Consider the following 57,671-nt stretch of genomic DNA (forward strand, 5'->3'; position numbering starts at 1 on the left):
ATGAATATCGTAGAGGAAAAATGGCCTGAAATAATTGAACATCTAAGGGTGGAACATGAACTTTCCAATGTCTCTTTTACAACCTGGATCCAACCTTTGAAAATCTATGACGTCATTGACGATACCGTTTTTATACTGGTAAACATGAATGCCAGTGTAGAATACATAGAAAAAAAGTATCTCCTTCCGCTGAAGGTATGTATCGCGGAAATTACAGGAATTGAATACGAAGTAAGATTTATTTCAGAGGACAGCAGCAAGCTGGCGGAAATCCAGAATATCGCGGCAGAGGCGAACCAGAGAAAACGTACCAAAAGCCTGGCGGAGAAAGCCGGGTTGAATCCTAAATATACGTTCGACACTTTTGTTGTGGGAGGAAATAATAACTTTGCCCATGCGGCTTCCCTTGCGGTAGCAGAGTCGCCGGGAGAAGTATATAACCCTCTTTTTATCTACGGGGGAGTAGGACTTGGAAAGACACATCTTATGCACTCCATCGCTCATTTCATTCTGGAGAAGAACGCAAAGAAAAAAGTGCTTTACGTAACCAGCGAAACCTTTACCAACGAACTGATCGATGCCCTGAAGAATGGAAAAACCTCAGGAAATGAGTCCGCGATGGCTCAGTTCCGTGAAAAATACAGAAATAACGATGTACTTTTGATCGATGATATCCAATTCATCATTGGAAAAGAAAGTACGCAGGAAGAGTTTTTCCATACATTTAACCACTTGCATACTTCAGGAAAGCAGATCATCATCTCCAGTGATAAACCGCCCAAAGATATCGAAACGCTGGAAGCAAGACTCCGGACCCGTTTCGAGTGGGGGTTGATCGCGGATATTTCTGCGCCAAATTATGAGACAAGGATGGCGATCCTGCAGAAAAAAATTGAACTGGATCATCTGGAAAAATACAATATTCCTCATGATGTACTGGACTATATTGCTACAAATATCAAAACAAATATCCGGGAATTGGAAGGTTCCTTAAATAAACTGATCGCTCTTTATAAACTGAACAACTACCAGGATCCTATTGATATCAACCTGGCTACAAAAGCTTTGAAAGATATCATTTCTTCAAAAAATAACCGGGTAGTCACTCCAGATCTGATCCTTGACATTGTAGCGGATCATTTCAATATTTCTGTATCAGACTTAAAGAGCAACAAAAGAAACGCGGAAATTGCCATTCCAAGACAGATTTCCATGTATTTCATCAGAAATATGACGGATACTTCTCTGAAAACCATCGGGGTCATCCTGGGCGGCAAAGACCACTCCACGATTAAGTACGGAGCGGATAAAATCGCTTCTGAAATAAAGGAAGACGAAACTTTGGCCAACACAATCAATATTATAAAGAAGAAAATCAATCCGGCATAATGTGAATAAATATGTGGACATCCTATGGATAACTGAAAAAGAGAAAAAGAAATAAAAAAGTTATCCAGAATACATTCACAGGAACCTAAACACCGTTCCACTTGTTTATAAAATTCAGAATCGCTGGAAAATAAAGGGATAAACCTAGTTTTCCCCGTATTCCACACCCCTAATAAGAAGAATACGGAAATAAATGATATATAATATCTATTCCTACGCGAAAGGAGTTTTACCATGAAGATCATCTGTACAAAATCAAACTTGGCAAAAGGAGTTGGAATCGTAGCGAAAGCTGTACCTTCCAAGACTACTATGCCTATACTAGAATGTATCTTGATCGATGCTACAACAGATATCATCCGACTGACCGCTAATGACATGGAGCTTGGAATCCAGACGGAGATTGAAGGAGAGATTTCTGAAAGAGGAATGATCGCTATAGACGCCAGAATCTTTTCAGAGATCGTCCGCAAGCTTCCAGATAACAATATCGTGATTGAAACAGACGAGAACCTTCAGACAACCATTGTATGTGAAAAAGCCAAATTCGATATTGCCGGAAAACCTGGAGAAGAATTTTCTTATCTTCCGGTAATTGAAAAAGAAGATTCTATCGAAATCTCACAGTTTACATTGAAAGAGATGATCCGTCAGACGATCTTTTCTATTTCTGACAGCGAAAGCAACAAAATGATGACGGGAGAGTTATTTGAGATCAAAGATAATGTCCTGCGCGTTATTTCTTTGGATGGACATAGAATCTCAATCCGTAAGATGGAATTAAAGAATCCCGTCAGTGATAAAAAGCTGATCGTTCCAGGAAAGACTTTGACAGAGATCAGTAAGATTTTGTCCGGGGAAGCAGAAAGCATGGTCAATATCTCATATACAAATAATCATATCGTATTTGAGTTTGATAATACCATCGTTGTATCTCGTCTGATCGAAGGAGAATATTTCAAGATCGACCAAATGCTGTCCAGCGATTATGAGACAAAATTGAAGATCAACAAGAAAGAACTATTGAATTGTATCGACAGAGCTACTCTTCTGATCAAAGAAGGAGATAAAAAACCGATCATCATTAATATTCAGGACGAGGTCATGGAACTTAAGATCAAATCTCAGATTGGTTCCATGAATGAAGAAATTGAGATCGAAAAAGAAGGAAAAGATCTTTTGATCGGATTTAATCCAAAATTCCTGATTGATGCATTAAGGGTCATTGATGATGAAGAAGTAACTTTGTATCTTATGAACGCAAAGGCGCCCTGCTTTATCAGGGATGATGATGAATCTTATATTTATCTGATTCTGCCGGTGAACTTTAACGCGGTATCCTAACTGCGGCGGCAGCATAGGGACGGCATTAAGGAGTTAAAAAATGTATGAAGTTAAATTGAGAGACGAATTTATAAAATTAGGGCAGGCCTTAAAGGCCGCCGGATTGGTAGAGTCTGGAGTAGAGGCGAAAGAAGTTATACAAAGCGGGCTTGTGAAAGTGAACGGAGAAACAGATACCCGCAGGGGAAAGAAATTATACGCGGGTGATATCGTGACTTTTAACGGGGAAGAAATTAAAATTGAAGATTGAGTCTTTAAAATTAAAAAATTTCAGAAATTATGAATTATTAAATCTGAAATTTGATGATGCAGCGAACATTTTTTATGGCGATAATGCTCAGGGAAAAACCAATATCCTGGAAGCGGTCTATCTTTCCGGGACCACAAAATCCCACAGAGGTTCCAAAGACAGGGATATGATCCGGTTTGGGGAAGAGGAATCTCATATTGAGGTTATGGTCAAAAAGAATGAAATGACTTATCAGATTGATCTTCACTTGAAAAAAAACAGCCCAAAAGGAATTGCCATTAATAAAATTCCCATTAGAAAAGCAAGTGAATTGTTTGGAATTGTTAATATTGTATTTTTTTCTCCGGAAGATTTGAATATTATAAAAAATGGTCCTTCTGAGAGAAGAAGATTCATTGATTTGGAGTTATCTCAATTAGATAAAATATACCTGAAAAATTTATCTAATTATAATAGAATCATTAATCAGAGAAATCATCTGCTTAAGGAAATCCAATATCAAAAAGATTTGATACAGACTTTGGAAATCTGGGATATGCAGTTGGTCACTTATGGGAACGCGATCATTGAGAGGAGAAAGATTTTTATTGATGAAATAAATAAAATAGTTTCTTCTATTCATAAAAAATTAACGGGTGAAAGAGAAAATATCCAACTAATCTATGAACCCAGCATCGGAAGTATGTCCTTGGAACAAGCTTTGATGAAAAACAGAGAAAAAGATATGAAAATAAAGAGTACCTCCGTAGGACCTCATAGAGATGATATTTGTTTTAAAAATGGCAGTCTGGATCTTAGGCGTTTTGGATCTCAGGGGCAGCAAAGAACGGCGGCCTTGTCTTTAAAACTCTCAGAGATAGAACTTGTAAAAAAAGTAATCAATGACACTCCTGTGTTATTGTTGGATGATGTATTGTCTGAATTGGATAAACACAGGCAAAACTATTTATTAGACAACATCCATGATATCCAGACATTGATCACCTGTACAGGAGTAGAAGAATTTGTAAATCACCGATTTTCAATCAATAAAGTATTTCATGTTCAGAATGGACAGGTGGCAAAAGAAAATTAGGAGGATCATAAATGAGTACAGAAAAAGTACAGCACGAATATGGAGCAGACGAAATTCAGATATTGGAAGGCCTTGAGGCGGTAAGGAAACGTCCTGGAATGTACATTGGGAGCACTTCTGCGAGAGGACTCCATCATCTTGTTTATGAAATCGTGGATAATTCTGTGGATGAAGCGCTGGCCGGATTCTGCGATACGATCCTTGTTACGATTAATCAGGACAATTCTGTGACAGTTGTAGATAACGGACGGGGAATTCCGGTTGGGATCAATCACAAAGCAGGACTTCCGGCAGTGGAAGTTGTATTTACTGTGCTGCATGCCGGCGGTAAATTTGGAAGCGGCGGTTATAAGGTATCCGGCGGACTTCATGGAGTAGGGGCTTCTGTTGTAAATGCCCTGTCCAATTGGCTGGAAGTAGAGATCTGTCATGAGGGAAAAGTTTATAAGCAGCGTTATGAACGTGGAAAAGTCGTTCAAAAACTGGCTGTGATCGGAGAATGTGATCCAGAAAAGACAGGTACAAAAGTAACGTTCCTTCCGGATGATACAATTTTTGATACAACAGTTTTTGAATATAATGTTTTAAAACAGCGTTTTCGGGAAATGGCTTTCTTAACAAAAGGATTAAAGATTGTGCTCAGAGATGAAAGAGAAGAAGAGCCAGTGGAGAAAACCTTCCATTATGAAGGCGGGATCAAAGAGTTTGTCCAGTACTTAAATCGTAGCACGACTCCTTTATATGAAAGTATTATTTATTGTGAAGGTACGGTAAATAACGTAGCTGTGGAAGTAGCTATGCAGCATAATGATTCTTATAATGAAAATACGTATGGGTTTGTAAACAATATTACCACGCCGGAAGGCGGAACTCATGTGATGGGATTTCGAAACGCGCTGACAAAGACTTTTAATGACTATGCCAGAAAGAATAAGCTTTTAAAGGATAGCGAGCCAAACCTGTCAGGAGAAGATATCCGGGAAGGACTTACGGCTATCATCAGCGTAAAGATCGAGGATCCTCAGTTTGAGGGACAGACCAAGCAAAAACTTGGAAACAGCGAGGCAAGGGGAGCGGTAGACAGCGTGGTGAGCCGACAGCTTGAGATATTCCTGGAACAGAATCCACAGATTGCCAAACAGACAGTGGAAAAATCTGTTCTTGCACAAAGAGCAAGGGAAGCCGCCAGAAAGGCAAGAGATCTGACTCGAAGAAAGTCTGCTTTAGACGGGATGTCTCTTCCTGGAAAATTAGCAGATTGTTCAGATAAAAATCCGGAAAACTGTGAGATTTATATTGTAGAGGGAGATTCTGCGGGAGGGTCTGCCAAAACGGCAAGAGATAGAGCTACACAGGCAATTCTTCCTTTGCGTGGAAAGATTTTGAATGTAGAGAAAGCCCGTCTGGATAAAATCTATGGAAATGCGGAGATCAAAGCTATGATCACCGCGTTTGGAACTGGCATCCATGAGGATTTTGATATTACAAAATTAAGATATCATAAGATCATCATTATGACAGATGCGGACGTAGACGGAGCGCATATCAGTACATTATTATTAACATTTTTATACCGCTTTATGCCTGATCTAATTAAAGAAGGATATGTATATCTGGCTCAGCCGCCTCTCTATAAGCTGGAGAAAAATAAAAAGGTATGGTACGCATACAGCGACGAAGAGTTAGATAATATTTTGACAGAAGTTGGAAGAGATACTAATAACAAAATCCAGCGTTATAAAGGTCTTGGCGAGATGGATGCAGAACAGCTTTGGGATACCACTATGGATCCGGAACACAGGGTCTTGTTGCGGGTAACTATGGATGAAGAGACAACATCAGAACTTGATCTTACCTTTACGACTCTAATGGGAGATAAAGTAGAACCGAGAAGAGAATTTATTGAAGAAAACGCCAAATATGTTAAGAACCTGGATGTGTAGGAGGATAAAAGAAAATGGAAGATAATATTTTTGATAAAGTCCATGAAGTGGACTTAAAGAAGACGATGGAAGACTCCTACATTGATTATGCCATGAGCGTAATCGCTTCCAGAGCGCTTCCGGATGTGCGGGATGGATTAAAGCCGGTTCAGAGAAGAATTCTCTATTCTATGATCGAGCTGAACAATGGACCAGACAAGCCTCATAGAAAATCTGCCCGTATCGTTGGTGATACCATGGGTAAATATCATCCCCATGGAGATAGTTCTATTTATGGGGCTTTGGTAAATATGGCCCAGGAGTGGTCTACCAGATATCCGCTGGTGGATGGCCATGGAAACTTTGGATCTGTAGATGGAGACGGGGCAGCCGCCATGCGGTATACGGAAGCACGTCTAAGTAAGATTTCTATGGAATTGACGGCAGATATCAACAAAGATACGGTTGATTTCATGCCAAACTTTGATGAGACAGAGAAGGAACCAACAGTACTTCCCGCAAGATTTCCAAATCTTTTAGTAAACGGAACGTCGGGAATCGCGGTTGGAATGGCTACCAATATTCCGCCTCACAACCTGAAGGAAATCATCAATGCGGTAGTCAAGATCATCGACGACCAGATCGCGGATAAAGAGGAGACTACCATTGAAGAGATCCTTCAGATCGTAAAGGGGCCTGATTTTCCCACAGGAGGAACTATCCTTGGAACCAGGGGCATCGAGGAAGCTTACCGCACCGGGCGGGGGAAGATTCGCGTCCGGGCAGTGACAGACATTGAGACCATGCCAAATGGTAAGAGCCGGATCATTGTGACAGAACTTCCTTACATGGTGAATAAAGCGCGTCTGATCGAGAAAATCGCTGAAATGGTGAGAGATAAGAAAATCGACGGAATCACAGACTTAAGCGATCAGTCCAGCCGGGAGGGTATGCGGGTAGTCATTGAACTTCGGAAAGACGTTAACGCCAATGTATTATTGAATCAATTATATAAACATACCCAGCTCCAGGATACATTTGGAGTAATCATGCTTGCTCTTGTAGGAAATGTTCCAAAAGTTATGAATCTTCTGGATATGTTAAACCATTATCTGAAGCATCAGGAAGATGTGGTTACCAGAAGAACAAAATATGAGTTAAACAAAGCAGAAGAGCGGGCACATATTTTAGAGGGATTGCTGATCGCCCTGGATCACATTGATGAAGTGATCAGCATTATCCGCGGTTCCCAGACGGTACAGATCGCCAAGACAGAGTTGATGGCGCGCTTTGATCTAAGCGACGCCCAGGCTCAGGCAATTGTGGATATGCGGCTGCGGGCTTTGACCGGTTTGGAACGGGAGAAGCTGGAAGCAGAATATAACGAACTGGTAAAACAGATCGAACATTTGAAAGCCATCCTTGCGGATCGGAAGCTGCTCCTTGGAGTTATAAAGGAAGAAATCCTTGCTATCCGGGATAAATACGGAGACGAAAGAAGAACCTCTATTGGATTTGATGAGTATGACATTTCCATGGAAGATTTGATTCCTAAGGAAGATGTTGTCATTACAATGACGAAATTAGGATATATCAAACGGATGTCAGAAGATACCTTCAAAGCTCAAAACCGGGGAGGCAAAGGCATTAAGGGAATACAGACTCTGGAAGAAGATTATGTAGAAGACCTTCTGATGTGCAATACTCATCATTACATTATGTTCTTTACCAATGCGGGACGGGTCTACCGGCTGAAAGGCTATGAGATTCCGGAGGCCAGCCGGACATCCAGAGGAACAGCGATCATCAACCTTCTGCAGCTGATGCCCGGAGAAAATATCACAGCAGTCATACCTGTAGAGTATTACAGTGAGAAGGCATATCTTGTGATGGCTACCAAGAAAGGTCTGATCAAAAAGACGCCATTGAAAGAATACGCCAATGTAAGAAAAACAGGGCTTGCCGCAATTACATTAAGAGAAGACGATGAATTGATCGAAGTGAAATTCACCAATGGGCGACAGGAGATCATTCTCGCAACCAAGTATGGACAGTGTATCCGATTCCGCGAAAATGATGTTCGCTGTACAGGAAGGACATCCATGGGAGTGCGCGGAATCAATCTGGCCGACAGAGACGAAGTGATCGGTATGCAGCTTGCTTCCCAGGGAACAGATCTTCTCATTGTTTCAGAAAAAGGAATGGGAAAAAGGACCTCCATCGATGAATTTACCGCTCAAAACCGAGGCGGAAAAGGCGTGAAGTGTTATAAGATCACAGAAAAGACAGGAAATGTAGTCGGTATCAAAGGAGTCCATGAAGATGACGAGATCATGATCATCAACACAGAAGGAATCATCATCCGCATGCTGTGCAGCGGAATCTCAGTCCTTGGCCGTGTAACCTCAGGAGTGAAACTGATCAACCTGAAAGAAGGAGATACGGTAGCAAGCATCGCAAAAGTGCGGGATGGAGAAAAAGAAGATTATAAGAAGAAATACTTTCTGGATGAGGAAGAATAATTAAATGGGGCCGGGGGATTTTTAAAAATCCCCCGGCCCAAATTAAAAATGCCCTGTCCCTTTTTGAAAATTAATTCTCGATCAATCCGTCCTTCTCTAATTCTCGCAGAATAATTTCTGCCGTCTTTTTCACTGTTATGGAGACAAATTGTGTACATTGGGCTTTACGTTCAGGAGAATTCTTTTCTTTTCCCCTGGTAAGTACTCGGCAGCATGTGCCTCCGCAGGTTTCTTTGAAAAAGTCATGCATTTCGTTGCATAAAGCAAAGCAGCGGTTGATTTTCGGATCGCCAGGTGTCTTCCTTCCAAAGAAATAACCGATGCACATAGTAGCTCCGGCAAGCGCGCCGCAAATACATCCGCCGCCTCCAAGTCCCCATGGAAATCCGGAACTCATAGCGATCGCATCGTCAGACATGTCCAGTTCAAAATGCTTTTTAATTGCGTAAATAACAGACTCTGAACAGGCAAAACCTTGATTGAAAATTTCAACCGCATCCTTTTGTAATTCTTCCATATTAATGTTTGTATTCATGATAACCTCCTATTGGGGCCGGGGGATTTTTAAAAATCCCCCGGCCCAAATTAAAAATGCCCTGTCCCTATTTTATATCAATTATAACTTTTTTTAAAGAAGTACGGCCTATTTTCATGAAAAAAGGGATAGTGTCAATAGTTTTTCGCAAAATCAAAACCTAGCCGTTTAGCAGCCGGTAGTCAGCCGGCTATGATATCAGACAGCAGATCCTCTTCTGTTTTGAAAAGATGATCCATATTCATATAGCGTCTGGCTCCCCAACTGGTTGCTGCTACGTGACGCAGTCTGGCACATACGAGCATCAAGGCACTCTGCCCGTCAGGAAAAGCACCGATCGCTTTTGTACGCCGTTTAATCTCACGGTTGAGGCGCTCAATAGCGTTATTGGTTCGGATCCGGGTCCAATGCTGCGTAGGAAAATCCATATAGGTCAAGGTTTCTTCAATCCCGTCCTCTACCTTCTTGGCAGCTTTAGCAAGCTTCATGGCACGGAGTTTCTCCGCTACCTGGATTGCTTTTTCACGGGCGGCTTCCTTGCTTTCCTGCGCATGGATCGCCTTGAGCATAAGCGCTACCGTTTTCATCTTGTTACGGGGGGTAACAGAAAATATATTTCTGTAAAAATGAACCGTACAGCGCTGATATCTGGCATCCGGAAAGACTTCCGGAATGGTTTCAAGCATACCGAGATTCTTATCGCCGATGATCAAACGTACACCAGTAAGCCCGCGTTCTTTCAACCATACGAAGAAAGAACGCCAGCTTTCACGATCCTCTTTCATCCCTTCCGCAGCACCAAGGATTTCCCGGCAGCCATCCTGACTGACGCCAATGGCAACGAGAACAGAAACGTTCTGGATCTCGCCGCCCCAGCTACGTTTCAGGTAAACACCATCTACGTAAACATAAGGATAGTTCCCGGAAAGCGGACGGGTACGCCAGGTTTCAATATGCTCATAAGCCTTTTTATTCAGGTTACTGATGGTTCCAGGGGATACTTTCGTTCCCCATAAGGCTTCGGTGATATCTTCCACGCGTCGGACAGAAACACCGGCCAGATACATCTCAATAAGAGCTTCTTCCACGGAAGATTCTCTGCGACGATATCTTTCGATAATGGCTGTCTCGAAAGGAACCCCTTTCAGTTTAGGAACCTTCAGTTCGACTTCCCCTGCGGTAGTGTGGAGATTTCGCTTATAATGGCCGGAACGATATCCCTGGCGGTCAGAGGAGCGCTCATACTTTTCAGCGTTGACTAATTCGTCGGCTTCCTTATCGAGCAGGGCGTTTAATGTTTCTTCGACACTGTTACGGACAAGATCCTTTAAATCATGCTTTATTAAGTCCTCATTTAGCTGTATAATCTTATCAGACATGGTTCTATAGCCTCCTTTGATAGATTTAGTTGTGGTGACTTGATTTTACCAAACGGCTATAGACCATGTCTATTTTTATGAAATTGATTTTGCGAAATTAATTATACGTTATCACCAGAAAGTCTGTCCAGATTTTTGAGCAAAAACTACAGGAGTATCTAAAAGCAAAAAATTGGGGATACGTGGAAAATAAATAAAAATAGTTAATATATTATAGTTAAATAATTTATTTTTTTCACTAATTTTACCATGGTATAATTCAGTCATAAAAGCTTGTAAATATAAAATGGAGGAGGAATTTACTATGAAAATCGTTGTGTTAGACGGCTATACATTAAATCCTGGGGATATTAGCTGGGATGGACTGGAAGCCCTGGGAGAATTGAAGGTTTACAACCGTACAGCTCCAGAGGAAGTGATAGATCGTATAGGTGATGCCCAGATCGTCTATACGAATAAGACGCCTATCACAAAAGAGACGCTGAATGTATGCAGTCAGATCAAATTTATCGGAGTTCTGGCTACAGGATATAATATCGTAGACGTGGCGGCGGCTAAAGAAAAAGGAATTCCTGTAACAAATATCCCTACCTATGGAACGGATGCGGTGGGGCAGTTCGCAATCGCTCTCCTTTTGGAAATCTGCCATCATATCGGATATCATTCTCAGGCAGTACATGAGGGAAAATGGAGCAGCAATCCGGATTGGTGTTTCTGGGATTATCCTCTGATCGAACTGGCAGGTAAGACCATGGGAATCATCGGATTTGGAAGAATCGGGCAGAGTACCGGGAAAATAGCCAAAGCGCTGGGCATGAATGTGATAGCGAATGATGCGTTTGAGAGTGAAACAGGAAAAGAGATCGCTGCATATGTGGATAAAGATACTCTTTTTGCCCAATCAGATGTGATCGCCCTGCATTGTCCGCTGTTTCCAGAAACAGAAGGTATCATCAACCGGGAGAATATTGAAAAGATGAAAGATGGAGTGATCATCTTGAATAATTCCAGAGGACCGTTGATCGTTGAACAGGATCTGGCGGATGCGTTAAATTCAGGCAAAGTCTATGCCGCTGGTCTAGATGTGGTCTCAACGGAACCCATCAAGGAAGATAATGTACTATTGAAGGCGAAGAATTGTTTTATCACACCGCACATCTCCTGGGCACCAAAGGAATCCAGGCAGAGGTTAATGGATATTGCTGTGGACAATTTGAAAGCTTTCACGGAAGGAAATCCAAAGAATGTGGTAAATAAATAAAGATTTTTTATATTATTAAAAAAATTAATCGATTTTTAGAATTTTTATCTTTATGTTATGATATAAAAAAATTGAAAGGTTAATTGAAATCCTTACTGCAACATTGAAGTTGTAACTGCACATTGAAAACTTTATGAAGTTGTAACTGCATAATATCATGAGTAACTGCAACAGTTTTAAGCTGTTTTTCTGGCTTTGGATTGCCTTTTTCCGATTTTCCTTGTAAAATTTCTTAAAGGAAGGCATGACAAAACACAGACTGCATTTTTTACTTTTCGCAGAAGTTGTAAATGCACCCTGTTTGTGTTTCCTTTTTTATCGTGTCCTGTCTTCTCTTAAATTCCGGTTTACTTCTTAAATAAAGCCGGTGTAAGGGTTATGGAATCGGATGGGATCTTTTCAAGGCCCAGGAGGTTCGCAGTCTCCTGGCCGTAGATCTTGATAAAAAGATCTATAGGAGCCTGTCCGTTCCACTTTTTTCGGGGATAGGAATTGATGTGGTTCATCATTTCCCTGATTTCTTCTTCCGTATATTCATCCTTTGCATGATTTTTAGGTATGATATAACGGATCAATTCATGGTTCCGTTCACAGTTGCTCTTCTGATTTGTATTCATCGGGTCACAATAGAATACGCGGCACTGGATCTCTCCGGTCTCCATATCTGCTTCGATTTTTTCGGGATCGCTGAATTCGCTTCCCCGATCGGTAATAATAACCTGAAAAAGCATCCGGAATTTCTCATCTCCAAGTGCTTTCCGCAGCCGGCAGAATATTTCTGTTACTGATCCCGCTGTGTTGCGCTCTCTCAGGAACATGAGCTGTACGTCACAGTTGGTAAACAAGATTGTCAGCAGTGTCTGGCCGCCTTTGTGTATGACCACACTGTCCATCTGGCTGACTATGGCATCTGGATTCTGGCGCATATATTCCTCGTATTCCTCATAACTGCGTCCGATATGGCATTTCCGGTCTACCCGGAGAACCGGACCGCTCTTTTTCCGTTCCGGTCTGCGCAGTTTCCTTCTCAGGTCTATATTTCTGGCATCCAAAAGGCCTGCATCAATATAGGAATAGATCGTCCGTTCCGATACGGGCAGTTCATCTCTGTGACGTTCACAGATAACCGGGAGTGACTGCCCCTTTTTTAACAGCGGTGTGATCGTATCATTGATCCGGTTTAACTCCTGCTCTGTAAGAGAGATTCCTTTACGGGATTCAGAGAGCATCTGTTCATACTGCTGCTGAGCATGCTTGGCGTCATAGAGCATCCTGCGCAGACGGCAGCGAAGCCGGTGGTCACAGGCATTACAGACAAACGGCGACTTTTCGTAATCTGTACAGAACTCTTCCTGATAATCAGGGCATCCTTCCTGACATCGTCCACATGCTGTCTGGCACTGTTTCTTCCCATGAAAGCATCCCTGACGGCAGTTTGGGATTCTGGTACAGGTACAATGGTGGATACAGTTATTGCCCCCTGACGTTTTGACCAGCCTGCGGTGTGCTTTGATCTCTCTGCCGACAGTAGACCGATCCTTTCCAATGTTTTTGGCGATCTGTGCGACCTTCAATCCCTGCTGCAGACCTGACTGGATGGCGAGCCTGTCATCATATGTAAGGTGTTTATTACTCATGGTTACCTCCAATCCGAAGACAGGACAAGGATAGTATACTGGAAAAAAGGCAAAAAGAAACCATGAAGTTACAACTGCAACTCCATGGCCCATATGCCTTGTAATTCTAACCGCAACAACCTATGTTGCAATTAATTTTTCAATTAACCAAAAAAATTGAAAAGGTATAACCGGTATGCCAATAAGTCTAAGAAAGGAGAGCAGGTGCATTTCTATGGCGCCTTTTAGAAAAGTAATAGTAATATCCTGCAAGAGAGAAAAAGAGAATGGGAAAAATTAAAAAAGTGCCTCTTTGGGCACAGATCCTCCTGGGTATTGTAGTCGGAATCCTGATAGGTGTAGTATCCCCGAAGGCGGCAGATGTGATTTCTCCACTTGGAGATATTTTCCTGAACTTATTGAAGATGTTGATCGTTCCACTTGTTTTCTTCAGTATTACCAATGGTATCTGCCAAATGAAGGATGTAAAGCAGCTTAGGAGTGTAGGCGGAAGGATTGTTCTCTACTATACGCTTTCCACAGTGGCAGCCGGTATTTTTGGTGTAATCGGAGGTATGATTACACAACCAGGACGAAATGTAAAGGATTTGGTGCTTTCTTCTGGAGAAGCGGCGGAAGCCTCAGATTTCGATATGGTAGAAAATATCATATCCTGGTTTCCGGATAATATCGTAAACGCTATGGCGGAAGCAAATATGATCCAGATCATAGTATTCTGTCTGTTCCTTGGTGTGGCTTTGCTTTCTCTTGGAGAGAGAGTTCCCCGCTTGCTGTCATTGATCCAGGAAGGAAATGATGTTATGCTGAAGATCACGGAGTATGTGATCAATCTTTCTCCAATCGGTATTATGTCGTTAATGGCATCTATGATTTCTACACTGTCCGGCGCAATGATGAAAGAAGTATTGGTCTTCATCGCCACGATAGACGTTACTATTGTGATATTTATGCTTATCTTCTATCCGGCAGTGCTGAAATTTATTGCAAGAGTCAATGTATTTAAGTTTTTCAAAAAAGCATCCGCATCTATGTTAGTAGCATTTACGACCACATCTTCTGCCGCTACACTTCCTGTATCTATGAAGGTGGCAGATAAAGGTCTTGGCTGCCCAGAAAAGGTTTATGGATTTACTCTTCCGCTTGGAAATACCTGTAACATGGATGGAGCGGCAATTCAATATAGCGTGATCGCAGTCTTTGCCTGCAATTTGTTTGGTCTCGCTCTGACACCGGAGAGAATTTTCCAGTTCATTTTTCTGAGTCTGATATTGTCGATTGGGGCGGCTGGCGTAAAAGGTTCTGGAATCGTTATGTCTACAATTATTGTACAGACTCTGATCGGAGATGCCGGATTAACGCTGATTCCGATTTTGGCGGCTGTATGGCCAACTCTTGATCCATTTGCCACAACGGCAAATAATGTTGGAGACTTAACAGGAACCACCCTTGTTTCCAAGAGTCTGCATGTACTGGATGAAGAAGTATATAACAGCTAAAGACAAGCAATAAGAAAGAAAAATACCTGCCATGAAATCTGATAAAGGTTTCATGGCAGGTATTTTTGTGATATCCGTTTAGGAAATATGTTTCCTAAACGGATATCAGGCGAAAAACCTGTTCTGCAGTCAGTGATAAGTTTTCTCTTGCGTTGGCGGGGTCCATTGCTTCCTCCAAAGTGGTGATTCCCCGGACAATTGGAAAGAAGGCATCGATTCCTGCCTGGTTGCAGGCAGAGGCATCCTTGGTAACACTTCCGGCAAAGGCAACAACGATTGCTCCGTATTTTTTCGCAAGATGGGCAACGCCGATGGGGGCTTTTCCCATTGCAGTCTGATGATCTAACCGTCCTTCCCCTGTAACCACAACATCCGCATCCTGGAGTTCTTTTTCTAGATTAATCGCATCCAGAATGAGATCTATGCCTGGAACAAGAGTTGCTTTAAGATAACTTAAGAAAGCAAATCCTAAGCCGCCCGCAGCTCCGGCACCTGTTGCATCTGCAAATTGAGTCTGAGTAGCATCTGCAGTGACTTTAGTATAATGTTCCATTGCTGTATCCAGAGGCGCTTTCATTTCTTCAGTTACTCCTTTTTGAGGGCCGTAGATATAGGTGGCGCCATTTGGTCCGCAAAGAGGATTAGTAACATCACAGGCAACTTGGAATTCACAGTCTTTAAGCAGAGGATTCATATTTTCTGTAGAAATAGATGCAATTTTAGAGAGAGCCTGAGCGCCTTCTCCAGGGTCATATCCATCTTTGTCAAGAAAACGATATCCTAATGCCTTCAACATGCCAAGACCTCCGTCATTGGTAGCGCTTCCTCCGATTCCGATGATGAACTTTCGGCATCCGCGGCAGACCGCATCCAGGATCATTTCTCCAACACCGTATGTTGTAGCAGTCAAAGGGTCTTTTTGCGCCGCAGGTACCAGCGTAAGTCCGGCAGCACTGGCCATCTCAAGAACAGCTGTTTTACTTTCTTCCATATATCCATAGTAAGCTGATACGGGAGAACCAAGCGGTCCAGTCACTTGCAGATCAATGCGGGTTCCGCCAAGCCCTTCGATCAAGGAATCCGTAGTCCCCTCACCTCCATCAGCCAGAGGTTTTATTACGACTTTTGCATCTGGGCGGGCGGATAAAATACCCTGCTTTACCGCAAGTCCAGCCTGGGTGGAAGAAAGGCTCCCTTTTAGGGAATCGATAGCGACAACAACTTTCATAACGATATACCTCCGTTTTTAAAATAGGGATTTTTTAACCCTGTTTCTTTCAGTATAGCGAAGAAAGAAAAAAAGAATATATTACTTATACTAAAATTAGAATTAAAAATCTGATATATATTAGTACAAATAACAAGGATAGTTCTATTTTTGAAAATATAGGACTAGACGCAGGAGAAATGCATCTTGGAAAACTCTTGGATTTTTTTTACATTTTTCAGCAATTCTATCTAATTGGTATTGGAGCGTATTTTTGTGGATAAAAAGTTTATCTGCCGTAAGCTTTAAGGACATATCGCAGGAAAAATAGGTTTTCAGCACAAAGCGTTCTTTATCTGAGAGATGGCCAAGAAGCTGGGAAACATAAAGTTCTTGCAGGTTTTGAGGAATATGTTCTAATAGATATTCTACGGACAGATCAGTAATATCACAGAATGTTAGATTCTGATTTTGTGCGTGTCTGAGCGCCGTACGAGCATTTTGATAGGAGTCGGAAGCTTCAAGGATTGGAGAAAAATTTCCAAAACCTGCATGGATTCGTCCTTGAAATTTTTGAGAGAATTCTTCCTTAGAAAAGGATAAGAACGTTTTTCGGTCAAAAAAGACAATCCATTCGCTGGGATAAAGATACTGTGAGATCCTGCATCCTATAGACTGAAAATAGAATCGCAGAGATTGTTCTGGGCAAGAGTCTGTCATATGGATGGAAAGCACCGCAGCCTCGTCCTCTGGTTGGAATCCATATTTTTTCAGAAGAAGTGTAAGCTGCTCCATATTTTGGATGTTTTGATAGATTAGGGAGGTGATCACATATTGGAGGGCTCTGGATTCGGATAGCATTTCTTCGTTTAACTGCTGTTCTTTTAGAAAGACCTCTGTGATTTTGGTGATCAAAAAACCATAGGATTTAAGTTCTTTTGGCTGCCCTGTGATTCCGATTACAGCAATTGGTGTCCCATCGAGAAAGATAGGATAATTAATACCTGATTTTGAGCCCTGAAAGGGATGTGATTCATCTACAAAAACAGGAGAGGCTGTTTCCAGGGCATAAGCGCCCGCCGCATGAAAAGACCCGATTCGGTCTGGATCGGTACTGCCTATGATCATACCGGAAGGGCTGATAAGATTTGTATCTTTTTTTACAACTTCATAGATCGCGTGAACAATCTGCATTGCCAAAGCTTTTGAGATTTCCATAAATCTTACTCCTGTTTTAAAAAAGTAATCCTATCATCCAGTTTATCATGCAAGTTTCAACTTCTCAATAAGGGATTACTTATGATATAGTTTAAGAAAGAAGATGCATACTATAATGCATAGGTAGGAGGTTTTCTATGAACGAAAGACCATTAGTCCGGAAAATGAGAGAAGATTATCAATATTTTGGCGGGATAAGTCTTGTATATGGAATAATTTTCACATTCTGCCTGTATAAGAATATGCATGGAATCACCTTTCCTATATGTGTGATCGCAACAATTTTAACAGCCTTTCTATTTATGAAGAGAATCCATTACAAACTTCAAAAAAAATCCATCCCATATATTGTGGGAATGCTTTTGCTCGGACTTTCCACGGCTTTGACGACTTCCTTTTTCCTGCATTTTTTCAATATGATCGGAATTATCCTGCTATTTTTTGTGTGGATGATCCATCAGTTTTATGAAGACGAGAACTGGAATTTTCCTGCGTATATCAAGCGGCTCTTTCTTCTTTTTGGAACAATGGCCGCATCGGTACTTTATCCTTTCTCTCATGGAACAGGGTATCTGTCTAGGACGCAGAATAAGAAAAAGCAGACGGTCGCCGCAGTTGTAATAGGGTTTTTTGTCGCTCTTGGAATTTTATGTATTGTTCTTCCTTTATTATTAAGATCAGATGTTGTGTTTGCTAAAATATTTGGACAAATTTTGAAATATATTAATTTTGGAAACCTGATAGGTATAGGGGTTACGATTGTACTGGGATTTATCCTTGCGTACAGTTTTTTTGCGGCTTTATGCAAATATAATTTTCCAAATGAAAATAAAAGAAAAATCCGATATTTTAATCCGGTGATCGGAATAACATTTACAAGTATTGTAAGCGTTATCTACCTATTATATTGTTTGATTCAGATCATCTACCTTTTTATTGGAATCCAGGCAGGACTTCCGGCGGAAGTGACCTATTCGGAATACGCAAGAGGCGGCTTTTGGGAATTGCTGTTTGTCAGTTTCCTGAATTTTATCATGGTGCTCTTGTGTATGTTCCTATTTAAAGATAGTATTCCATTGAAAGTTATCCTTACGGTTATCTCAGCCTGTACTTTTATCATGATCTTCTCGGCGGCCTATCGTATGTTTTTATATGTAGGCGTTTATCACCTGACCTTTTTGAGGATTCTTGTGCTTTGGTTTTTGATCACTCTTATTTTTATCATGAGCGGAGTGGTGGTGAGTATATATAAAGAAAGATTTCCTCTTTTTCGTTATATTATGGCAGTGGTAAGTGTTCTGTATATTGGATTCTCTTTTTCTAGGCCAGATGCGATTGTCGCGAGATATAACGTTGCCCATTCGGAAAATATGAAAGAAGAAGATATATATTATCTTTTGACGAAACTTTCAACAGACGCCGCGCCAGTCATTGCGGATATAGATGTGAGCCATTATGATGATTATGTAAAAGGGGATGTGTATCAATATTTTCTTGATATATCAGAAAGAAACAAAGGAATTTATTTCAGAAAAGCAAACTATTCCAGAATCAGGGCCAAAATGACGGCAGACCGATATATACAAAAGCATAAAGAGTATCAATATAATTGGTATGATGAATGGTAAGAGAAGATACTCATCATAATAACCCCGTTCTGGATTTACCGGAACGGGGCTGTTCTTTGTATCAATCACTATGAAATTTCTGCCTTTTTCAAAAGCCGATAGCTGCAGATGATCAAAAGAATCGTGACCAAAGAGAAAGTTAAAAAAGAAAACAAAGGATTTCCTGTGTTTCTGCCAAGTAAGGTCAAAAGAACCTTGGCAAAACCATTCCAAAATGGGGCGATAAAATTATAAGATACCGGCAGGAGTACAAAGAGTGTGACCGGAAGCCCGGCGGCAATAAGGATTTTTCCAAATTTACCTGCTCTGTAGAACAAAGTTCCCAGAAAATATCCAAGAATAAAACTTAAGTAGAAAATCAATATATTAAACAGAAAATTCAAAATGGATTCTAAAACAACATTTTCTGAAAGAGCGGGATAAAAAGCTGCCAGAAATGCCGTTGTCAAATCCTCGGATACAAAACCAAGAGGCTGCAGAATGACGGTCAGGATCAGGGAAATAATAGCCATCCCTATATCTAGAAGTAAGAAGCTGACCAAACAGCTTTTAAAATACGTTTTCCTGGAAAGGCCATTTTGTGTAAACATCCAGAAATATTCTTTAAATACTACAAGACCAAGGATAAAATTCATTAGGACGATCGAAGAATTTGTCCCGTTAAAATTAATGGCAGAACCGGAAGAATCCGTGGTTGCTACCAGGAGATTTCCTGTCAGAATGAAGAAAGTATAGACCAGGAAGAAAATAAAGATTACCTTTTTTAAATCATATAAGAAATATTTCACTGCGGTTTTCATAAATAGCCTCCTATACTATACATTGGTTAATTGGATAAAAAGTTTCTGCAGATCCAGCGGAGTGATTTCCAGGCCATTTAATTCCTCAGAATCAGGTGTTCCAAGGATGTAAGCCGTTTTTAATCCTCCAAGGACATCTTGGCCGATGGTGTTCCTTCCTTCTATATAAGAATCCACCTGTGAGGCAGGACCGGAGATAGAATATCCCTGCTTTAAGAGATTTTCACAAGAATCCTGGCATAAGATTTTTCCCTTCTTTATGATGATAATATCTTCAAGCACTGTGGCCACTTCATCGATCAAATGAGTTGAGATCACGCAGGTGAAGGGATCTTCACTATATTTTTGAATCAGCGTTTTGTAAAAAAGTTCCCTGTGGTTGGCATCCAGACCAAGAACCGGTTCATCCAGAAAGATGAAGGGAGTGTTAACGGAAAGAGCGGTAATATTTCTGAAAATCGACTGATATCCGGTAGAAAGGGCAGTTACTTTCTTTTTCAACGGAAGTTCAAATAATTCAGAAAGCTTTAGCGCATACTCCATATCAAAGTTAGGAAAGAATTCTCCGGACCATTTAAAGGCATCTTTGACCTTGATAGTATCTGGAAATAGATTCTTTTCCCCAATCAGATAGAATTGTTTTAGAATCTGATCATTCTCAGACACATCCTGACCGTCCAGCGTAACGCTGCCCTGGTCTGGATACAGTCTGTTATTAATGATATTCAATAAAGTAGTTTTGCCGGCCCCGTTTCTTCCAAGCAGGCCGTAGATTTTATTTTCTTCAATCCGAACAGACACGTTATCCAGAGCTTTCGTATCTTTAAAAGTTTTTGAAACATTTTTAATTTCAAGAGCACTCACTGCGCAAACCCCCTTTCAATCATAGCAATAATATCATCGCTGCTGATTCCCAGTTTTCTGGCCTCTTCGACCAAGCGGCCGATATAATTTTCATAAAATTGATCTTGTCTTTTTTGCTTTAGTTTTTTTACAGCATCCTTGGCTACAAACATTCCGACTCCTCTTTTCTTAAAAATGATATGATCCTCTACAAGAAGATTAATTCCCTTTAACGCCGTTGCGGGATTGATCTTGTAACTTACAGAAAACTCCGTAATAGAAGGAATCTGACTTTCTTCCGGAAAAAGCCCAGTCAGGATTCCATCCTCGATGCCTTCGGCAATCTGTATAAAAATAGGCTTTTCACTATCTAATTCCAATTTCATGAGAATACAGCCCTCCCTTCTTGTTATTTGGTTAATTAGTTGAGTAATTAACTATATATGTATTAAAGCATACAAAGAAAAAAATGTCAACAATTAATTTGGGCCGGGGGATTTTTAAAAATCCCCCGGCCCAAATTGAAAAAGCCCTGTCCCTTTTGACAATATAGAAATCTAAGATTATACTGAAAGAAATAATCCTAAAAAGGAGTACTTAATAATGAAGAGAATATTAATGATGGTGTTTAGAAATATATTATTGGTTCCTGTTACATGGTTTAGATTGTGTTATCATGCAAACCATACAGAAAAATATACAGAAGAAGAACAATATAAGATGCTCCGATTTATTACGCTGCGTGCAAATAAAGGGGGAAACGTCCATATTGACGTACACGGAAAAGAAAATATCCCAACAGAAAATGGATTTATGTTTTTTCCAAATCACCAGGGGCTGTATGATGTTTTGGCGATTATTGAAGCCAGTCCAAGACCGTTTTCTGTGGTCGCTAAAAAGGAGATAGGGAATATTCCATTCCTGAAGCAGGTTTTCGCCTGCATGAAAGCTTATCTAATGGACCGGGAAGATGTAAGACAGTCTATGGAGATTATCATTAATGTAACAAAGGAAGTGAAAAATGGAAGAAACTATTTGATTTTTGCCGAGGGGACACGATCAAAAAACGGAAATAATATTCAAACTTTTAAAGGAGGAAGCTTCAAAGCAGCAACAAAAGCAAAATGCCCGATAGTTCCAGTAGCCTTGATCGACTCATTTAAGCCTTTTGATACAAATACAATAAGTCCAGTGACCGTTCAAGTACATTTTCTGGAGCCGATCTGCTATGAAGAGTATAAAGATATGAAGACGACAGAAATCGCAGAAATAGTAGAAGAGCGGATACAAAAGACTATTTATGAAAATATAAGAGCAGAACTATGATGGTATAAAAATATTAATTAAGGAAAGAATCCAAAGGAAAAAGTGATTGACAATAGAGAAGAGGTTTAGTATAATTACCTTTGCTGGAGAAATACTCAAGAGGCTGAAGAGGCGCCCCTGCTAAGGGTGTAGGTCGGGCAACCGGCGCGAGGGTTCAAATCCCTCTTTCTCCGTTTAGTCAAGGATGACTGTCTGGAGCGGGAGTTTCAGACAGTTTTTTATGGCTAATGCCTGAGGGGATATCTTGTGGTAGGAATCTCAGGTAAAAACAATGTATAGTATTTGAAAAAGAATGTTGAAAAAAACTAAAAAAAAGATAGAAAAAGTCTTGACATCAAACAGCATTCAATGATATTATATCTAGGCTGACCCGTTAGGGGAGGCGAAAACGGACCTTGATAACTGAACAATAGACACCAACCCTGAAAGATTCTTAAGAGAAGATTCAGAGAACAGCTCCGGCCTGTGAGAGCAGGAGGGAGCGACCCAAGAACAGTAAAAGGGATAAGGAAGCTAGTAAGTTTTCTTGGACCTGGAACGAACTTGAACTTAAAGTCCTATCATAGATGGTTCCCGGAACTAAGGTTTGTGAACTACCAAACCTAAGGACCGGGAACTACCAACCGACTAAGGCGCCAAAAGACAGCGCCTAAGTCTATAGGCATTTTATACGAGAGTTTGATCCTGGCTCAGGATGAACGCTGGCGGCGTGCCTAACACATGCAAGTCGAGCGAAGCGCTTATCTTAGATTTCTTCGGAATGACGAGATCTGCGACTGAGCGGCGGACGGGTGAGTAACGCGTGGGTAACCTGCCCTGTACAGGGGGATAACAGTTAGAAATGACTGCTAATACCGCATAAGCCCACAGCTTCGCATGAAGCGGTGGGAAAAACTCCGGTGGTACAGGATGGGCCCGCGTCTGATTAGCTAGTTGGTGAGGTAAGAGCTCACCAAGGCGACGATCAGTAGCCGACCTGAGAGGGTGACCGGCCACATTGGGACTGAGACACGGCCCAAACTCCTACGGGAGGCAGCAGTGGGGAATATTGCACAATGGGGGAAACCCTGATGCAGCGACGCCGCGTGAGCGATGAAGTATTTCGGTATGTAAAGCTCTATCAGCAGGGAAGAAAGTGACGGTACCTGACTAAGAAGCCCCGGCTAACTACGTGCCAGCAGCCGCGGTAATACGTAGGGGGCAAGCGTTATCCGGATTTACTGGGTGTAAAGGGAGCGTAGACGGGAGAGCAAGTCTGAAGTGAAAGCCCAGGGCTCAACCCTGGGACTGCTTTGGAAACTGTTGACCTAGAGTGCTGGAGAGGTAAGTGGAATTCCTAGTGTAGCGGTGAAATGCGTAGATATTAGGAGGAACACCAGTGGCGAAGGCGGCTTACTGGACAGTGACTGACGTTGAGGCTCGAAAGCGTGGGGAGCAAACAGGATTAGATACCCTGGTAGTCCACGCCGTAAACGATGAATACTAGGTGTCGGGTGGCAAAGCCATTCGGTGCCGCAGCCAACGCAATAAGTATTCCACCTGGGGAGTACGTTCGCAAGAATGAAACTCAAAGGAATTGACGGGGACCCGCACAAGCGGTGGAGCATGTGGTTTAATTCGAAGCAACGCGAAGAACCTTACCTGATCTTGACATCCGAGTGGCCGCTCTTTAATCGGAGCTTTCCTTCGGGACACTCGAGACAGGTGGTGCATGGTTGTCGTCAGCTCGTGTCGTGAGATGTTGGGTTAAGTCCCGCAACGAGCGCAACCCTTATCCTTAGTAGCCAGCGGTTCGGCCGGGCACTCTAGGGAGACTGCCAGGGACAACCTGGAGGAAGGTGGGGATGACGTCAAATCATCATGCCCCTTATGACCAGGGCTACACACGTGCTACAATGGCGTAAACAAAGGGAAGCGAGCCTGCGAAGGTGAGCGAAACCCAAAAATAACGTCTCAGTTCGGATTGCAGTCTGCAACTCGACTGCATGAAGCTGGAATCGCTAGTAATCGCGGATCAGAATGCCGCGGTGAATACGTTCCCGGGTCTTGTACACACCGCCCGTCACACCATGGGAGTCAGTAACGCCCGAAGCCGGTGACCCAACCTGTTAAGGAGGGAGCCGTCGAAGGTGGGACCGATAACTGGGGTGAAGTCGTAACAAGGTAGCCGTATCGGAAGGTGCGGCTGGATCACCTCCTTTCTAAGGGAAGAAAGTAGGGGCTGGTGTCTGTTATTCAGTTATCAAAGTCAGAAGGATCCATAGATCCCGTCAAAAGGAGAGATGGAAGTCCTGGTGGCGATGCGCTTAGGGGAAACACCCGTACCCATCCCGAACACGATGGTTAAGCCTTAAGCGGCCGATGGTACTGCACTGGAGACGGTGTGGGAGAGCAGGTGGCTGCCAGGTCAAAAAGAAAAAAGGCGGGAGCCTTTAGGATAGATACAGGCAAGGAAGGACAACAATCCTTCAGCGCCAACCCGATCAGCAGGGCAGTGCTGTTTTGATAGCTGGTTTTACCAGTGATCAGAGGTTTGAACAAAGGGTTCAGGACTCTGATGACTGATAAAACATCAGTCAGAGAGTGATGGAAGGAAAGAACCTTCAAGTACCGATGTGAGCGCACCTCGAAAATCAGAGATTTTCTCGGTCGCGGCATTTCATGCCAATACATCGGGAAATAGGAAAGCTTATGGAAACAAGTTTCCAACGCTGTCTATTTCCGATGTGCTCCCATCAAAACACATCACGGACGTACCTTGAAAACCGCATACAAGAAAGAATCTCAAAGAAGAAAACGAGACATCCGAGGTAGAGTTTCTGGAGAAGAAACGAGACCAGTCCCGCAAGGGACGAACCTGAAGCCAGCGTTAGTAACGCTATACTGACGTTTTGGTCATGATAGAAAGAGCATATGGTGGATGCCTTGGCACTAAGAGCCGATGAAAGACGTGATAAGCTGCGAAAAGCTTCGGGGAGGAGCAAATATCCAACGATCCGGAGATCTCTGAATGGGGGAACCCACTGGAGCAGACCTCCAGTATCCTTACGCCAATCCATAACGTAAGGAAGGGAACCCGGTGAACTGAAACATCTAAGTAGCCGGAGGAAGAGAAAATAAGAATGATTCCGGGAGTAGCGGCGAGCGGAACCGGAAGAGCCCAAACCAGGGCGCGTGCGCCCTGGGGTTTAGGACCGCGGAAGTGATTCAATGAGCTTAGCAGAATGGTTTTGGGAAAGCCAGCCAGAGAGGGTGAAAGCCCCGTAAGTGAAAAGCGAGTTGACATGGCGGGATCCAGAGTAGGTCGAGACACGTGGAACCTTGACTGAACACGCGGGGACCACCCCGTAAGGCTAAATACTCCTTAGTGACCGATAGCGCATAGTACTGTGAAGGAACGGTGAAAAGGACCCCGGGAGGGGAGTGAAAGAGAACCTGAAACCATATGTTTACAAGCTGTGGAACCACTTTAAAGGTGGGACCGCGTACTTTTTGTAGAACGGTCCGGCGAGTTGCGCTTTCTGGCGAGGTTAAGGGCATAAAGCCTGGAGCCGAAGGGAAACCAAGTCTGAACAGGGCGGATAAGTCAGAGGGAGCAGACCCGAAACCGGGTGATCTATCCATGTCCAGGATGAAGTTGCCGTAAAAGGCAATGGAGGTCCGAACCCACATCCGTTGAAAAGGGTGGGGATGAGGTGTGGATAGGGGAGAAATTCCAATCGAACCCGGAGATAGCTGGTTCTCCTCGAAATAGCTTTAGGGCTAGCCTCATGGGAGTCTTTTGGAGGTAGAGCACTGAATTTCCTAGGGGGCGTCAAAGCTTACCGAAGAATATCAAACTCCGAATGCCAGTAAGATGATCCATGGGAGTCAGACTGTACGAGATAAGTTGGACAGTCGAGAGGGAAAGAGCCCAGACCCGCGGCTAAGGCCCCAAAATGTGTGTTAAGTGGAAAAGGATGTGGGATTTCGAAGACAACTAGGATGTTGGCTCAGAAGCAGCCATACATTCAAAGAGTGCGTAATAGCTCACTAGTCGAGAGGTCCTGCGCCGAAAATGTCCGGGGCTGAAACACACTGCCGAAGCCTGGGGATCAGCCGAGAGCTGATCGGTAGAGGAGCATTGTTAAAGGGAAGAAGCAGTACCGGAAGGAGCTGTGGACTTTTAAGAAGAGAGAATGCCGGAATGAGTAGCGAGAGGAAGGTGGGAATCCTTCCGGCCGAATATCCAAGGTTTCCAGAGTAAAGCTGATCTGCTCTGGGTAAGTCGGGACCTAAGGCGAGGCCGAGAGGCGTAGCCGATGGACAACAGGTTGAGATTCCTGTACCACAATGAGACAGAACTGTGGGGACACGTGTGGAGAGCATGAGCCGGGGATGGAGAACCCGGCGCAAGCGGGGTAGGAGTCTGATAGGCAAATCCGTCAGGCGATCCGAAGACGTGACGCGGACCGAACAAGAGTAGGGAAGCATGTGAGCCATGCGTCAAGAAAAGCCGCTATTGTTTTCATTGTGCCCGTACCGTAAACCGACACAGGTAGATGAGGAGAGAATCCTAAGGCCGACGGGAGAAGCATTGTTAAGGAACTCGGCAAAATGACTCCGTAACTTCGGGAGAAGGAGTGCCTGGGAGACCAGGCCGCAGAGAATTGGCCCAAGCAACTGTTTAGCAAAAACACAGGTCTGTGCGAAACCGAAAGGTGAAGTATACGGGCTGACGCCTGCCCGGTGCTGGAAGGTTAAGGGGAGAGGTTAGCGCAAGCGAAGCTTTGAACTTAAGCCCCAGTAAACGGCGGCCGTAACTATAACGGTCCTAAGGTAGCGAAATTCCTTGTCGGGTAAGTTCCGACCCGCACGAAAGGCGTAATGATTTGGGCGCTGTCTCAACAATGCACCCGGTGAAATTGAAATACCAGTGAAGATGCTGGTTACCCGCGCCAGGACGGAAAGACCCCATGGAGCTTTACTCCAGCTTGATACTGGGATTCGGTATTGCATGTACAGGATAGGTGGGAGACGCTGGAAGCCATGACGCCAGTTGTGGTGGAGTCGCTGTTGGGATACCACCCTTGCAGTATTGGATTTCTAACCAGCGGCCGTGACCCGGCCGGGGGACAATGTCAGGCGGGGAGTTTGACTGGGGCGGTCGCCTCCGAAAGGGTATCGGAGGCGCTCAAAGGTTCCCTCAGAATGGTTGGAAACCATTCGAAGAGTGTAAAGGCAGAAGGGAGCTTGACTGTGACACCGACGGGTGGAGCAGGTACGAAAGTAGGACTTAGTGATCCGGTGGTATTAAGTGGGAATGCCATCGCTCAACGGATAAAAGCTACCCTGGGGATAACAGGCTTATCACTCCCAAGAGTTCACATCGACGGAGTGGTTTGGCACCTCGATGTCGGCTCATCGCATCCTGGGGCTGAAGTAGGTCCCAAGGGTTGGGCTGTTCGCCCATTAAAGCGGTACGCGAGCTGGGTTCAGAACGTCGTGAGACAGTTCGGTCCCTATCCGGCGTGGGCGCAGGAGATTTGAGAGGAGCTGTCCTTAGTACGAGAGGACCGGGATGGACTGGCCGCTGGTGAACCTGTTGGGCTGCCAAGCGCATAGCAGGATAGCCAAGCCGGGAGGGGATAAACGCTGAAGGCATCTAAGCGTGAAGCCCCCCTCAAGATGAGATCTCCCTAACATAAGTTAGTAAGACCCCTTGAAGACGACGAGGTAGATAGGGCGGAGGTGGAAGTGCAGTAATGTATGGAGCTGACCGCTACTAATCGGTCGAGGGCATGACCAAGAGCAAAGAGAGCGGGCTGGATGTTGCAGCCAATGAAAGAGCTTTCAAGCGGAGGCGGAAGGTACGGATGATTTCTTGTATGCAGTTTTCAGGGTATGTATATCCTGTATGGCCCAGTGGCTCAGTTGGTTAGAGCGCCGCCCTGTCACGGCGGAGGTCGAGAGTTCGAGTCTCTTCTGGGTCGTCATATGGGGTCTTAGCTCAGCTGGGAGAGCATCTGCCTTACAAGCAGAGGGTCATAGGTTCGAGCCCTATAGGCCCCATATTATCTGGATGGATTCCCGAGTGGCCAAAGGGGGCAGACTGTAAATCTGTTGCAAATTGCTTCGGTGGTTCGAATCCACCTCCATCCATTTAAAGCTGATTTAAAACTCCGTGCCGATGTGGCTCAATTGGCAGAGCAGCTGATTTGTAATCAGCAGGTTATCGGTTCGAGTCCGATCATCGGCTTGACTCTGAATAGAGTGCAAATTTGATATCGCGGGGTGGAGCAGTCTGGAAGCTCGTCGGGCTCATAACCCGAAGGTCGTAGGTTCAAATCCTGCCCCCGCAATCTGCCCAGATAGCTCAGTCGGTAGAGCAGAGGACTGAAAATCCTCGTGTCGCTGGTTCGATTCCGGCTCTGGGCATTTTTTCTCTGATAATTAAATGAGGGCGTGTAGCTCAGGTGGTAGAGCACTTGACTTTTAATCAAGTTGTCCGGGGTTCGAATCCCCGCACGCTCATAGGGAATGAGAGGGAGGCGGTTCCTGTTTGCGGGGCTGCCTCTTTTTATCTTCAAATAAAATGTATAAAGATTTGATAAAGTTGTTGACAAGGAAAATATTTTTTTGTATATTAGGTGATAATAAAAGGGAGTAACTGGCGCCATATTTTAAGAAGGCGTTTGCGATATCGTCAGTACGATGTAGATACATCCGTATCGTAATGAAATGGTGAGACTTTTATTGCATGATAAAATTTGTGCAATAGAAGTTTTTTTTCGGCCCTATTGCAGAGGAAAGTGAGGAATCCAAAATGTTAACAAGTGAACAAGCAAGACAAAACCAGGAGAAATACGGCTTTAATGAGCTGGTAGAGGGAAAGAAGAAGAGTATTCTTCAGATATTTCTGGAGCAGTACAAAGACTTTCTGGTCATCATTCTGATTTTTGCGGCGATCATATCAGGTTTCCTTGGTGACGCAGAAAGCGCGATCGTTATTTTCATCGTAATTACGATTAATGCGATCTTAGGAACCGTTCAGACAGTGAAAGCGGAACAGTCCCTCAACAGTCTGAAACAATTATCGGCTCCTGAAGCAAAGGTAGTCAGAGATGGGGTGAAAATCCAGATTCCCGCAAGAGAGGTCACGATTGGCGATGAGGTCATCATCGAGGCTGGCGATTGTGTTCCGGCAGATGGGAAACTGCTTACCTGCGCAAGTTTAAAGGTAGATGAAAGCGCGCTGACCGGCGAAAGTCTCTCTGTAGAGAAATCCCTGGATGAAGTGCCAGAGGGAGCGGCGCTTGGAGACCAGACTAACCGTGTATTCTCCGGCAGTTTTGCGACCTATGGAAGAGCTACTTTTGAAGTAACAGAGATTGGAATGGGAACAGAGGTTGGAAAGATCGCAAGCCTTTTGAAGACAACTTCTGAGAAGAGGACGCCTCTTCAGATCAACTTGGATGATTTTGGACGGAAATTATCTATCATCATCCTCGTGTTCTGCGGAATTTTATTTGGTATCAATGTGATCCAGGGAGGATCTGTTGTAGACGCCTTCTTATTTGCGGTGGCTTTGGCTGTTGCAGCGATTCCGGAAGCGTTGAGCTCAATCGTTACAATCGTACTTTCTTTTGGAACCCAGAAGATGGCTAGAGAACATGCGATCATTCGTAAACTGCAGGCTGTGGAAGGACTTGGAAGTGTTTCGATCATTTGCTCTGATAAGACAGGAACCCTCACCCAGAATAAAATGACGGTAGAAGATTACTATGTCGATGACAAAAGAATTCCGGTATCTGAACTGGATTTCAGCGAAGAAAATCAGGAGCTTCTGTTCCGCAGCAGTATTTTATGCAATGATTCCACAGTAACGGAAGAGCAGGAGATTGGGGATCCTACAGAAACCGCTCTTGTAAATGTAGGAAATAGGTTTGACAGAAATGTTTCTCAGATCAGAGATGACTATCCGCGTTTGTCAGAAGTTCCATTTGACAGTGACAGGAAACTGATGTCTACCGCTCATGGATTTGAAGGGAAATACACAATCGTTGTAAAAGGAGCCGTAGATGTTCTTCTGGGACGTATGAGACATATCCGACTTGGGGATACTGTAAGAGAAATCACCGAAGAAGACCGGATGAAGATTGAGAAACAGAATATGGAATTTTCCAGAGATGGGCTTAGAGTACTGGCTTTCTGTTATAAAGAGCTGGAAGAGGAAAAAGAGCTTACAGTGGAAGATGAACAGGATCTTACTTTCTTAGGGCTGATCGCTATGATGGATCCGCCGAGGGAAGAATCCAAGGCGGCAGTTGCGGAATGTATCAGCGCGGGGATCAAGCCGATCATGATCACCGGCGACCACAAAGTAACGGCCGCGGCGATCGCAAAGCGGATTGGAATCCTCAAGGACGAGTCAGAAGCCTGTGAAGGGGCTGTGATTGAAAATATGTCCGATGAAGAGTTAAAAGATTTCGTAGAGGGAATTTCCGTATATGCAAGGGTGTCACCAGAGCACAAGATCCGTATTGTGCGCGCATGGCAGGATAAGGGAAATATTGTTGCCATGACCGGAGACGGAGTCAATGACGCGCCGGCCCTGAAGCAGGCGAATATCGGCGTTGCTATGGGAATTACTGGAAGCGAAGTGTCAAAAGACGCTGCGGCAATGGTCCTGACAGACGATAACTTTGCTACGATCGTGAAGGCTGTGGAGAATGGAAGAAACATTTATCAGAACATTAAGAACTCAATCCAGTTCCTTTTGTCTGGAAACTTTGGCGCGATCCTTGCAGTGCTTTATGCGTCGATCGCTGCTCTGCCAGTTCCATTTGCGCCGGTGCATCTGCTATTTATCAATCTTTTGACTGACAGTTTGCCGGCGATCGCCCTTGGACTGGAGCCTCATACAGCAGAAGTGATGAAAGAGAAGCCGCGTCCGATGAACGAATCCATTCTGACAAAGAATTATCTGATCAGCATCGGTACAGAAGGCTTAGTGATCGGAATCATGACAATGACCGCGTTTATGATCGGATACCGTACAGGCGGCTCGGCTCTGGCCAGTACAATGGCGTTTGGAACATTGTGTACCAGCCGTCTGGTTCATGGGTTTAACTGCAAATCAAATCATCCGGTGATATTTACAAGAAGATTCTTCAATAATATCTATCTGATCGGAGCGTTTTTATTGGGACTTGCATTGATCACAGGAGTGCTTATGATCCCTGCGCTGCATAGCATGTTTAAAGTCGTGCCTTTGACAATAGAGCAGTTATTTACCGTCTATGGACTGGCATTATTGAATCTTCCTGTTATTCAGCTTCTGAAGTGGATTCGGAGTAAGATCCAGAAATAGAAGTAAAGCCGGGAGGAGTATATGGAATTAAGCCGGGAAACCATCAAGAAAATCAGAGGATTGATCGTATTTACTACAGTCATCATTCTATGTCTGTGGAATTATGAAAATGCTTTCAGCATTTTACGGTTTATTTTCCATGTGACATTTCCATTTGTTCTGGGCGGAGCAATCGCATTTGTTTTGAATGTTCCGATGAATTTTGTCGAAAGGCATCTGTTCCGCCCGGAAAAGATTAAAAAATCTTCATTTTTAAAAAAGATTGCAAGACCAGCCAGTATGCTGCTGGTCTTGTTTCTGGTTTTTGGAGTTCTCGCTCTTATTATGTTTGTCCTAATTCCGCGGCTGGGGCGGACATTTGCCAATCTTGACGAGAGCATAAAGGAATTTGTCTCCAGGCTGCAGGAATGGGCGGCACCATTTTCCCATGATAATAAAGAGATTATGGGGTGGCTGAGCAATATTAAGCTTGACTGGAATCAGATCATGGACATGGGCCTTGACTTTTTTAGAAATGGTGCGGGCAATGTACTGGATTCGACAATTACAGTGGCAAGAAATATTGTAAGTGGAATCGCAACCTTTTTTATCGCGTTTGCGTTCGCTATTTATGTCCTGATGCAAAAAGAAAAGCTGCGCAGACAGGCAAAGACCGTGCTGTTTGCCTTTGTCAGAAAGGGAAGGGCAGAAGCGGCCTTGGAGGTATTCTCCCTTACTTACCAAACATTTTCCGGCTTTTTGACGGGACAGTGCGTAGAGGCTCTCATCTTGGGCAGTATGTTTGTCGTGGCCATGACGGTTTTGCAGCTTCCCTACGCGCTTCTGATTGGGATTTTGATCGGATTTACAGCGTTGATCCCGATTTTTGGAGCTTTTATTGGCTGTATTGTAGGAGCTTTTCTAATTTTTATAGAAGATCCGATAAAAGCGTTGATTTTTATAGCCTTATTTCTGATCCTTCAGGAAATCGAAGGGGATCTGATCTATCCCCATGTGGTAGGGAAGTCTGTAGGGCTTCCGTCTATCTGGGTGCTGGCCGCGGTCAGTATAGGCGCCAGTCTTATGGGAGTTGTAGGAATGTTGATCTTTATACCGATCGTATCGGTAATTTACGCTTTATTCAGGGAAATCGTCTTAATAAAGCTGAAACAAAGACATATAGATCCGGCGGAAATCAATTAGGGCCGGGGGATTTTTAAAAATCCCCCGGCCCTAATTGAAAATCAGATTAATAATTTTCTACTTTTCTCTCAAAATATGCCTTTGGATGCGCGCATGCAGGACATACTTCAGGAGCTTCCTCGCCAATATAAATATATCCGCAGTTATTACACTTCCATCCTAAGGGAGCGTCTCCTTTGAAAGTGTTTCCAGCTTTATAGCTTTCCAGAAGTTTGTTGTAGCGTTTCTCATGTGCGGCCTCAACTTCTGCGACACGCTCAAATTTCACAGCCAGTTCTTCAAATCCTTCTTCCCTTGCTTCTTCAGCCATCCGTTTGTACATGTCCGTCCATTCATAATTCTCGCCGGCAGCGGCGTCAGCTAAATTTTCAGCTACATCGCCAATTCCATGGAATTCTTTAAACCACATTTTTGCGTGCTCTTTTTCCTGATTCGCGGTCTCTTCAAAAATGTTGGCCATCTGAACGTAGCCGGCCTTTTTAGCGGCAGAAGCGTAGAATGTGTATTTGTTGCGAGCCTGAGACTCTCCTGCGAAGGCGTCCATAAGGTTCTTTTCTGTTTTGGTTCCTGCATATTTTGACATATCAGATCCTCCTATTGTATTTGAAATTGTCCGGATTCTATTCGATAAAACATTGAGGTAAAGCGTCAAGCCAAGGCAGCTCGAAAGCAAAAGCTTCCTCGCTGTCGGCTGTCGCAGTGTCATAGCCTTAGGGTAAAGCGTCAAGCCAAGGCAGCTCGAAAGCAAAAGCTTCCTCGCTGTCGGCTGTCGCCGAATACTAAATTATATAATCAACACCTGTCACAAGTAAACTTGCACAGGTGTCGATCATAAATTTAGTGCTTGGCTTGTAGCTTAGCCAAAGTATCTCTTTAACAGGCCTTCGAAGGCTTTTCCGTGACGAGCTTCGTCTCTTGCCATCTCGTGAACAGTGTCATGGATTGCATCCAGGTTTGCGGCTTTCGCACGTTTTGCGAGATCAAATTTGCCAGCGGTAGCACCATTCTCAGCATCTACTCTCATCTCAAGGTTCTTCTTAGTGCTGTCTGTTACAACTTCACCAAGCAGCTCCGCGAATTTAGCAGCGTGCTCTGCTTCTTCGTAAGCAGCTTTCTCCCAGTACAGTCCGATCTCCGGATATCCTTCTCTATGAGCGACTCTTGCCATAGCTAGGTACATTCCGACCTCAGAACATTCACCTTCAAAGTTTGCTCTCAGATCAGCCAGGATATCTTCGCTAACGCCCTGAGCTACTCCTACAACGTGCTCCGCTGCCCATTCTCTGTCGCCTGTCTGCTCTTTGAATTTCTCAGCCGGCGCATGGCAAACTGGACATTCAGCCGGTGCGGCATCTCCTTCATGAACATAACCACATACAGTACATACAAATTTTTTCATAGTTAATCTCTCCTTTTCTTTTTGATTGTTATTATCAATTTTAATATTAGTAATTATTACTGATATTAAAATAGCATACTTACCGATAAATGTCAATCGATATTTTGGATTTTTTTCTCTTTTTTATTTTCTATACATTCCTGACAAGTACCATAGAAAAGCGTTGTGTGAGAATCAATATTTCCATGAAAATACTTGTCTGCCAGTTGGTTTATTTCTTCCATATATGTGGAATCTAATTTCAAATCAAAGACTTTACCGCAGGAAGTACAGACTACATGATAATGAGGATCTGTACGTCCGTCAAAACGGTCTCCGCCATGAGGAGTCGTGATCTTGACTGCCTCGCCCATATCTGCCAGCAGATTTAGATTTCGATATACAGTTCCAAGACTGATGCGTGGAAATTCTTTACGTACATGGAGATATACGGTATCGGCGGTAGGGTGGTCAGCGGTACTCATCAGATATTCTTTGATAGAAGCGCGCTGACGACTATATTTCAGTGTGCCCATAGGTTACCTCCCTTCAATAATAATAATTGTTACTATAATTAGTATAGTTTTATATTCCGACTTTGTCAACAACAAAATTGAAAATGTAACAAATCGTAATATTTTAATAGGAAAAACTTGTATTTTTTTCAAAAATCAGGGAATAATATGACGAGAAAAACTAGTAAAAATGCCTTGACTTTGCATAGACAAGTGATATAATAAATCCGTAACATATGTAACAATTCTGTAATATTTACAAAAGATAAGAAAACATAAACATTAAAGGAGGGAGTTTATGGGTTCTATTCTTAAAAAAGGATTGTTCTTGGTTACTTTCTCAGGGGCTGTCCTGGCGCTCCCGGCCAAGGTCCAGGCCTCTGAACCGGTCACTGCCGATATCATGCCAAGTGTGGGTATTGAGGAGGTATTAAGTGATTGTTATTCTTCTGGTAAGGAGATAGACGCTTCCGACTATCTGGTGCCGACAGAGAAGGGTGAGTATTTAGATATGGCGTTTGCCAACGTAGAGACATTTCTTTATATCAGAAGTGAACCTACGAAGGAGAGCGCGTGGGTCGGAAAGTTATATCCTGATTATGCGGCGAAGATCGCGGGCCCTGTAGGCGAATGGACAAAGATACAATCTGGTTCCGTAGAAGGGTATGTATATTCTGAATACATTATAATAGGAAATAACGCCGAGCAAAAGGCACAGGAGATTATAGAGGAAACGGGCGGAGAAGATCCGGAAGAAGCGTTTACTTATGCGGAGTCAAAAGAAGAGGAAGAGGCCCGTCTTGCCAGAGAGGCAGAAGAAGCCCGCAGAAAAGCGGAGGAAGAAGCGAAAGAAAAGGCTGGTACAGGACAGGCTGTCGTAGACTATGCATGTCAGTTTATTGGCAATCCATATGTCTGGGGAGGGACAAGCTTGACCAATGGAGCGGATTGTTCCGGATTTGTCCAATCTGTTTTTGCTCATTTTGGAATCCAGCTTCCACGGACTTCAGCGGAAATGCGAAATGCAGGGGCAGCCGTCAGCTATAGTGAAGCAATTCCGGGAGATATTATTTGTTATGACGGACACGTAGGAATCTATATGGGTGATGGTCAGATCGTAAACGCTATAAACAGCGCAAAAGGAATTGGCATAATATCCGCGACCTATACCGATATTATTACCGTGAGAAGATTGCTCTGAAAATATCCCGGTTAAAATACCGGGATATTTCTTGTTAAAGAATAGTAAAGTTGAATCTTATACAATTTGTACAAAAATGTAAAAAAAAATATGAAAATGTAAAATTTTGGAAATTGAACTTATCCAAGTTATCCACATAAAAACTGCCGAAAAAGGTGGAAAAAGTCTTGATTTCACATTTTTATCCACATTATCCACATAAAAATATAGAAATTTGGTGGATTATTCGAGGGAAATAAAAGAACAAACGTTTTGTGGAGTTATAATAAATTTAGTGGTTTGTCGAAAAAAAAAGAAAAAAATATTGACATTTGAGAAGTCAAATATTAGAAAGAAATTGTTTTAAAATGTTTACACAATGAGAAAAAGCGATTATAATGAAAACACTGAGAAGAAAGGAGGAATTAAAATGGCTCAGGTTTCTAAAGATATGACGATTGGAGAACTGTTGAACATGAATCCTGAAGTAGCTCCGATCCTTATGGAAATCGGAATGCATTGCCTTGGCTGCCCGGCCTCTCAGGGAGAGTCTTTGGCGGAGGCTGCTATGGTACATGGAATAGACGCTGATTTGTTAGTAGAGAAGATTAATGCATTTTTGAATGCATAGAAAAATAAAAAGCTCCGCCTGAATCATTCCAAAATTGGAATTCCGATCAGGCAGAGCTTTTTTATTGCGGACCATTTTAAATAACCGCCAGTTTCTGAACAGCATTGGAAGATACCAGAACTTCGCAGTGTTCTTCCAGAAAAGCCAGCGTGGCGCCGGAAGCCTTCTCCAGTGTGCCGTATTCTGTCAGCATGTTGCAGATTCGATTAAAATCTTGGTTCGAGTAATCAGACTGGGTCAATGCCAGGATATAGACATCTTCATCATGGTCTTTATACAAAGTATTGGAACCATTGTACATCCTATTGAGCAGATGAACTGCCTGCAAGACATTGTCCATTGTTGGAAATGAGAACAGGCGGAGAGCCGCCTTGCGCACTTCCGAGTCTTCCTTTTCCGATGAGTCTTTCGCTGTATCAGCAGCATTTATCTTTTCTTTGACTTTCCCAAGCAGATTCAAGAGGGTTTCAGCCCCCTCCAGTTTCTGAAGGGCTTCTTTTTTTCTTTGGTCATTTTCGCCGCCGGGAGATGGGGCGAATTTTGAAAATCTGGTATCCAGTTCCTCTGGATCCTCGACTTTAGTGATTATCAGAACAATTGAATCGGAAGATGCGGGAATCGCCTCGATCATCAAAGGAATATCCTCTGCCTCAAATCCAAATTCAAAAGCTGCCTGTTGCATCATATCATGGAAAAGTGATTTTGCTTTTTCGGTCCCGTAAGCCAGTTCGCTCAACTGAAGCTGGCGTTCGGCCAAATCAGCACGTGTGAGAGTACAGCGTATCTGATTCTCGTTGAGTTTCTCAATCTTCATATTCATCACTTCCTTCTAGTTTAGTATAGCATAGATAATAAAGGATGTTAAATAAAATATATATAAAATAAAAAAGTGCTTGCGCGGCCGGAACCTATCATATATAATGACGTTACTAGAAGATAGCTTTCCCTGATAACTACGTTCTTAGAACAAAGGAGGGCGGCTTTTTTACAAAACTTCTCAATGTAAGATCTATTTATATCAAAAACTGTCTTATAGAAACTCAATGGTACCAAATCAGGTACAAAGATCACACAGACAATCAGAACAGCAGGAAAACAAAAAATTATGACAATGCGGACTATCTTCTTAGTCTTACCGCGTATCAAAAGGTGTTTGATGTATCACGATATCACAACTTCCTTCTATTTCTTTCGATATGCGGTTTAGAATGTGGTTATCACTTCAAGAGCATTGAGAAGGAGGATGCGCCATGGATGGGCATCAGGAGAGAGAAGCGCAGACGCTTTTCAACGAGCTGACAAATTATGAAAGGAAGGGGGTGGGAATCATCCTGGATGGTCTGCCGGCGAGCCCTATGCAGGTCGTGCGGGCGCATATGATCCAGGAAGACGCCGTTTACATGCGGGACTATGTGATGGATGAAGATGGAGATGTAAAAGAATTGTATTTCCATGACGTAAAAGAAAAGAATAGAATGTAGATACCCCTCAAAGAATGTCAAAAAATTAATGACGTAGCATATAATTGTTGGTATAATAAGGTCTAGTAGGAGGTGCAGCATGGAAGAAAGAGACAAGAGAAGCCGCACAACTTCGGACCGGACAAGCAGAAGCCGGACAGCCGGAAGAAGCGCGGGACAGGGTTCTGCCCGGCGTGTAAGACCAGCGACTGACCGACAGAACCAGAATCGGCAGACAGATGACCGGCAGGTTAAGAACCGGCCGTCTAAGAGCAGAACGGTCAGATCAGGCGCCGCAAGACGGCCGGTATCCAGAAAACCACAGTCAAGAAGAAGAAGAAAAAGAAATCTTACCATCAAGATCATTCTTTTAGTCATATTAATAGCAGCAGCGGTCATTGGCGCGTTTTTGTGGAAGAGATACAGCCCTTCAAAAGAGCAGGCCAATCTTCAAGAATATTATGGAATAGAGCAAGATGGACAGTTAGCTGTTGTGGTAAATGACCAGATTACAGAACCTCAGGGGATGATCTCTGACGGGAAGGCATATCTGCAGTATGAAGTCGTGAGAGACTATGTGAACAGCCGTTTTTACTGGGATCCAAGTGAAAATATTTTGTTATATACACTGCCAAACGATATGGTTTCTGTAGAAGTGGGAAGTACGGATTACAGCGTTTCAAAAAATAAAAACAGTGAAGACTACGTTATTTTAAAAACGGAAGGAAGTACAGCATATATTGCTCTTGACTTTATCCAGAAGTATACGAACATGGAATATGAAGTATACGACGATCCTCAGCGTATTGTCATTAAGAATGACTGGGGAGAGACGACCGTCGCGGAAGTAAAAAGAGATACGGCGGTACGGTACAGGGGAGGCGTAAAAAGCCCGGTATTGACGGAGATCTCTAAGAATGACGAAGTTACGATCCTTGAAAGTGAGGAAAATTGGAAGAAAGTTCTTACCAGTGACGGATTCGTCGGTTATGTGAAAAACAGCGCTCTGCGAAAAGAAGAGACAAAAGATATCACCAGAGAATTTGAAGAACAAGAGTTTACCAACATTTCCAAAGATTATACCATTAATCTGGCATGGCACAACGTGACGAACAGCGACGCGAATAGCACGGTGCTGCAAAGGATCGCGGAGACAAAAGGACTTACGACGATCGCTCCGACCTGGTACCATGTGGGGGATACGGAAGGAAATCTGGAATCCATTTCGTCTTCGGAATATGTGAATTATGCCCATCAGGCGAATATTGAAGTCTGGGCGGCGGTAAGAGATTTTGACGGAGGCATCGACTCCTATGAGGAATCCTTGGAATTACTCAGCTCAACCTCCAGTCGGGAGAATCTGATCAATCAGCTGATCGCGGATGCCCTTCAGACAGGAGTTGACGGGATCAACGTGGATTTTGAGAGGATCTCTGAGGAATGCGGAGAACATTATATCCAGTTTATCCGGGAACTGTCCGTGCGATGCAGACAGAACAGCCTGGTCCTTTCCGTAGATAATTATGTTCCAATGGGACATAATATGCAATATGACCGCAAGGAACAGGGGATTGTGGCAGATTATGTGATCATTATGGGATATGATGAGCATTATGCCGGATCACCGGAGGCGGGCTCTGTTTCTTCGTATAATTACGTAAAAGAAGGAATCGAGGCAACTTTGGAAGAAGTGCCGAAAGAAAAGGTGATCAGCGGAATCCCGTTCTTTACCCGCCTGTGGCAGGAAACGCCTAAGACGGAGGAGGAACTGGCAGAAGATGCGGGAACCGATGCGGCCGAATATACCATGAATGTAACGAGCGAAGCGCTGGGAATGTCCGCCGCGCGGGCCGCGGTGGAAGAAGCCGGAGCAGAGCTTACATGGGATGAAGAGACGCAGCAGAACTATGCGGAATGGACGGTAGACAGCGCAACTTATAAGATATGGATGGAAGATGAAAAGTCCATTGAGGCCAAGCTGCAGCTCATGAAGGAAAATGAGCTGGCAGGTACCGCGGCATGGGCGCTGGGACAGGAAGATTCCAGCATTTGGGATCTGATCCTGCAATACGTAAATTAAATAAAATGCCTCCGGCAGTCATATATTTAACAGATAGAGACTGTCGGAGGCATTTTTTTGAGAAAAAAAGCAGAGTTGGTCATTTTGATCCTTTTGATCGCCGGTCTGATCCTGACCGGAAGAAATCTTGGAGAATACGTATCGTCAGGCAAAGTGGAATCCAAGGAGAAGAAGATTGTCATCGATGCGGGACACGGAGGCAGAGATCCGGGAAAGGTAGGCGTTAATGAGATCCAGGAGAAAGATATTAACTTGGCGATTGCCCAAAAGATTCGCGAAAAGCTGGAGGAAAAGGGAATTACAGTCATCATGACCAGAGAAAAAGACGAAACGCTGGCTCCAGAAGGGAGCGCCAACAAACAGGTGGAGGATATCAAGAAACGAGTGAAGATCATTGATGAGGCCGCCCCTGCGCTGGCAGTCAGTATCCATCAGAACAGTTATCATGAATCAAGTGTGCAGGGGGCGCAGGTATTCTATTATAAACATTCAAAAGAAGGAGAAGAAGCGGCGGAGATCATGCGGGAGGCGCTTTTGGCGGCGGACCCGGGAAATACCCGCGAGTCAAAAGCCAATGATACATACTATCTTCTGCGAAGGACAGAGACGCCTACGATCATTGTAGAATGTGGATTCTTGAGCAATCCGGAGGAAGCGGAGAAGCTTAGTACAGAAGAATATCAAGAGAAGCTGGCGGAAGCGGTGACAGCGGGAATCGAAACTTGTCTCGCTGAGTAGACTGTAGTATAATGATTGCCATGGAGACAATCATTAAAAAAATCGAAGATTTACAAACAGATAAAGAAATAATCGAGAAAGCAGGAGAAATTTTAAAACAAGGAGGCCTGGTGGCGTTTCCTACGGAAACTGTCTATGGGCTGGGAGCGGATGCGCTGAATGAAAAGGCGGCGGAGAAAATTTACGCGGCGAAAGGGAGGCCGTCGGACAATCCGCTGATCGTTCATATTGCCAGGATAGAAGATCTGCCCGAGATTGCGGAGATGATTCCGGCCGAGGCCGAGGTTCTCGCGGAAAAATACTGGCCTGGCCCACTCACTATGATTTTTGAGAAGACAGATATTGTCCCCTATGGGACAACAGGAGGACTGGATACAGTGGCTGTGCGGATGCCAAGCAGCCATATCGCCCGCGAAGTGATCCGGGCCGGCGGAGGTTTTATTGCGGCGCCAAGCGCCAATACTTCCGGAAGGCCAAGTCCTACGATGGCGCAGCATGTAGAAGAAGACCTGACCGGAAAGATCGATATGATCATCGATGGCGGAATGGTAGAGATCGGCGTGGAATCCACCATCCTGGATATGACGGTATCGCCGCCGATGCTTCTAAGGCCCGGCGCAGTGACAAAAGAGATGTTGGAAGAGCAGATCGGCCCGGTGACAGAGGATGCGGCAAGCATCTCCGCTGACAGCAAGAAGGCTCCGAAGGCGCCGGGGATGAAGTACCGGCATTACGCGCCAAAGGCGGATCTGAGTATTGTAGAAGGTCCGGTAGAATTGGTGATCGAGGCCATCAATGGGATGGCCGCGGAACGGATTTCCCAAGGATACAAGGTAGGGATCATAGGAACAGAAGAGACGTTAGGGCGCTACCGCCAGGGAAAAGTAAAATCTATCGGAACACGGGAGGATGAGGCGACGATCGCAAGCCATCTCTACGCGATCCTGCGGGAGTTTGACCATGAGCAGGTAGATTATATATACAGTGAGTCATTTGCCAGAGGCGGGATTGGGAACGCGATCATGAACCGCCTTCTAAAGGCAGCAGGACATCATGTGATAAATATTTAAAAATGAGGAGGAAGAGGGATGGCGAAGGTACAGATTATGGATCATCCGCTGATCCAGCACAAGATTACGTATATCCGCAGAGAAGAGGTGGGTTCCAAAGAGTTCCGGGAGATTGTTGGTGAGATCGCCGCGCTGATGTGTTACGAGGCTACCAGAGATCTGAAGCTGCAGGACGTAAAGATCAAGACGCCTATCTGTGAGATGGTAGGAAAGGAGCTCAGCGGAAAGAAACTGGCGGTTGTTCCGATCCTGCGCGCGGGAATCGGTATGGTAGACGGGATCCTGAATATGATTCCGGCGGCAAAGGTTGGGCATATCGGTCTGTACCGCGATCCGGATACCTTTGAACCGGTAGAATACTTCTGTAAACTTCCGGCAGATTGTGATGAAAGAGAAGTCTTTGTGGTGGATCCAATGCTTGCCACAGGAGGATCCAGTGTGGCCGCGATCCAGATGCTAAAGGAGAAGGGAGTCAAGCATATCCGGTTTATCTGTATCATCGCCGCGCCGGAAGGAGTTGAGCGGATGACGAAAGAACATCCTGATGTGGACCTGTATATCGGAGCGCTGGATGACCATCTGAATGAGCACAAGTATATCGTGCCGGGCCTTGGAGATGCGGGAGATCGGATATTCGGCACAAAATAGGATGCGAAGGGAGCGGCGTTTATGGGAAACAAAAGAAATGACTATATCAGCTGGGATGAATATTTTATGGGAGTGGCAATACTGTCTGGGATGCGCTCAAAAGATCCAAATACACAGGTAGGCTGCTGTATCGTAAGCCAGGATAACAAGATCTTGTCTATGGGATACAACGGACTTCCGACAGGCTGCTCTGATGATGAGTTTCCATGGGTAAGAGAAGGAGAAGATCCGTTAAAGACAAAATATGTCTATACGGTCCACAGTGAGCTGAACGCGATTCTGAATTACCGGGGCGGGAGTCTGGAAGGGGCGAAGCTCTACGTTTCCCTGTTTCCCTGCAATGAGTGCGCGAAAGCGATCATTCAAAGCGGGATCAAGGAGGTGATCTTCGACAGCAACAAGTATGAAGATACTCCGTCGGTCCAGGCTTCTATGCGGATGTTTGATGCCGCGGGCGTGCGGTATCACCAGTATCACAGAAGCAGCCGAGAGATTACGATCAAGCTGTAAATGTATATTCTAAAAGAGCTGGCGCCAAATGGCGGCAGTTCTTTTTTTGCGCCCAATATTTCTTTAAGAGAAAAATAAGTGGAAATTTAGAGATAAAGAAAGATACATCATGATTATATGAAAAAATAATTGCACAATAAGAAAATGGCAAGTATAGTAGGAGAGTATAATTCGAAAAAAGAAAACAAAAGAGGTGACGTATGGAAGAAAATCGTATCTACAAAAAAGCAGTCAGCAAAGAAGCCTTTATTTTTCTGTTCTTTTTCCTGATCATTTTTGGGAGCCTGGGATGGAAAATGGGTGCGGCAAATATGCTTCAGACAATGATGAACACGGCATACAAGCTATTATTGGAGACCGTTTTCAATATTATGGCGATCGCGGTCATGGCAGGAGCGCTTTCTGGAGTCCTATCGGAATTCGGCGTGATCGCTCTCTTGAATAAACTGCTCTCACCACTGATGAAACCCCTCTATAACCTTCCCGGGGCGGCTACCGTTGGGATCATGACGACGTATCTCTCCGACAATCCGGCCATCTTAAGCCTGGCGGAAGATAAGAACTTCCGGAGATACTTCCGCAAATATCAGCTTCCCGCCTTAACGAACTTGGGGACAGCTTATGGAATGGGGCTGATCGTTACAACCTTCATGCTGGGGATCAGTTCTGGCGGAGAGAACTTTGGGATCGCGGTACTGGTGGGAAACCTAGGAGCGGTTGTGGGAAGTATTGTCAGCGTAAGGATCATGATGTTTTTCACAAAGAAAGAATTTGGCACGGAAGAATGGTGTATCCCGCCAGAAAAGGGAGTGTCTGTGGAAGATGCGCTGAACCGCAGAGAAATCCGCAAAGGAAGTATTGGGGGGCGTCTGCTGGAAGCGTGCCTGGACGGAGGAAAAAGCGGAGTAGATGTGGGGATGGCAATTATTCCCGGTGTGCTGGTGATCTGTACCCTGGTCATGATGCTCACCAACGGGCCGAGAGAAGGCGGAGCTTATACGGGAGCGGCTTATGAGGGAGTAGCGCTTCTGCCATGGATCGGTGATAAGCTGAACTTTATTCTGGAACCATTGTTTGGTTTCTCTTCCTCATCAGCCATCGCGGTACCGGTGACGGCTCTTGGAGCGGCGGGAGCGGCCATTGGCCTGGTTCCGGATATGGTAAGCGAAGGACTTGCCCACGCAAACGATATTGCGGTATTTACCGCGATGTGTATGTGCTGGAGCGGTTATCTGAGCACCCACGTGGGAATGATGACTGCCTTAAAAGTGCCTCATCTGACAGGCAAGGCGATCATCAGCCATACGATCGGAGGAGCCTGTGCGGGAATTGCCGCGAACTTCCTGTTTCAATTCTTTACATTGATCTTATAAAAAAGATGTGCAGACATAAAAAACAGGCCGGCTTTATCATTGAGCCAGCCTGTTTTTTATCCCATCTTTGCCTGTCTTAAGAGAAACTGATATCTTTTCCAAGCCGCGTTTCCCCGGAAGATATAACAGTCGATTAGGTCAGGGTCAGACGCGTTTTGAAAATTATTATAGGCGTCCTCGATCTCCTGCTGTACCTGGGCGATCTCCTGGACGAGAGAATCATCGCTTCTGTCAAGGAGTCTTTTGTACACGTCTGCATCTGCGTTATTTTCCCTGCGGAATAGTTTCATGAGCCACCTCCATGACGCCAAATCTTTGCCGTCCTTTTTTTACCTAGTATAGGCAATTTTTAGAATAAAATACCAAGATAGGAGATATATATGGATAATAAGAAAGAAGGAAGGAACGCATAAATGTCTGATCACTGGTCCCATGTTGTGGTTAATTTCCTGGTTCGGGCAGTTTTGGGAATGGCTTTGATCTTTTTTATCAATCAATTTTTGGGAACAAAGGGAGTTTCCTTACATGTCGGCCTGAACCCGCTGACCTTCTGCGCTTCCGGTGTATTTGGAGTGCCGGGCGTGGCGCTTCTTTACGGGATCACTTTTTACCAGGGATTATGATTCCAGAAAAGCAAGGCTACAAAAGTACCCTTCCGGAGCGGAAAGGGAAACCAGCTTCCAGTCAGAAAAGCTGACGGGCCCCTCTTCGATATGGAAGGCATCAAAACCGGGATCCGGACAGATGCAGAAGGAATCCGGCGCCGTATGGAACCCGGTGCCCAGGCCCTTTAGAAATGCTTCCCGCAGGGTCCACAACTGGAAGAAGAGGAAGCCCTGTTCCTGGGAAGGCAGGGAGGCAATCTGGCTGGCTTCCTTTGGATGGTAAAAGCGTTTCGAGATTTCAAGAGGCTTGACAGAAGCACGGCTTTTCTCAATATCGATGCCCACTGGAGAGGAAAAGGAGAATGCAAGCGCAGTGTATTCCCCTGAGTGGGACAGGCTGAAATGGACCGGCCTGTGCTGGCGGCCATGGGGATAGGAAAGGAAAGGCTTTCCATATTCATTTGATGAAAATACCAGATCCTGGGCCGGATAGGCCAGATACGAAGCCAGGATCTTGCGCAGAGCGGCGTGGGACGCAAGGTAGCGCTGGCGGTCGCCGGGCTTGGAGAAGCGGGCGGACCTTTTCTGCTCTTCAAGGGACAAATATTTAAAATCCGCTCCGATCAATCCATTATTGTAAATGGGCAGCAGCCAGACATGAATCTTTCCAGGATCTGGACATGCGGGAAACGGAACCTGGTCAAAAGAAGAAAAAAAAGTGATATTCATTCAGAAAACTCCTTTCTGAAAAGAGATGCAAATGTTTCGGATTTATTATATCCTCTGAGAAAAAATTTGTATAGAAATTTCTACAGAAATTCAAGATGAAATTTTGTAGAGGTTTTACAAAGATGGCGAATTTGGAAAAAAGGGATAGACAAAGAAGAACTTCCGGGAGTATAATCTCCCTACAAGTTCCGTCGGGGACTTGAGTCTGATTGTTTTCTATAGCGACAGTTTCAATTCATTTGTATTCGAGGCCAGTTCGGCACAAGAATTCACACAAAAGGTATTCAAAAGTATTGCGGACAAAAGAGGAGGGATACTATGTGGACAGCAAACGATTGATCATTTGCGACCCGGAGAGTGGATACGCGGAGGCGCTGGGATTGTTTTTATCTCAAAAAAAGGAACTCTCCCTGCAGGTTCAGGTTTATACGAGTCTTGAGAAAATAAAGGAAGTTCCAGAGGAAGAAGCAGACTGTCTGCTTTTGTCAGAGGAATTTCCAGAGGAGGAGCGCAAGGCGGTCGGGGCAGGAACAGTTTGTCTGCTGACGCAGAATCCCGGACGGGTTCCCAGGGAAGGGGAAAGGGTTTTGTATAAATATCAGCCGGGAGAAAAGCTTTTAGAAACTCTCTTAAGTCTCTGGGAAACAGATGGGAGCGGCGCCAAAATCTTCCGTCAGCCTTCCGGAAAGAAGAAAGGGCGGGTTATCGGGATATTCTCGCCTGTCCACAGGGTCGGGAAAACCAGTTATGCGCTCCGGCTTGGGGAAGAACTGGCAGCTTCCGAGAATGTGCTGTATCTGAATCTGGAAGTATATGCGGGAGCAGGCGGACATTTTGAGGAAGGGGCTCATACGATGGAAGACGTGATCTATTATGCCAGGCAGGAGAAGGGCAATCTGGGGCTGGTACTCACAACGGCTGTAAGACATAAAAATGGCCTGGATTACGTTCTTCCTATGTCGATGCCGGAGGATGTAAAGAGCATTCCGGCGAAGGAGTGGCGGGGCCTGACAATACGGATTTTACAGGAAAGCCTTTATGAAACGGTGATCTTAGATATAGACGAAGCGATTTCAGGGGTATACACGCTTTTGGAAATTTGTGAACAGATCCATATGATCGAAGCGGAAGATCCTTATTCTCAGGCAAAGATCCGGCAGTTTCAGGAAGAAGCGGAACTGCTTGGCCGGGAAGATATTTTAGAGAAAATTGTCTATAAGAAGGGGCGGTCATGAACAGGGGTGAATATCTGCACGCCAGGATATTAGAGGAACTGGATCTGTCCAGGGAGGTTCAGGATGATGAACTGACAGAGATCATTTACCGGGTCTTACAGGAAGCGGGAAGGCGGGAGTATCTGCCCCTAGCACAGAAAAGCGCTCTGGGGCGGGAGCTCTTCAACGCGTTCCGTAAATTGGACCTTCTGCAGGAATTCCTGGAAGATGAAGAGATTACGGAGATCATGATCAATGGGACCCAGAGTATCTTCCTGGAAAAGAAGGGAAGGCTGTTTCAGTCGGACAAGCGGTTTCTGTCCAGGGAGAAGCTGGAGGATGTGATCCAGCAGATCGCGGCAGGTTCTAACCGGCTGGTCAATGAAGCATCTCCCATCGTAGACGCCAGACTTGCGGACGGGTCCAGAGTCAATGTGGTTCTTGCGCCGGTCGCGCTGAATGGACCGATCGTAACGATCCGGAAATTTCCCAAAGAATCAATTACCATGAAACAACTGATCGACTGGCAGTCTGTCAGCCAGGAGATAGCGGACTTCCTTTCCCTTCTCGTACGGGCGGGATATAATATTTTCATCAGCGGCGGGACCGGTTCCGGCAAGACCACATTCTTAAATGCATTATCACAGTATATTCCCAAAGATGAAAGAATCATCACCATCGAAGATAACGCTGAACTTAGGATTTTGGATGTTCCTAATCTGGTAAGCTTAGAAGCCAGGAACGCGAACGTAGAAGGAAGCGGAGAGGTGTCCATCCGTGACCTGATCCGGTCCGCCCTGCGGATGCGGCCGGACCGGATCATCGTAGGAGAAGTCCGGGGATCGGAGGCCATTGATATGCTGCAGGCATTTAATACAGGCCACGATGGGAGTCTGAGCACCGGACACGCCAATAGCCCGGCGGACATGCTGAGCAGGCTGGAAACAATGGTTCTTATGGGAATGGATCTTCCGCTGGCCGCCATCCGAAGGCAGATCGCCTCCGGAATCGATATTATCGTACATCTGGGAAGACTTAGGGATAAGAGCCGGAAAGTTCTGGAAGTGTCGGAAGTGATCGCCTGCCGGGATGGAGAGATTGAATTGGCGGCGTTATACAGTTATGAAGAAACAGGGGAGAAGGATGGGAAGATACAGGGAATTTGGAGAAAGGATCATACACTGGCGCACACAGAGAAACTACTGGCAGCAGGCTGTAAGGAGGCGTGAACGGCTCCTGGCGCTGGCTTGGGCAGGAGGATTTGTCCTGTTGACGGCCTGGCTGTATTACCGGTCGTTTGCCGCGGCGGTCTTCCTGTGGCCCCTTCTGATCTGGAAATACCGGAGCAGGGAAGAAGAATACGCGAGGAAGAAAAGGAATGAATTTCTTCTTCAATTTAAAGAGATGATCCAGGATATGGCTTCCGCTTTAAACAGCGGATACTCAGTGGAAAATGCCCTTCGGGAGACGCAAAAAGAGATGAAGCTTCTGTACGCGCCTGATGCGGCGATATCCAAAGAACTGGAGCTGATGGTCCGGCAGATGCGGCTGCAAATGCCTTTGGAACAGGTATTTGAGGAATTTGCCGGCCGTGTAGGAGTAGAAGACGTAAGTAATTTTGCCGCCGTGTTCTCTGCGGCAAAGAGAAGCGGCGGGGATATGATCGGGATCATCCAGAATACGGTGGGGCAGATTGGAGATAAGATCGAGGTCCACCGGGAAATTGATACGATCCTTGCGGCAAAAAAGTACGAATTTAAAGTCATGTCAGCGATCCCCTATGGGATCATCCTTTATCTCATCTTAAGTTTCCCGGAGTTTACAGCGTGTTTATATGGAAATATAGCAGGAATAGGAGTGATGACAGGATGTTTGGCGGTCTATACCGGAGCCTGCGTGATTGGTGCAAAGCTGGTAGATATCGACGTCTGATGCTCTTAGTATCCGCCTTTTTGCTGGTGATGGGAGCTATCGTTTTCGCAATGGATGCGCGAAGATCCGCAACCAGGATTGAAGAAGGGCTTCCCAGAAATGGTTATGGACAGGGAAGCCGTATGGTAGAGCTGACAGCCGCTATGGAAGGCGGAATCCGGACGGATATCTCGGTGGAAGTATCAGAAAGAGCCTATACCAAAGATGAGATTCAGGAATTGTTCCGCAGGTGCACGGCGGTCTTGGACCAGACGATCCTTGGAGAGAATGAGAGTCTGGACCGGATTGAGACCAATATGGACCTGGCGGCAGAAGTCCCCGGCGAGCCAGTAGACGTATCCTGGGAGCTGGACCGGTATGACGTGATGAACGTATATGGGGAGATCCAGCCGAGCGGTCTAGACCGGGAAGGAACCATGGTGAATCTTAAGGCCATCCTTACTTATCAGGAAGATGAGACACAGCAGGCGCTCTATGAGTGTACGGCTATGGTATACCCCAGGGCCTTAAGCAAAGAGCAGGAAAAGAAGGCCAGTTTGGAAGAAACCATTCAAAAGCAGGACCAGGACACTCAGACAAAGGAGCGGCTGGCGCTTCCGCGGCAGGTGGGTGGGGAAACGGTCAGCTACTATCCAAGGCTGGACCCGCGGGGACTGGTGATCATGGTATTGGCAGTCCTGACAGGATTTCTATTGTACGCGAAAGAAAAGCAGGATCGGGAAAGGCTTCGCCGGGAGCGAAAGGAACAGATGATCCGGGATTATCCGGAGGTAGTCAGCAAACTTACGCTATTTCTGGGAGCGGGGATGACGGTAAAAAGAGCCTGGAAGAAAATTGTCCAGGATTATGAAGCGGCGCGGGAGGCAAAAGGGGAGCGCTGCATTTATGAAGAGATGGCTCAAACCTGCAGGGAGATGGACAGCGGGATCATGGAATCGGAGAGTTATGAACGGTTTGGGAGACGCTGTCAGGTACAGGAATATATGAGGCTGGGGGCTTTGCTCTCCCAGAATCTGAGGAAAGGGACAAAAGGATTGACGCAGATGCTGCGGATGGAAGCGATCCAGGCGTTTGAGGAGCGGAAAGCCAGAGCGAAACGTCTGGGAGAGGAAGCGGGAACGAAACTGCTGGCGCCGATGTTCCTGATGCTGGCAGTGGTTTTAGTCATTGTGATCGTTCCGGCGTTTTTGTCAATCCAGCTATGAAAGAAAACGGATACAGTAAGATTAGGACAGAAAGGAGTAACGGCATGTTGTGGAACAGTTTTATTTGGAGAATACGATCTTTAATGTGGACACTGAGGGAAGACAGAGGAATAGGGGTGGTGGAAGTGATCTTGATCCTGGTGGTGCTGATCGGCCTGGTGATCATCTTCAAATCCCAGCTTACCAGCCTGGTCCAGACGATATTTCAGAAAATTACCAGTGAAAGCGCGGGAATCTAAGATAATACCTGAACCCAAGGAAGTGTCTGGATTTAGGCAAGCACCGCGGCAGGCAGAGGTGACGGCGTACCTTAGTCTGGTATTCATCCTGCTGATGGCGTTTGCCGGGGCCATGATCGAAAGCGCCTCGATCCAAAACGCGAAGAATTACAGAAGAGCAGATATGAACCGGGCTATCGAATCCGTGTTTGCGGAGTACCAGAAGGAGCTTTTGGAGGAATACGATATTTTTGCGCTGGAGGGGACTTATGAGACAGGGAATTATTCGGAATCTCAGGTCCTGGATCGGCTGTCCTGCTACGGAGCGGAAAATATGGAACAGGATGTGAAACGGATCCAGTTGCTGACGGATCGCGGAGCACAGACATTTTATCAGCAGGCCGCCGCTTATATGGAACACAAATACGGACTTGCGGCGTTCCGGGAGATGGAGGGAGATACGGCTGTCTGGAGGCAGCAGGAGCAGGAAGCGAAAGCGTGTCAGATACAGGAGAAAGAACAAAAAGATGAGCTGACAGAACTTCTCAAGGAAGAAGAAGCAGCGCTTCCTGAACAGGATAATCCCATTTCTCATGTGGATCAATTAAGAGAATCTCCGATCCTGGAACTGGTACTGCCGAAAGAAATCCAGGTTTCTGAGAAGTCCATCAATCTGGAAGAAACGGTAAGCCATAGGAATCTCCAGGAAGGATACGGGGATTTCTCGGATGTGGCAGAGGAAGGAGGAATCTTGTCAGATCTGCTTTTTGGAGAGTATCTGATGGATCACTTTGATATGGCGGTGGAAGGAGACAAAACAGGAGCCCTGGATTATGAACTGGAATATATCCTTGCCGGGAAGGAAAGCGACCGGGAGAATCTGGGGGCAGTTGCAGACCGGCTTGTGCTCCTGCGGTTCGTACCAAACTACGCGCATCTGCAGAGCAGCGCCAAGAAGAAGGGAGAAGCCAGGGCTTTGGCCGGGACCCTCTGTTCGCTGCTGGCGGTTCCGGCAGTCACAGAAGCGGCGGCCCAGGCGATCCTGCTGGCTTGGGCATTTGGAGAATCGGTGGTGGATGTCCGGACGCTTCTCAAAGGGAATAAGGTGCCCTTAGTAAAATCCGAAGAAAGCTGGCAGCTTTCCCTGTCCGGCCTTATGGAGCTGGGAAGCGGGGAAGACGCCGGAGATGGAAGGGATGCGAAAGACGGCCTCGCCTACCGGGATTATCTCCGTATGCTGTTATTCCTGGAATCGAAGGAGAAAGCAGGAGTGCGGGCGTTAGATCTGATTGAGCAGAACTTAAAAACAGAACATGGCCTGGGATTTTTCCGGGCGGATCAATGTATCAGCCGGATAGAAGTAGAAAGCACCTGCAGACTCCGGCGGGGAATTACTTATCGGTTTTCTACTTATTTTGGATATCGCTGACAGACAGGAGGTGAAGACAGATGCCCTTCCGGCAAGTCTTAAAGATACCATACCTTAAAAGAAATACATTACAGGAAAGGAGAAAGATTCGTACGATGCAAAATAAGATACTCCCCTCACGATCGATTCGTCATACATCTGCCGGGAGGGCATCTGTCTTCACCTCTATGAAAGGAAGCATTACGCTGGAAGCCGCCGCGGCTGTCCCGATTTTCTTTTTTGCGGTCCTCTGCCTGCTCTTTCTGATGGAGATCATGGCGATCCAGACGGCAGTCCGGTCAGGACTGCAGTACGCGGGGAAACAGGCGGCGGCAGGAGCCTATCCGGCAGCGATCCTGACGCCGGGGCAGATTGAAAGGGATGTGATAAGCGCGATCGGAGCGGCCAGGCTGGAGCGGAGTATTATAGAAGGCGGGATTGACTGCAGCGGTTCCCGGATGTCGCCCCGGACTGGGGTGGCAGAGTTATCTGCGGTCTACCAGGTCAAAATCCCGCTTCCGATCTTTCAGATTCCGCTTCTGGAATACGAACAGACGATGCGGATCAAAGGATGGACCGGATATGAAAAGACCGGATTTGGCGGAGAAGATGACGAGACGGTCTATGTTACAGAGACCGGGCTTGTATATCACCAAGATTACCACTGTACCCATCTGGAATTGTCGATCCGTATGGTAAATCCCTCGGAGGTCGCAGATCTTCGCAATGAAAGCGGCGGGAAATACTATGCCTGCGAACACTGTAAAAAAGGCGGGACAGGAGGAGTGTATATCACCGATACCGGGAACCGGTATCACAGTTCGCTGTCCTGCAGCGGGTTAAAACGGACGGTATATGCGGTACCCGTGTCAGAAGTGATCGGAAAGGGGGCGTGTTCCAGATGTGGGAGGTAGGAAGAGTGATGTGCCTGGGAGCATTGGCGGGTCTTGCGGTCACCGATATTTGCTGGCGGAAGATCCCGGCGGAGATTTTTGTTATGGGAACCGCCGGAGTCCTGCTCTACCAGGTGGTTTCCAGAGAGACCGATCTGGTTCTTATACTGGGAGGAGCGGGGATAGGACTGCTCTTTTTTCTGATCAGCAGGGCTACAGGCCAGGGGATCGGATATGGGGACAGCTGGGGGATCTTAGTGCTGGGACTGTATTTGGGATTATGGAAACTGCTGGAGGTGCTGGCGGGGACATTTTTGCTTCTTTTGGCGGCTGCCATGGTTCTGTTGGCAAGGCGGCATATGTCATCCAAATGTACTCTGCCGTTTTTCCCATTTCTGACAGGCGGATATTTGGTGGGAATGCTGATGGGAGGAACAGTGTGGTGAGAAGAACAAGATGGATGCGAGGGAGCTTGACCGTGGAGATGTCCTATCTTATGCCATTGATCCTTCTGCTTCTTATGAGCAGTATTTTAGCGATTTTTTATTTTCACGATAAGAATATCCTGGCAGGAGCGGCATATGAAACAGCCGCTGTAGCCGGGACGAAGATCCGGGAGAAAGAGAAGACGGACGCGGCACAGATAGAAGCGCTGTTCTATGAAAGAACGGAAGGAAAATGTATTCTTTTCCCAACGCCGGAAGTATCTATTGAAATCGGGGATCGAGAGATAATTGTAACGGCGGCCGCGCGCCGAGGGGAATTTGGGCTTTCTGTAGAGAAAAAGATCCCGGTGACAGAACCGGAGAAGACAATCCGGGACAGAAAGCGGTTAAAGGAGATAGGAAATGGAACGAAGAATTACAATTGAAGAAGCGGGAATTTATAAAGAGGATTACCAGATGAAAATGCTTCAGGCAGGAGAGCCGGAAGGGCTGCTCCCGGTAAAGGCGAGAGGAATGAACGGCAGCAGTTTTTATGATTATGACGTGAGCGGGAAGATCTCATTTCAGGCCATGTATGAACGGAGTAAGATACAGGCGGAAGATATCCGGCTTTTCCTGCGGCAGTTCCAGACGGCGCTTTCAGAAGTGAGACGGTATTTGCTGGATATTAACCGGATTCTGCTGAAACCAGAGTATCTCTTCTATGAGGACGGCAAAGTCTACTTCTGCTATTATCCTCCTTTTCAGGGAAGTCTGTGGGAGGAATTCCACGGATTGACAGAGTATTTTGTAAAGCAGGCGGATTATGAAGATAAAGAATGTATTCGGATGGTATTTCTGCTGCATAAAGGAACCATGGAAGAGAACTATAGTTTAGAAAAATTGATCGCAGAATGTTTGAAAAAAGAAGAACGGCCGGAAGAAGAGAAAAAGAACCAGTACGATACACAGGAACATGACTGGATCACCAGCCAGGAAATGGGAAGTCTGATCATGGAAGAGACAGAGAACATGTGGACTCCGGTAAGAAGATTCCTGCGGAAGCACAAGAAACCTAAGTGGGGAGATTGGGATGGGTTATATATCGAAGAGGAAGAGCTGTAACGAGGAGGGGATGACAGGTTTGCTGTTGACACTGTCCGGGAATAGTGAGAAAATCAATTCATGATGAATCAATATTCCAAGAAGCCAATTTGTACAATTTTACTTATAGCAGTAAATGTGATCGTCTTTTTTATTTTAAGCTTTCAGGGGATGACGGAAGACGGAGTTTTTATGCTGGAGCACGGAGCCATGTATGTGCCGCTGATAGTGAGCCAGGGGGAATATGGGCCGTTATTTACCAGCATATTTCTCCATTTTGGCTTTTCCCATCTGATGAATAATATGGTCATGCTTCTGGTGATCGGATGGAATCTGGAATTGGAGATCGGAAAGATCAAATATCTGATCATTTATTTCGCAAGCGGGATCTGTGGAAATGCTGCTTCCGCAGTCTGGGATATATATACAGGAGATTACGCGATATCGGCGGGAGCCTCCGGCGCCATCTTCGGGATTACAGGAGCGCTTCTTTATGTGGCGGTCCGCAACCGGGGGCAGATCGGAAACGTGACGGGAAGAGGCCTGGTCTTCATGGTAGCGCTGAGTCTTTATTATGGTTTTTCCAGCGGAGGGGTGGATAATTTTGCCCACATCGGCGGCCTGTTATCTGGATTTCTCCTGGCAGTTCTGCTATACTGGAAGAGAAATAGAAAAGACCGTACGCTCTCCTGGGATGGAAACCGCTTTTAGCGTCCCGTTGTGCGCGGTTACGATCCTTTTGGCGATGGCAAGGCCAAGACCGGTACCATTTTCTTTGTGGGTTACAAACGGTTCAAAGATGTGGGAAAGCTCTTCGCTTTCGATGCCGCAGCCATTATCTGAAACGGAAATTATAAGAAAACCATCTGATATAGCCGCACGGAGGCCTACAGACGGAGTCGTTCCTTCCGGGTAAGAAATGGAAGAAACGGCGTCTTTGGCATTTCGCAGGAGATTTAAGAGGACTTGGCGCATTTTCACGGAGTCGATGGAAACGGCGGGAAGTCCCGGCAGGATCTCGGAAACAAATTCAATATCAGTATCGATCAGAGAAGAGGCAAAAGATAATACCAGCGTTTTGAGAAAAGAATTGGTATCTGTCAGGGTAAGATTCAGCCGGTCGCCATTGTTGTAAGAGGACAGCTCTTCTAAGAGTTGTTTCATATATTCCATATCCTGGCGCAGATTCTTCCAATGGGCGCAGGTGACAAGGTCGGGCCGTTCGGCTTCGAGCAGTTGGAGCGTGCTGTAAATGAGCGTAAATGGATTGCGGATCTCATGGCTGATGGCGCTGATGTCCATCCGGTGTGACTCCAGGAGCCGCCCAAGAAGCTCTTTTTTCTGCGGACTTTCCTCCATGATCTGCTGTAATTTGTCGTAGTCTGTCGCTGAAAACATAGTATTTACCGCCCTTTCTGACTTATCAGTTTAGCATTGGCGAAGGAAATAATCAATTATATTTTTAAGAGAAAGAGGGAGAAGAAGATGAAAGACGAGAATTGTATTTTTTGTAAACTGGCAAACGGTGAGATACCAACGGCAACCTTGTATGAGGACGATGACTTCCGGGTTATCCTGGATGCGGGTCCGGCTTCAAAGGGACATGCGCTGATCCTGCCGAAAGAACATTTCAAGGATTTGTATGAACTGGACGATGAGGTGGCTTCGAAAGCGCTGGTCCTGGCAAAAAAGATGATCACTAAACTTACAGACGTTCTGGGCTGCGATGGCTACAACATCGTGCAGAATAACGGAGAGACCGCTGGACAGACGGTGTTCCATTTCCATATCCATCTGATCCCCAGATATAAGGATGATGAAGTTGGTTTGGGATGGAAGATGGGAGAGCTTACGGAAGAGGATAAGGAAGAGATCTTATCCAAAATGGAATAAAGCGAGAAAGTGAAGGATGAGACAAGTGGGAGTAAAAGCGATTGGAAGAACCGCTTTTGATGCAGTTTATGAAAAGAACGTGCAGATCGTGTACAAAACAGCATTGTATTACTCCAAGAACCGTCATACCGCAGAAGAGATCACGCAGGCAGTTTTTATGAAGCTGTATGTTAACATGGAGAACATCAATATGGAGGCGGTTGACTCCTGGCTGTTAGTTACGGCGAAACATATGGCGCTGAATCATGGGAGGAAAGCCAAGCGCGAAACCATAAAGGAGGATGCGCTTGAAATCTATGAATACCGGAATACTTCTGAAAGTCCGGAAGATCATTTCATGAACAGGCTGCGTGAAAGAGAACACCGGGAGCTGGCGGAAACGATTTTCGCTGATCTGTATCAGGTCAATGAACGCTGGTATGATGCGGTCCTGCTCGCGTATTTTCTGGAAAAGCCGCAGAAAGAAGTGGCGGAGACTATGGGGATACCGCTGGAGAGTCTGCACAGTATGCTGTATCGGGCAAAGAAATGGATAAGAAAAAATTACGAAGAACAGTTTCACCACTTGAATAAAGCATAAAAACAGGTGCCGGACAGGCACCTGTTTTGCTCTGAAAAGTTGCGGAACGGAACAATTCCTATTTGGCAACAGATTCAATGAGATCGATGATAGTATCGATAGAATTCTGCTGAGACGACTTTTTCATAGTTTCGGTGTAAACCTCCCGGTTTTCATACAGCCGGTTGATGGCGCCCAGAAGCGTCTCGTTGGTCAGTTCCGATTCTTCCAATACAATGCTGAATCCCTGGCGTTCAAAGGAACGGGCATTGAGAATCTGGTCGCCCCGGCTTGCGTTTGCCGGAAGCGGGATCAGAAGATTTGGCTTATGTAAAGCTAAAAGTTCACAGATCGCGTTTGCGCCTGCCCGTGAGACAACAATATCTGTAAGGGCAAAAAGATCTTTTAGCTCTTCCTTGATATATTCGTATTGGGCGTAGCCCTCTAAGTGTGTCAGCGTGGGATCGATCTTACCCTTTCCGCACAGATGGATGACCTGATAGGATTTTAAAAGCTCCGGAAGGATCGCCCGGATCGCTTCATTGACGGCTACGGCCCCCAGGCTTCCTCCGATGATCAAAATGACAGGTTTCTCGGATGTAAAACCTAAGAATTCCAGGGCTTTGTATTTATCACCGCTGAGCAGTTCCTGGCGGATGGGGGAGCCGGTAAGGACCGCCTTGCCCGCGGGGAGATGTTCCAGCGTCTCAGGGAAGTTGCAGCATACCTTGGTAGCGGCCGATAAAGAGAGTTTATTTGCCAGACCCGGAGTCATGTCGGATTCATGGATGATCGTGGGTACGTGCCGCTTTTTGCCGGCCAGCACGACAGGAACAGAGACGAATCCTCCTTTGGAGAAGATTACGTCAGGATCCAATATTTTTATTAACCGCTTGGCTTCGCCCATCCCTTTAAGGACGCGGAACGGATCGGTAAGGTTCCGCACGCTGAGATAGCGGCGGAGTTTCCCCGTGGAGATTCCATGGTAGGGAATTCCAAACTGTTCGATCAATTCCTTTTCGATCCCTTGATAGGAACCGATATAATGGATATCATACTGCAGCTCTTTCAGGCGTGGAAGAAGAGCAATATTTGGCGTAACATGCCCTGCGGTTCCGCCTCCGGTTAAGACGATTCTCTTCATAACGACCTCCCCAATGCGGTCAAAATATCTTTTTGACCTTAACAACATTTTATACTATATTATATATTATACGTTTCTAAGGGATTTGGTCAAGAGAAAGAGAGAAATGTAGAATGAAAGAAACACCCAATGAACTGGAACAGATCATTAAAGAGGAAGTGCAGAAAGAAGCGGATGACATTAAAGCGGCCGTCCAGGAATCTGAACAGGAAGACTTGTCAGAGGAAAAGAAGGATGAAATCCGTCAGAATCTGCAGAAACAGATAGAAGAATATCAGAAAGAAAAGATCTACGAACAGCTCTCCCAGGAGGACCGGGAGGCGCTGGAACTGGGGAAACAGATCCAAAGAGAACAAAAGACAGGCGGAGGCCGTAGGAAATCCAGGGGCAAAA

General features: G+C 45.2%; 52 protein-coding genes, 8 tRNA genes and 3 rRNA genes (1 of these 63 running past the window's edge). 47 read left to right on the top strand and 16 right to left on the bottom strand.

Translation table 11 applies throughout. The features are described from left to right. The 6 genes from dnaA (at position 1) to gyrA (ending at position 8,502) form a co-directional block, all read left to right on the top strand. Complete coding sequence (gene dnaA / locus FND36_00005) at positions 1-1,389, top strand: chromosomal replication initiator protein DnaA (protein QDW72563.1); 1,389 nt, start codon at positions 1-3, stop codon at positions 1,387-1,389. A 234-nt stretch (positions 1,390-1,623) separates the two neighbouring features. Then, positions 1,624-2,733, top strand: coding sequence for a DNA polymerase III subunit beta (locus tag FND36_00010; GenBank protein QDW72564.1), 1,110 nt, complete (start codon positions 1,624-1,626; stop codon positions 2,731-2,733). A gap of 40 nt (positions 2,734-2,773) precedes the next feature. Beyond that, a complete protein-coding gene (locus tag FND36_00015; GenBank protein ID QDW72565.1) occupies positions 2,774-2,983 on the top strand; it encodes an RNA-binding S4 domain-containing protein in 210 nt (69 codons plus the stop codon). After that, a complete protein-coding gene (gene recF, locus FND36_00020; protein QDW72566.1) occupies positions 2,973-4,058 on the top strand; it encodes a DNA replication/repair protein RecF in 1,086 nt (361 codons plus the stop codon). The genes FND36_00015 and recF overlap by 11 nt, the downstream gene beginning before the upstream one ends. 11 nt (positions 4,059-4,069) lie before the next feature. After that, a complete protein-coding gene (gene gyrB / locus FND36_00025) occupies positions 4,070-6,001 on the top strand; it encodes a DNA topoisomerase (ATP-hydrolyzing) subunit B (protein ID QDW72567.1) in 1,932 nt (643 codons plus the stop codon). Positions 6,002-6,015: 14 nt separating this feature from the next. Next, positions 6,016-8,502 (top strand): DNA gyrase subunit A, encoded by a 2,487-nt coding sequence (gyrA, locus tag FND36_00030; protein QDW72568.1) that lies wholly within the window; start codon positions 6,016-6,018, stop codon positions 8,500-8,502. Positions 8,503-8,572: 70 nt separating this feature from the next. Here the strand turns inward: gyrA and FND36_00035 are convergent, their stop codons facing one another. Together FND36_00035 and FND36_00040 are read right to left on the bottom strand one after the other, a co-directional pair. Continuing rightward, positions 8,573-9,037 (bottom strand): hypothetical protein, encoded by a 465-nt coding sequence (locus FND36_00035; protein ID QDW72569.1) that lies wholly within the window; start codon positions 9,035-9,037, stop codon positions 8,573-8,575. Positions 9,038-9,219: 182 nt separating this feature from the next. Then, complete coding sequence (locus FND36_00040; GenBank protein ID QDW72570.1) at positions 9,220-10,416, bottom strand: IS256 family transposase; 1,197 nt, start codon at positions 10,414-10,416, stop codon at positions 9,220-9,222. A gap of 304 nt (positions 10,417-10,720) precedes the next feature. Between FND36_00040 and FND36_00045 the strand changes: the two genes are divergently transcribed. Next, on the top strand, positions 10,721-11,677 hold the full coding sequence (locus tag FND36_00045) for a D-2-hydroxyacid dehydrogenase (protein ID QDW72571.1): 957 nt from the start codon (positions 10,721-10,723) through the stop codon (positions 11,675-11,677). Between the two features lie 347 nt (positions 11,678-12,024). Here the strand turns inward: FND36_00045 and FND36_00050 are convergent, their stop codons facing one another. Further along, positions 12,025-13,314, bottom strand: a complete 1,290-nt coding sequence (locus FND36_00050; protein QDW72572.1) for an IS30 family transposase — start codon at positions 13,312-13,314, stop codon at positions 12,025-12,027. A gap of 266 nt (positions 13,315-13,580) precedes the next feature. On the opposite strand from FND36_00050, the gene FND36_00055 reads away from it, so the two are divergent. Beyond that, a complete protein-coding gene (locus tag FND36_00055; GenBank protein QDW72573.1) occupies positions 13,581-14,810 on the top strand; it encodes a dicarboxylate/amino acid:cation symporter in 1,230 nt (409 codons plus the stop codon). 94 nt (positions 14,811-14,904) lie between these two features. Here the strand turns inward: FND36_00055 and FND36_00060 are convergent, their stop codons facing one another. Next, complete coding sequence (locus FND36_00060) at positions 14,905-16,038, bottom strand: glycerate kinase (GenBank protein QDW72574.1); 1,134 nt, start codon at positions 16,036-16,038, stop codon at positions 14,905-14,907. A gap of 144 nt (positions 16,039-16,182) precedes the next feature. Next, positions 16,183-17,235, bottom strand: coding sequence for a hypothetical protein (locus FND36_00065; GenBank protein ID QDW72575.1), 1,053 nt, complete (start codon positions 17,233-17,235; stop codon positions 16,183-16,185). A gap of 137 nt (positions 17,236-17,372) precedes the next feature. Here FND36_00065 and FND36_00070 point away from each other — a divergent pair, with 137 nt between their 5' ends. Next, on the top strand, positions 17,373-18,863 hold the full coding sequence (locus FND36_00070; GenBank protein QDW72576.1) for a DUF4173 domain-containing protein: 1,491 nt from the start codon (positions 17,373-17,375) through the stop codon (positions 18,861-18,863). Positions 18,864-18,931: 68 nt separating this feature from the next. Here FND36_00070 and FND36_00075 read toward each other — a convergent pair whose 3' ends face one another. From FND36_00075 to FND36_00085, 3 genes are read right to left on the bottom strand one after another with little or no spacing between them, the layout of a single operon-like run. After that, on the bottom strand, positions 18,932-19,663 hold the full coding sequence (locus FND36_00075; GenBank protein QDW72577.1) for a hypothetical protein: 732 nt from the start codon (positions 19,661-19,663) through the stop codon (positions 18,932-18,934). A gap of 15 nt (positions 19,664-19,678) precedes the next feature. After that, entirely contained in the window at positions 19,679-20,527 is an 849-nt protein-coding gene (locus FND36_00080; protein ID QDW72578.1) for an ABC transporter ATP-binding protein, read from the bottom strand. Next, on the bottom strand, positions 20,524-20,892 hold the full coding sequence (locus FND36_00085; GenBank protein QDW72579.1) for a GntR family transcriptional regulator: 369 nt from the start codon (positions 20,890-20,892) through the stop codon (positions 20,524-20,526). Before FND36_00085 ends, FND36_00080 begins: the two co-directional genes overlap by 4 nt. A 217-nt stretch (positions 20,893-21,109) precedes the next feature. Here FND36_00085 and FND36_00090 point away from each other — a divergent pair, with 217 nt between their 5' ends. The 14 genes from FND36_00090 to FND36_00155 all read left to right on the top strand — a co-directional run bounded on the left by FND36_00090 (position 21,110) and on the right by FND36_00155 (position 32,366). Next, complete coding sequence (locus FND36_00090) at positions 21,110-21,832, top strand: 1-acyl-sn-glycerol-3-phosphate acyltransferase (protein QDW72580.1); 723 nt, start codon at positions 21,110-21,112, stop codon at positions 21,830-21,832. An 85-nt stretch (positions 21,833-21,917) separates the two neighbouring features. Then, positions 21,918-22,005, top strand: a tRNA-Ser gene (locus FND36_00095). 492 nt (positions 22,006-22,497) lie between these two features. Beyond that, positions 22,498-24,039: ribosomal RNA gene (locus FND36_00100) — 16S ribosomal RNA — on the top strand. Positions 24,040-24,122: 83 nt separating this feature from the next. Further along, positions 24,123-24,240 (top strand): 5S ribosomal RNA (gene rrf / locus FND36_00105). 482 nt (positions 24,241-24,722) lie between these two features. Next, a 23S ribosomal RNA gene (locus tag FND36_00110) occupies positions 24,723-27,621 on the top strand. The 16S, 23S and 5S rRNA genes sit together here with 8 tRNA genes alongside, the layout of an rRNA operon. 109 nt (positions 27,622-27,730) lie before the next feature. Continuing rightward, positions 27,731-27,807 (top strand) — tRNA-Asp (locus tag FND36_00115). A gap of 3 nt (positions 27,808-27,810) precedes the next feature. Then, positions 27,811-27,883, top strand: a tRNA-Val gene (locus FND36_00120). 8 nt (positions 27,884-27,891) lie between these two features. Further along, a tRNA-Tyr gene (locus tag FND36_00125) sits at positions 27,892-27,973 on the top strand. A 24-nt stretch (positions 27,974-27,997) separates the two neighbouring features. Continuing rightward, a tRNA-Thr gene (locus FND36_00130) sits at positions 27,998-28,070 on the top strand. A 29-nt stretch (positions 28,071-28,099) separates the two neighbouring features. Further along, a tRNA-Met gene (locus FND36_00135) sits at positions 28,100-28,173 on the top strand. Positions 28,174-28,176: 3 nt separating this feature from the next. Next, positions 28,177-28,249, top strand: a tRNA-Phe gene (locus tag FND36_00140). A gap of 23 nt (positions 28,250-28,272) precedes the next feature. After that, positions 28,273-28,345 (top strand) — tRNA-Lys (locus FND36_00145). A gap of 292 nt (positions 28,346-28,637) precedes the next feature. Further along, complete coding sequence (locus FND36_00150) at positions 28,638-31,184, top strand: cation-translocating P-type ATPase (protein QDW72581.1); 2,547 nt, start codon at positions 28,638-28,640, stop codon at positions 31,182-31,184. A gap of 21 nt (positions 31,185-31,205) precedes the next feature. Continuing rightward, positions 31,206-32,366 (top strand): AI-2E family transporter, encoded by a 1,161-nt coding sequence (locus FND36_00155; protein ID QDW72582.1) that lies wholly within the window; start codon positions 31,206-31,208, stop codon positions 32,364-32,366. A 46-nt stretch (positions 32,367-32,412) separates the two neighbouring features. On the opposite strand, the gene FND36_00160 is transcribed toward FND36_00155, so the two are convergent. The 3 genes from FND36_00160 to FND36_00170 form a co-directional block, all read right to left on the bottom strand. Further along, positions 32,413-32,949 (bottom strand): rubrerythrin family protein, encoded by a 537-nt coding sequence (locus tag FND36_00160; protein ID QDW72583.1) that lies wholly within the window; start codon positions 32,947-32,949, stop codon positions 32,413-32,415. A gap of 273 nt (positions 32,950-33,222) precedes the next feature. Continuing rightward, positions 33,223-33,765, bottom strand: coding sequence for an NADH peroxidase (locus tag FND36_00165; GenBank protein QDW72584.1), 543 nt, complete (start codon positions 33,763-33,765; stop codon positions 33,223-33,225). A 92-nt stretch (positions 33,766-33,857) separates the two neighbouring features. Next, positions 33,858-34,280 (bottom strand): transcriptional repressor, encoded by a 423-nt coding sequence (locus tag FND36_00170; GenBank protein QDW72585.1) that lies wholly within the window; start codon positions 34,278-34,280, stop codon positions 33,858-33,860. Between the two features lie 277 nt (positions 34,281-34,557). On the opposite strand from FND36_00170, the gene FND36_00175 reads away from it, so the two are divergent. Then, positions 34,558-35,460 (top strand): NlpC/P60 family protein, encoded by a 903-nt coding sequence (locus FND36_00175; protein QDW72586.1) that lies wholly within the window; start codon positions 34,558-34,560, stop codon positions 35,458-35,460. A 409-nt stretch (positions 35,461-35,869) separates the two neighbouring features. Further along, positions 35,870-36,070: a DUF1858 domain-containing protein gene (locus FND36_00180; GenBank protein ID QDW72587.1), complete on the top strand. Its 201-nt coding sequence runs from the start codon at positions 35,870-35,872 to the stop codon at positions 36,068-36,070. 76 nt (positions 36,071-36,146) lie between these two features. Here the strand turns inward: FND36_00180 and FND36_00185 are convergent, their stop codons facing one another. Beyond that, positions 36,147-36,890 carry an adaptor protein MecA gene (locus FND36_00185; protein QDW72588.1) on the bottom strand — a complete coding sequence of 248 codons (744 nt, stop codon included), beginning with the start codon at positions 36,888-36,890 and terminating at the stop codon, positions 36,147-36,149. 430 nt (positions 36,891-37,320) lie between these two features. Here FND36_00185 and FND36_00190 point away from each other — a divergent pair, with 430 nt between their 5' ends. The 7 genes from FND36_00190 to FND36_00220 all read left to right on the top strand — a co-directional run bounded on the left by FND36_00190 (position 37,321) and on the right by FND36_00220 (position 43,949). Next, positions 37,321-37,551, top strand: coding sequence for a hypothetical protein (locus FND36_00190; GenBank protein ID QDW72589.1), 231 nt, complete (start codon positions 37,321-37,323; stop codon positions 37,549-37,551). Positions 37,552-37,630: 79 nt separating this feature from the next. Continuing rightward, complete coding sequence (locus FND36_00195) at positions 37,631-39,610, top strand: SH3 domain-containing protein (GenBank protein QDW72590.1); 1,980 nt, start codon at positions 37,631-37,633, stop codon at positions 39,608-39,610. A gap of 57 nt (positions 39,611-39,667) precedes the next feature. Then, entirely contained in the window at positions 39,668-40,348 is a 681-nt protein-coding gene (locus FND36_00200) for an N-acetylmuramoyl-L-alanine amidase (protein QDW72591.1), read from the top strand. Between the two features lie 20 nt (positions 40,349-40,368). Continuing rightward, complete coding sequence (locus tag FND36_00205) at positions 40,369-41,418, top strand: threonylcarbamoyl-AMP synthase (protein ID QDW72592.1); 1,050 nt, start codon at positions 40,369-40,371, stop codon at positions 41,416-41,418. A gap of 18 nt (positions 41,419-41,436) precedes the next feature. Further along, positions 41,437-42,066 carry a uracil phosphoribosyltransferase gene (locus FND36_00210; GenBank protein ID QDW72593.1) on the top strand — a complete coding sequence of 210 codons (630 nt, stop codon included), beginning with the start codon at positions 41,437-41,439 and terminating at the stop codon, positions 42,064-42,066. A gap of 21 nt (positions 42,067-42,087) precedes the next feature. Beyond that, positions 42,088-42,576, top strand: coding sequence for a dCMP deaminase family protein (locus FND36_00215; protein ID QDW72594.1), 489 nt, complete (start codon positions 42,088-42,090; stop codon positions 42,574-42,576). Between the two features lie 200 nt (positions 42,577-42,776). Continuing rightward, positions 42,777-43,949 carry a hypothetical protein gene (locus FND36_00220; GenBank protein QDW72595.1) on the top strand — a complete coding sequence of 391 codons (1,173 nt, stop codon included), beginning with the start codon at positions 42,777-42,779 and terminating at the stop codon, positions 43,947-43,949. Between the two features lie 56 nt (positions 43,950-44,005). Here FND36_00220 and FND36_00225 read toward each other — a convergent pair whose 3' ends face one another. Then, the gene (locus tag FND36_00225) at positions 44,006-44,239 is read right to left on the bottom strand and encodes a DUF2508 family protein (protein ID QDW72596.1); all 234 of its coding nucleotides are present in this window, start codon (positions 44,237-44,239) and stop codon (positions 44,006-44,008) included. A 123-nt stretch (positions 44,240-44,362) separates the two neighbouring features. Between FND36_00225 and FND36_00230 the strand changes: the two genes are divergently transcribed. Beyond that, positions 44,363-44,572 (top strand): Pro-sigmaK processing inhibitor BofA, encoded by a 210-nt coding sequence (locus FND36_00230; GenBank protein QDW72597.1) that lies wholly within the window; start codon positions 44,363-44,365, stop codon positions 44,570-44,572. On the opposite strand, the gene FND36_00235 is transcribed toward FND36_00230, so the two are convergent. After that, on the bottom strand, positions 44,567-45,283 hold the full coding sequence (locus tag FND36_00235; protein ID QDW72598.1) for a 4'-phosphopantetheinyl transferase superfamily protein: 717 nt from the start codon (positions 45,281-45,283) through the stop codon (positions 44,567-44,569). The two genes, FND36_00230 and FND36_00235, sit on opposite strands and share 6 nt — an antisense overlap. A 320-nt stretch (positions 45,284-45,603) precedes the next feature. Here FND36_00235 and FND36_00240 point away from each other — a divergent pair, with 320 nt between their 5' ends. The 11 genes from FND36_00240 (at position 45,604) to FND36_00290 (ending at position 54,393) form a co-directional block, all read left to right on the top strand. Next, a complete protein-coding gene (locus tag FND36_00240; protein QDW72599.1) occupies positions 45,604-46,518 on the top strand; it encodes a hypothetical protein in 915 nt (304 codons plus the stop codon). Next, complete coding sequence (locus FND36_00245) at positions 46,515-47,726, top strand: CpaF family protein (protein QDW72600.1); 1,212 nt, start codon at positions 46,515-46,517, stop codon at positions 47,724-47,726. Before FND36_00240 ends, FND36_00245 begins: the two co-directional genes overlap by 4 nt. Next, a complete protein-coding gene (locus FND36_00250; GenBank protein ID QDW72601.1) occupies positions 47,641-48,429 on the top strand; it encodes a type II secretion system protein F in 789 nt (262 codons plus the stop codon). The genes FND36_00245 and FND36_00250 overlap by 86 nt, the downstream gene beginning before the upstream one ends. 50 nt (positions 48,430-48,479) lie before the next feature. After that, on the top strand, positions 48,480-49,634 hold the full coding sequence (locus FND36_00255; protein QDW75490.1) for a type II secretion system F family protein: 1,155 nt from the start codon (positions 48,480-48,482) through the stop codon (positions 49,632-49,634). Between the two features lie 62 nt (positions 49,635-49,696). Beyond that, positions 49,697-49,873 carry a hypothetical protein gene (locus FND36_00260; GenBank protein QDW75491.1) on the top strand — a complete coding sequence of 59 codons (177 nt, stop codon included), beginning with the start codon at positions 49,697-49,699 and terminating at the stop codon, positions 49,871-49,873. Between the two features lie 94 nt (positions 49,874-49,967). Continuing rightward, positions 49,968-51,281 (top strand): hypothetical protein, encoded by a 1,314-nt coding sequence (locus tag FND36_00265; protein QDW75492.1) that lies wholly within the window; start codon positions 49,968-49,970, stop codon positions 51,279-51,281. A 95-nt stretch (positions 51,282-51,376) separates the two neighbouring features. Further along, complete coding sequence (locus tag FND36_00270; GenBank protein QDW72602.1) at positions 51,377-52,174, top strand: pilus assembly protein; 798 nt, start codon at positions 51,377-51,379, stop codon at positions 52,172-52,174. Next, a complete protein-coding gene (locus FND36_00275) occupies positions 52,162-52,599 on the top strand; it encodes a prepilin peptidase (GenBank protein ID QDW72603.1) in 438 nt (145 codons plus the stop codon). The genes FND36_00270 and FND36_00275 overlap by 13 nt, the downstream gene beginning before the upstream one ends. Before the next feature lie 14 nt (positions 52,600-52,613). Continuing rightward, entirely contained in the window at positions 52,614-53,024 is a 411-nt protein-coding gene (locus tag FND36_00280; protein ID QDW75493.1) for a pilus assembly protein, read from the top strand. Beyond that, complete coding sequence (locus FND36_00285; GenBank protein ID QDW72604.1) at positions 53,002-53,703, top strand: hypothetical protein; 702 nt, start codon at positions 53,002-53,004, stop codon at positions 53,701-53,703. Before FND36_00280 ends, FND36_00285 begins: the two co-directional genes overlap by 23 nt. 63 nt (positions 53,704-53,766) lie before the next feature. Next, complete coding sequence (locus tag FND36_00290) at positions 53,767-54,393, top strand: rhomboid family intramembrane serine protease (GenBank protein QDW75494.1); 627 nt, start codon at positions 53,767-53,769, stop codon at positions 54,391-54,393. On the opposite strand, the gene FND36_00295 is transcribed toward FND36_00290, so the two are convergent. Continuing rightward, positions 54,334-55,080 carry a HAMP domain-containing histidine kinase gene (locus tag FND36_00295; protein QDW72605.1) on the bottom strand — a complete coding sequence of 249 codons (747 nt, stop codon included), beginning with the start codon at positions 55,078-55,080 and terminating at the stop codon, positions 54,334-54,336. The two genes, FND36_00290 and FND36_00295, sit on opposite strands and share 60 nt — an antisense overlap. A 36-nt stretch (positions 55,081-55,116) precedes the next feature. Here FND36_00295 and FND36_00300 point away from each other — a divergent pair, with 36 nt between their 5' ends. Both FND36_00300 and FND36_00305 read left to right on the top strand, forming a co-directional pair. Next, positions 55,117-55,575 (top strand): HIT family protein, encoded by a 459-nt coding sequence (locus tag FND36_00300; protein QDW72606.1) that lies wholly within the window; start codon positions 55,117-55,119, stop codon positions 55,573-55,575. Between the two features lie 16 nt (positions 55,576-55,591). Beyond that, positions 55,592-56,155, top strand: a complete 564-nt coding sequence (locus tag FND36_00305) for a sigma-70 family RNA polymerase sigma factor (protein QDW72607.1) — start codon at positions 55,592-55,594, stop codon at positions 56,153-56,155. 58 nt (positions 56,156-56,213) lie between these two features. On the opposite strand, the gene FND36_00310 is transcribed toward FND36_00305, so the two are convergent. Next, positions 56,214-57,278 carry an undecaprenyldiphospho-muramoylpentapeptide beta-N-acetylglucosaminyltransferase gene (locus tag FND36_00310; GenBank protein ID QDW72608.1) on the bottom strand — a complete coding sequence of 355 codons (1,065 nt, stop codon included), beginning with the start codon at positions 57,276-57,278 and terminating at the stop codon, positions 56,214-56,216. 113 nt (positions 57,279-57,391) lie between these two features. On the opposite strand from FND36_00310, the gene FND36_00315 reads away from it, so the two are divergent. Beyond that, a protein-coding gene (locus FND36_00315; GenBank protein ID QDW72609.1) for a DUF4367 domain-containing protein crosses the window boundary here: on the top strand, positions 57,392-57,671 show its start. 578 nt of this gene lie beyond the right edge of the window; only the first 280 of its 858 coding nucleotides appear in the window; its start codon is at positions 57,392-57,394; its stop codon lies beyond the right edge, outside the window.

It is taken from the genome of Lachnospiraceae bacterium KGMB03038, from assembly GCA_007361935.1.
In the GTDB taxonomy this organism is placed as follows: Bacteria; Bacillota; Clostridia; order Lachnospirales; family Lachnospiraceae; genus Massilistercora.

Bases quoted from the DNA above. Each gene is read 5' to 3' on its own strand.
- dnaA (QDW72563.1), top strand. From the start codon at position 1: ATGAATATCGTAGAGGAAAAATGGCCTGAAATAATTGAACATCTAAGG.
- FND36_00010 (QDW72564.1), top strand. From the start codon at position 1,624: ATGAAGATCATCTGTACAAAATCAAACTTGGCAAAAGGAGTTGGAATC.
- FND36_00015 (QDW72565.1), top strand. From the start codon at position 2,774: ATGTATGAAGTTAAATTGAGAGACGAATTTATAAAATTAGGGCAGGCC.
- gyrB (QDW72567.1), top strand. From the start codon at position 4,070: ATGAGTACAGAAAAAGTACAGCACGAATATGGAGCAGACGAAATTCAG.
- gyrA (QDW72568.1), top strand. From the start codon at position 6,016: ATGGAAGATAATATTTTTGATAAAGTCCATGAAGTGGACTTAAAGAAG.
- FND36_00035 (QDW72569.1), bottom strand. From the start codon at position 9,037: ATGAATACAAACATTAATATGGAAGAATTACAAAAGGATGCGGTTGAA.
- FND36_00040 (QDW72570.1), bottom strand. From the start codon at position 10,416: ATGTCTGATAAGATTATACAGCTAAATGAGGACTTAATAAAGCATGAT.
- FND36_00045 (QDW72571.1), top strand. From the start codon at position 10,721: ATGAAAATCGTTGTGTTAGACGGCTATACATTAAATCCTGGGGATATT.
- FND36_00050 (QDW72572.1), bottom strand. From the start codon at position 13,314: ATGAGTAATAAACACCTTACATATGATGACAGGCTCGCCATCCAGTCA.
- FND36_00055 (QDW72573.1), top strand. From the start codon at position 13,581: ATGGGAAAAATTAAAAAAGTGCCTCTTTGGGCACAGATCCTCCTGGGT.
- FND36_00060 (QDW72574.1), bottom strand. From the start codon at position 16,038: ATGAAAGTTGTTGTCGCTATCGATTCCCTAAAAGGGAGCCTTTCTTCC.
- FND36_00065 (QDW72575.1), bottom strand. From the start codon at position 17,235: ATGGAAATCTCAAAAGCTTTGGCAATGCAGATTGTTCACGCGATCTAT.
- FND36_00070 (QDW72576.1), top strand. From the start codon at position 17,373: ATGAACGAAAGACCATTAGTCCGGAAAATGAGAGAAGATTATCAATAT.
- FND36_00075 (QDW72577.1), bottom strand. From the start codon at position 19,663: ATGAAAACCGCAGTGAAATATTTCTTATATGATTTAAAAAAGGTAATC.
- FND36_00085 (QDW72579.1), bottom strand. From the start codon at position 20,892: ATGAAATTGGAATTAGATAGTGAAAAGCCTATTTTTATACAGATTGCC.
- FND36_00090 (QDW72580.1), top strand. From the start codon at position 21,110: ATGAAGAGAATATTAATGATGGTGTTTAGAAATATATTATTGGTTCCT.
- FND36_00150 (QDW72581.1), top strand. From the start codon at position 28,638: ATGTTAACAAGTGAACAAGCAAGACAAAACCAGGAGAAATACGGCTTT.
- FND36_00155 (QDW72582.1), top strand. From the start codon at position 31,206: ATGGAATTAAGCCGGGAAACCATCAAGAAAATCAGAGGATTGATCGTA.
- FND36_00160 (QDW72583.1), bottom strand. From the start codon at position 32,949: ATGTCAAAATATGCAGGAACCAAAACAGAAAAGAACCTTATGGACGCC.
- FND36_00165 (QDW72584.1), bottom strand. From the start codon at position 33,765: ATGAAAAAATTTGTATGTACTGTATGTGGTTATGTTCATGAAGGAGAT.
- FND36_00170 (QDW72585.1), bottom strand. From the start codon at position 34,280: ATGGGCACACTGAAATATAGTCGTCAGCGCGCTTCTATCAAAGAATAT.
- FND36_00175 (QDW72586.1), top strand. From the start codon at position 34,558: ATGGGTTCTATTCTTAAAAAAGGATTGTTCTTGGTTACTTTCTCAGGG.
- FND36_00180 (QDW72587.1), top strand. From the start codon at position 35,870: ATGGCTCAGGTTTCTAAAGATATGACGATTGGAGAACTGTTGAACATG.
- FND36_00185 (QDW72588.1), bottom strand. From the start codon at position 36,890: ATGAATATGAAGATTGAGAAACTCAACGAGAATCAGATACGCTGTACT.
- FND36_00190 (QDW72589.1), top strand. From the start codon at position 37,321: ATGGATGGGCATCAGGAGAGAGAAGCGCAGACGCTTTTCAACGAGCTG.
- FND36_00195 (QDW72590.1), top strand. From the start codon at position 37,631: ATGGAAGAAAGAGACAAGAGAAGCCGCACAACTTCGGACCGGACAAGC.
- FND36_00205 (QDW72592.1), top strand. From the start codon at position 40,369: ATGGAGACAATCATTAAAAAAATCGAAGATTTACAAACAGATAAAGAA.
- FND36_00210 (QDW72593.1), top strand. From the start codon at position 41,437: ATGGCGAAGGTACAGATTATGGATCATCCGCTGATCCAGCACAAGATT.
- FND36_00215 (QDW72594.1), top strand. From the start codon at position 42,088: ATGGGAAACAAAAGAAATGACTATATCAGCTGGGATGAATATTTTATG.
- FND36_00220 (QDW72595.1), top strand. From the start codon at position 42,777: ATGGAAGAAAATCGTATCTACAAAAAAGCAGTCAGCAAAGAAGCCTTT.
- FND36_00225 (QDW72596.1), bottom strand. From the start codon at position 44,239: ATGAAACTATTCCGCAGGGAAAATAACGCAGATGCAGACGTGTACAAA.
- FND36_00230 (QDW72597.1), top strand. From the start codon at position 44,363: ATGTCTGATCACTGGTCCCATGTTGTGGTTAATTTCCTGGTTCGGGCA.
- FND36_00235 (QDW72598.1), bottom strand. From the start codon at position 45,283: ATGAATATCACTTTTTTTTCTTCTTTTGACCAGGTTCCGTTTCCCGCA.
- FND36_00245 (QDW72600.1), top strand. From the start codon at position 46,515: ATGAACAGGGGTGAATATCTGCACGCCAGGATATTAGAGGAACTGGAT.
- FND36_00250 (QDW72601.1), top strand. From the start codon at position 47,641: ATGGGAAGATACAGGGAATTTGGAGAAAGGATCATACACTGGCGCACA.
- FND36_00255 (QDW75490.1), top strand. From the start codon at position 48,480: ATGGATGCGCGAAGATCCGCAACCAGGATTGAAGAAGGGCTTCCCAGA.
- FND36_00265 (QDW75492.1), top strand. From the start codon at position 49,968: ATGGCGTTTGCCGGGGCCATGATCGAAAGCGCCTCGATCCAAAACGCG.
- FND36_00270 (QDW72602.1), top strand. From the start codon at position 51,377: ATGCAAAATAAGATACTCCCCTCACGATCGATTCGTCATACATCTGCC.
- FND36_00275 (QDW72603.1), top strand. From the start codon at position 52,162: ATGTGGGAGGTAGGAAGAGTGATGTGCCTGGGAGCATTGGCGGGTCTT.
- FND36_00280 (QDW75493.1), top strand. From the start codon at position 52,614: ATGCGAGGGAGCTTGACCGTGGAGATGTCCTATCTTATGCCATTGATC.
- FND36_00285 (QDW72604.1), top strand. From the start codon at position 53,002: ATGGAACGAAGAATTACAATTGAAGAAGCGGGAATTTATAAAGAGGAT.
- FND36_00290 (QDW75494.1), top strand. From the start codon at position 53,767: ATGAATCAATATTCCAAGAAGCCAATTTGTACAATTTTACTTATAGCA.
- FND36_00295 (QDW72605.1), bottom strand. From the start codon at position 55,080: ATGTTTTCAGCGACAGACTACGACAAATTACAGCAGATCATGGAGGAA.
- FND36_00305 (QDW72607.1), top strand. From the start codon at position 55,592: ATGAGACAAGTGGGAGTAAAAGCGATTGGAAGAACCGCTTTTGATGCA.
- FND36_00310 (QDW72608.1), bottom strand. From the start codon at position 57,278: ATGAAGAGAATCGTCTTAACCGGAGGCGGAACCGCAGGGCATGTTACG.